Origin of the sequence: Clostridium thailandense, assembly GCF_019207025.1 — a bacterium.
Classification (GTDB): domain Bacteria; phylum Bacillota; class Clostridia; order Clostridiales; family Clostridiaceae; genus Clostridium_AM; species Clostridium_AM thailandense.
The window spans coordinates 1-57,671 of record NZ_JAEEGC010000018.1 but is presented as its reverse complement, the minus strand read 5'-3'; the positions used below and the strand labels follow the sequence as shown (position 1 = coordinate 57,671).

General features: G+C 32.2%; 53 protein-coding genes and 1 pseudogene (1 of these 54 running past the window's edge). 14 read left to right on the top strand and 40 right to left on the bottom strand.

Annotated elements, in window-relative coordinates:
- Positions 1–1,119: the 5' portion of an aminotransferase-like domain-containing protein gene (locus I6U48_RS04090; protein WP_246615197.1), read on the bottom strand. It extends 213 nt beyond the left edge of the window; the window shows 1,119 of its 1,332 coding nt (coding positions 1–1,119); it begins with the start codon at positions 1,117–1,119; its stop codon lies beyond the left edge, outside the window.
- A 149-nt stretch (positions 1,120–1,268) separates the two neighbouring features.
- Between I6U48_RS04090 and I6U48_RS04085 the strand changes: the two genes are divergently transcribed.
- Complete coding sequence (locus tag I6U48_RS04085; protein ID WP_218319129.1) at positions 1,269–2,606, top strand: MATE family efflux transporter; 1,338 nt, start codon at positions 1,269–1,271, stop codon at positions 2,604–2,606.
- A 334-nt stretch (positions 2,607–2,940) separates the two neighbouring features.
- Here the strand turns inward: I6U48_RS04085 and I6U48_RS04080 are convergent, their stop codons facing one another.
- Complete coding sequence (locus I6U48_RS04080; protein ID WP_246615195.1) at positions 2,941–3,285, bottom strand: BRCT domain-containing protein; 345 nt, start codon at positions 3,283–3,285, stop codon at positions 2,941–2,943.
- Between the two features lie 186 nt (positions 3,286–3,471).
- Here I6U48_RS04080 and I6U48_RS04075 point away from each other — a divergent pair, with 186 nt between their 5' ends.
- Positions 3,472–5,076 (top strand): peptide ABC transporter substrate-binding protein, encoded by a 1,605-nt coding sequence (locus I6U48_RS04075; protein WP_218319161.1) that lies wholly within the window; start codon positions 3,472–3,474, stop codon positions 5,074–5,076.
- 325 nt (positions 5,077–5,401) lie between these two features.
- On the opposite strand, the gene I6U48_RS04070 is transcribed toward I6U48_RS04075, so the two are convergent.
- The 3 genes from I6U48_RS04070 to I6U48_RS04060 all read right to left on the bottom strand — a co-directional run bounded on the left by I6U48_RS04070 (position 5,402) and on the right by I6U48_RS04060 (position 6,858).
- Positions 5,402–5,971 carry a M15 family metallopeptidase gene (locus tag I6U48_RS04070; RefSeq protein WP_218319128.1) on the bottom strand — a complete coding sequence of 190 codons (570 nt, stop codon included), beginning with the start codon at positions 5,969–5,971 and terminating at the stop codon, positions 5,402–5,404.
- Between the two features lie 38 nt (positions 5,972–6,009).
- A complete protein-coding gene (locus tag I6U48_RS04065; RefSeq protein ID WP_218319127.1) occupies positions 6,010–6,195 on the bottom strand; it encodes a hypothetical protein in 186 nt (61 codons plus the stop codon).
- A 225-nt stretch (positions 6,196–6,420) separates the two neighbouring features.
- Positions 6,421–6,858: a MarR family winged helix-turn-helix transcriptional regulator gene (locus I6U48_RS04060; RefSeq protein WP_218319126.1), complete on the bottom strand. Its 438-nt coding sequence runs from the start codon at positions 6,856–6,858 to the stop codon at positions 6,421–6,423.
- A gap of 177 nt (positions 6,859–7,035) precedes the next feature.
- Between I6U48_RS04060 and I6U48_RS04055 the strand changes: the two genes are divergently transcribed.
- A complete protein-coding gene (locus I6U48_RS04055) occupies positions 7,036–8,037 on the top strand; it encodes a YhdH/YhfP family quinone oxidoreductase (RefSeq protein WP_218319125.1) in 1,002 nt (333 codons plus the stop codon).
- Between the two features lie 23 nt (positions 8,038–8,060).
- Here I6U48_RS04055 and I6U48_RS04050 read toward each other — a convergent pair whose 3' ends face one another.
- The 3 genes from I6U48_RS04050 to I6U48_RS04040 form a co-directional block, all read right to left on the bottom strand.
- Complete coding sequence (locus tag I6U48_RS04050; protein WP_218319124.1) at positions 8,061–8,306, bottom strand: hypothetical protein; 246 nt, start codon at positions 8,304–8,306, stop codon at positions 8,061–8,063.
- A 64-nt stretch (positions 8,307–8,370) separates the two neighbouring features.
- A complete protein-coding gene (locus I6U48_RS04045) occupies positions 8,371–10,794 on the bottom strand; it encodes an NADH:(hydroxy)cinnamate reductase subunit CrdB (protein WP_218319123.1) in 2,424 nt (807 codons plus the stop codon).
- Positions 10,795–10,808: 14 nt separating this feature from the next.
- On the bottom strand, positions 10,809–11,408 hold the full coding sequence (locus I6U48_RS04040) for an NADH:(hydroxy)cinnamate reductase subunit CrdA (protein ID WP_218319122.1): 600 nt from the start codon (positions 11,406–11,408) through the stop codon (positions 10,809–10,811).
- A 173-nt stretch (positions 11,409–11,581) separates the two neighbouring features.
- On the opposite strand from I6U48_RS04040, the gene I6U48_RS04035 reads away from it, so the two are divergent.
- Positions 11,582–12,529: a LysR family transcriptional regulator gene (locus tag I6U48_RS04035; RefSeq protein ID WP_218319121.1), complete on the top strand. Its 948-nt coding sequence runs from the start codon at positions 11,582–11,584 to the stop codon at positions 12,527–12,529.
- Positions 12,522–13,460, top strand: coding sequence for an FAD:protein FMN transferase (locus I6U48_RS04030; protein WP_218319120.1), 939 nt, complete (start codon positions 12,522–12,524; stop codon positions 13,458–13,460). The genes I6U48_RS04035 and I6U48_RS04030 overlap by 8 nt, the downstream gene beginning before the upstream one ends.
- Positions 13,461–13,649: 189 nt before the next feature.
- Here I6U48_RS04030 and I6U48_RS04025 read toward each other — a convergent pair whose 3' ends face one another.
- The 4 genes from I6U48_RS04025 to I6U48_RS04010 all read right to left on the bottom strand — a co-directional run bounded on the left by I6U48_RS04025 (position 13,650) and on the right by I6U48_RS04010 (position 18,842).
- Positions 13,650–15,188 carry a pterin-binding domain-containing protein gene (locus I6U48_RS04025; protein ID WP_218319119.1) on the bottom strand — a complete coding sequence of 513 codons (1,539 nt, stop codon included), beginning with the start codon at positions 15,186–15,188 and terminating at the stop codon, positions 13,650–13,652.
- 125 nt (positions 15,189–15,313) lie between these two features.
- Positions 15,314–15,511 carry a hypothetical protein gene (locus I6U48_RS04020; RefSeq protein ID WP_218319118.1) on the bottom strand — a complete coding sequence of 66 codons (198 nt, stop codon included), beginning with the start codon at positions 15,509–15,511 and terminating at the stop codon, positions 15,314–15,316.
- A 250-nt stretch (positions 15,512–15,761) separates the two neighbouring features.
- On the bottom strand, positions 15,762–16,115 hold the full coding sequence (locus I6U48_RS04015; RefSeq protein ID WP_218319117.1) for an MDR/zinc-dependent alcohol dehydrogenase-like family protein: 354 nt from the start codon (positions 16,113–16,115) through the stop codon (positions 15,762–15,764).
- A 159-nt stretch (positions 16,116–16,274) separates the two neighbouring features.
- Positions 16,275–18,842: a winged helix-turn-helix domain-containing protein gene (locus I6U48_RS04010; RefSeq protein ID WP_218319116.1), complete on the bottom strand. Its 2,568-nt coding sequence runs from the start codon at positions 18,840–18,842 to the stop codon at positions 16,275–16,277.
- A gap of 814 nt (positions 18,843–19,656) precedes the next feature.
- On the opposite strand from I6U48_RS04010, the gene I6U48_RS04005 reads away from it, so the two are divergent.
- Together I6U48_RS04005 and I6U48_RS04000 are read left to right on the top strand one after the other, a co-directional pair.
- Entirely contained in the window at positions 19,657–20,583 is a 927-nt protein-coding gene (locus I6U48_RS04005; protein ID WP_218319115.1) for a GNAT family N-acetyltransferase, read from the top strand.
- Positions 20,584–20,606: 23 nt separating this feature from the next.
- A complete protein-coding gene (locus I6U48_RS04000; RefSeq protein ID WP_218319114.1) occupies positions 20,607–20,960 on the top strand; it encodes a hypothetical protein in 354 nt (117 codons plus the stop codon).
- A 381-nt stretch (positions 20,961–21,341) separates the two neighbouring features.
- On the opposite strand, the gene I6U48_RS03995 is transcribed toward I6U48_RS04000, so the two are convergent.
- Positions 21,342–21,938 (bottom strand): hypothetical protein, encoded by a 597-nt coding sequence (locus I6U48_RS03995; RefSeq protein WP_218319113.1) that lies wholly within the window; start codon positions 21,936–21,938, stop codon positions 21,342–21,344.
- A 198-nt stretch (positions 21,939–22,136) separates the two neighbouring features.
- Positions 22,137–24,584 (bottom strand): DUF5050 domain-containing protein, encoded by a 2,448-nt coding sequence (locus I6U48_RS03990; protein ID WP_218319112.1) that lies wholly within the window; start codon positions 24,582–24,584, stop codon positions 22,137–22,139.
- A 278-nt stretch (positions 24,585–24,862) separates the two neighbouring features.
- Here I6U48_RS03990 and I6U48_RS03985 point away from each other — a divergent pair, with 278 nt between their 5' ends.
- A complete protein-coding gene (locus tag I6U48_RS03985; RefSeq protein ID WP_218319111.1) occupies positions 24,863–26,428 on the top strand; it encodes a cell wall-binding repeat-containing protein in 1,566 nt (521 codons plus the stop codon).
- 32 nt (positions 26,429–26,460) lie between these two features.
- Here the strand turns inward: I6U48_RS03985 and I6U48_RS03980 are convergent, their stop codons facing one another.
- From I6U48_RS03980 to I6U48_RS03950, 7 genes and pseudogenes are all read right to left on the bottom strand, one after another.
- Positions 26,461–28,527 (bottom strand): methyl-accepting chemotaxis protein, encoded by a 2,067-nt coding sequence (locus I6U48_RS03980; RefSeq protein ID WP_218319110.1) that lies wholly within the window; start codon positions 28,525–28,527, stop codon positions 26,461–26,463.
- 315 nt (positions 28,528–28,842) lie between these two features.
- A pseudogene (locus I6U48_RS03975) lies at positions 28,843–29,544 on the bottom strand (family 1 glycosylhydrolase); the annotation flags it as partial.
- An 822-nt stretch (positions 29,545–30,366) separates the two neighbouring features.
- Positions 30,367–30,939 carry a DUF6790 family protein gene (locus I6U48_RS03970; RefSeq protein ID WP_218319109.1) on the bottom strand — a complete coding sequence of 191 codons (573 nt, stop codon included), beginning with the start codon at positions 30,937–30,939 and terminating at the stop codon, positions 30,367–30,369.
- A gap of 93 nt (positions 30,940–31,032) precedes the next feature.
- On the bottom strand, positions 31,033–32,043 hold the full coding sequence (locus I6U48_RS03965; RefSeq protein ID WP_218319108.1) for an amidohydrolase family protein: 1,011 nt from the start codon (positions 32,041–32,043) through the stop codon (positions 31,033–31,035).
- Positions 32,044–32,111: 68 nt separating this feature from the next.
- Positions 32,112–32,564 carry a MarR family winged helix-turn-helix transcriptional regulator gene (locus tag I6U48_RS03960; RefSeq protein ID WP_218319107.1) on the bottom strand — a complete coding sequence of 151 codons (453 nt, stop codon included), beginning with the start codon at positions 32,562–32,564 and terminating at the stop codon, positions 32,112–32,114.
- Positions 32,565–32,753: 189 nt separating this feature from the next.
- Entirely contained in the window at positions 32,754–33,044 is a 291-nt protein-coding gene (locus I6U48_RS03955) for a (2Fe-2S)-binding protein (protein WP_218319160.1), read from the bottom strand.
- Positions 33,045–33,164: 120 nt separating this feature from the next.
- Positions 33,165–33,971 carry a helix-turn-helix transcriptional regulator gene (locus I6U48_RS03950; protein ID WP_218319106.1) on the bottom strand — a complete coding sequence of 269 codons (807 nt, stop codon included), beginning with the start codon at positions 33,969–33,971 and terminating at the stop codon, positions 33,165–33,167.
- 234 nt (positions 33,972–34,205) lie between these two features.
- Here I6U48_RS03950 and I6U48_RS03945 point away from each other — a divergent pair, with 234 nt between their 5' ends.
- Positions 34,206–34,571 carry a hypothetical protein gene (locus tag I6U48_RS03945; protein WP_218319105.1) on the top strand — a complete coding sequence of 122 codons (366 nt, stop codon included), beginning with the start codon at positions 34,206–34,208 and terminating at the stop codon, positions 34,569–34,571.
- 176 nt (positions 34,572–34,747) lie between these two features.
- Here I6U48_RS03945 and I6U48_RS03940 read toward each other — a convergent pair whose 3' ends face one another.
- The 3 genes from I6U48_RS03940 to I6U48_RS03930 form a co-directional block, all read right to left on the bottom strand.
- Entirely contained in the window at positions 34,748–35,116 is a 369-nt protein-coding gene (locus I6U48_RS03940; RefSeq protein WP_218319104.1) for an HsmA family protein, read from the bottom strand.
- Between the two features lie 126 nt (positions 35,117–35,242).
- A complete protein-coding gene (locus I6U48_RS03935) occupies positions 35,243–35,800 on the bottom strand; it encodes a TetR/AcrR family transcriptional regulator (protein WP_218319103.1) in 558 nt (185 codons plus the stop codon).
- 222 nt (positions 35,801–36,022) lie between these two features.
- Positions 36,023–36,172 (bottom strand): hypothetical protein, encoded by a 150-nt coding sequence (locus I6U48_RS03930; protein ID WP_218319102.1) that lies wholly within the window; start codon positions 36,170–36,172, stop codon positions 36,023–36,025.
- A gap of 809 nt (positions 36,173–36,981) precedes the next feature.
- On the opposite strand from I6U48_RS03930, the gene I6U48_RS03925 reads away from it, so the two are divergent.
- Together I6U48_RS03925 and I6U48_RS03920 are read left to right on the top strand one after the other, a co-directional pair.
- Complete coding sequence (locus tag I6U48_RS03925; RefSeq protein ID WP_218319101.1) at positions 36,982–37,155, top strand: hypothetical protein; 174 nt, start codon at positions 36,982–36,984, stop codon at positions 37,153–37,155.
- 44 nt (positions 37,156–37,199) lie between these two features.
- Positions 37,200–38,420: an NAD(P)/FAD-dependent oxidoreductase gene (locus tag I6U48_RS03920; protein ID WP_218319100.1), complete on the top strand. Its 1,221-nt coding sequence runs from the start codon at positions 37,200–37,202 to the stop codon at positions 38,418–38,420.
- Positions 38,421–38,566: 146 nt separating this feature from the next.
- Here the strand turns inward: I6U48_RS03920 and I6U48_RS30010 are convergent, their stop codons facing one another.
- The 3 genes from I6U48_RS30010 to I6U48_RS03910 form a co-directional block, all read right to left on the bottom strand.
- Positions 38,567–38,695 (bottom strand): hypothetical protein, encoded by a 129-nt coding sequence (locus tag I6U48_RS30010; protein ID WP_281421796.1) that lies wholly within the window; start codon positions 38,693–38,695, stop codon positions 38,567–38,569.
- Between the two features lie 164 nt (positions 38,696–38,859).
- Positions 38,860–41,145: a WG repeat-containing protein gene (locus tag I6U48_RS03915; RefSeq protein ID WP_246615194.1), complete on the bottom strand. Its 2,286-nt coding sequence runs from the start codon at positions 41,143–41,145 to the stop codon at positions 38,860–38,862.
- A gap of 634 nt (positions 41,146–41,779) precedes the next feature.
- Positions 41,780–42,643 carry a LysR family transcriptional regulator gene (locus I6U48_RS03910; RefSeq protein ID WP_218319099.1) on the bottom strand — a complete coding sequence of 288 codons (864 nt, stop codon included), beginning with the start codon at positions 42,641–42,643 and terminating at the stop codon, positions 41,780–41,782.
- A gap of 120 nt (positions 42,644–42,763) precedes the next feature.
- On the opposite strand from I6U48_RS03910, the gene I6U48_RS03905 reads away from it, so the two are divergent.
- The gene (locus I6U48_RS03905; protein WP_218319098.1) at positions 42,764–44,191 is read left to right on the top strand and encodes an MFS transporter; all 1,428 of its coding nucleotides are present in this window, start codon (positions 42,764–42,766) and stop codon (positions 44,189–44,191) included.
- A 222-nt stretch (positions 44,192–44,413) separates the two neighbouring features.
- Here the strand turns inward: I6U48_RS03905 and I6U48_RS03900 are convergent, their stop codons facing one another.
- Entirely contained in the window at positions 44,414–44,890 is a 477-nt protein-coding gene (locus I6U48_RS03900) for a dihydrofolate reductase family protein (protein ID WP_246615193.1), read from the bottom strand.
- A 120-nt stretch (positions 44,891–45,010) separates the two neighbouring features.
- Between I6U48_RS03900 and I6U48_RS03895 the strand changes: the two genes are divergently transcribed.
- The gene (locus I6U48_RS03895) at positions 45,011–46,357 is read left to right on the top strand and encodes a S41 family peptidase (RefSeq protein WP_218319097.1); all 1,347 of its coding nucleotides are present in this window, start codon (positions 45,011–45,013) and stop codon (positions 46,355–46,357) included.
- Positions 46,358–46,481: 124 nt separating this feature from the next.
- Here the strand turns inward: I6U48_RS03895 and I6U48_RS03890 are convergent, their stop codons facing one another.
- Both I6U48_RS03890 and I6U48_RS03885 read right to left on the bottom strand, forming a co-directional pair.
- Positions 46,482–47,351, bottom strand: a complete 870-nt coding sequence (locus I6U48_RS03890) for a PhzF family protein (protein ID WP_218319096.1) — start codon at positions 47,349–47,351, stop codon at positions 46,482–46,484.
- Positions 47,352–47,364: 13 nt separating this feature from the next.
- Entirely contained in the window at positions 47,365–47,646 is a 282-nt protein-coding gene (locus I6U48_RS03885) for a hypothetical protein (protein ID WP_246615192.1), read from the bottom strand.
- 149 nt (positions 47,647–47,795) lie between these two features.
- Between I6U48_RS03885 and I6U48_RS03880 the strand changes: the two genes are divergently transcribed.
- Positions 47,796–49,247, top strand: coding sequence for an aminotransferase-like domain-containing protein (locus I6U48_RS03880; protein ID WP_218319094.1), 1,452 nt, complete (start codon positions 47,796–47,798; stop codon positions 49,245–49,247).
- 110 nt (positions 49,248–49,357) lie between these two features.
- Here I6U48_RS03880 and I6U48_RS03875 read toward each other — a convergent pair whose 3' ends face one another.
- The 10 genes from I6U48_RS03875 to I6U48_RS03830 form a co-directional block, all read right to left on the bottom strand.
- The gene (locus I6U48_RS03875) at positions 49,358–50,092 is read right to left on the bottom strand and encodes an ABC transporter permease (protein ID WP_218319093.1); all 735 of its coding nucleotides are present in this window, start codon (positions 50,090–50,092) and stop codon (positions 49,358–49,360) included.
- Positions 50,093–50,102: 10 nt separating this feature from the next.
- Positions 50,103–50,840 (bottom strand): ABC transporter permease, encoded by a 738-nt coding sequence (locus tag I6U48_RS03870; protein WP_446681749.1) that lies wholly within the window; start codon positions 50,838–50,840, stop codon positions 50,103–50,105.
- The gene (locus I6U48_RS03865) at positions 50,827–51,750 is read right to left on the bottom strand and encodes an ABC transporter ATP-binding protein (protein WP_218319091.1); all 924 of its coding nucleotides are present in this window, start codon (positions 51,748–51,750) and stop codon (positions 50,827–50,829) included. The genes I6U48_RS03870 and I6U48_RS03865 overlap by 14 nt, the downstream gene beginning before the upstream one ends.
- Before the next feature lie 423 nt (positions 51,751–52,173).
- Complete coding sequence (locus I6U48_RS03860) at positions 52,174–53,103, bottom strand: sensor histidine kinase (RefSeq protein ID WP_218319090.1); 930 nt, start codon at positions 53,101–53,103, stop codon at positions 52,174–52,176.
- Positions 53,104–53,110: 7 nt separating this feature from the next.
- Positions 53,111–53,818 (bottom strand): response regulator transcription factor, encoded by a 708-nt coding sequence (locus tag I6U48_RS03855; protein ID WP_218319089.1) that lies wholly within the window; start codon positions 53,816–53,818, stop codon positions 53,111–53,113.
- 130 nt (positions 53,819–53,948) lie between these two features.
- Positions 53,949–54,641 (bottom strand): class I SAM-dependent DNA methyltransferase, encoded by a 693-nt coding sequence (locus tag I6U48_RS03850; protein WP_218319088.1) that lies wholly within the window; start codon positions 54,639–54,641, stop codon positions 53,949–53,951.
- A 99-nt stretch (positions 54,642–54,740) separates the two neighbouring features.
- Complete coding sequence (locus I6U48_RS29525) at positions 54,741–54,941, bottom strand: hypothetical protein (RefSeq protein WP_376774524.1); 201 nt, start codon at positions 54,939–54,941, stop codon at positions 54,741–54,743.
- Positions 54,928–55,833 carry an aminoglycoside phosphotransferase family protein gene (locus I6U48_RS03840; RefSeq protein ID WP_218319087.1) on the bottom strand — a complete coding sequence of 302 codons (906 nt, stop codon included), beginning with the start codon at positions 55,831–55,833 and terminating at the stop codon, positions 54,928–54,930. Before I6U48_RS03840 ends, I6U48_RS29525 begins: the two co-directional genes overlap by 14 nt.
- Before the next feature lie 533 nt (positions 55,834–56,366).
- Positions 56,367–56,627, bottom strand: a complete 261-nt coding sequence (locus I6U48_RS03835; RefSeq protein WP_218319086.1) for a hypothetical protein — start codon at positions 56,625–56,627, stop codon at positions 56,367–56,369.
- Between the two features lie 740 nt (positions 56,628–57,367).
- Positions 57,368–57,592, bottom strand: coding sequence for a hypothetical protein (locus tag I6U48_RS03830; RefSeq protein ID WP_218319085.1), 225 nt, complete (start codon positions 57,590–57,592; stop codon positions 57,368–57,370).
- Positions 57,593–57,671: the final 79 nt, after the last annotated feature.

Genomic DNA, 57,671 nt, shown 5'->3' with positions numbered 1-57,671 from the left:
TCCTGAATCAGGAATAGACCATTTTAGCTTAGTGTTATCTAAACCTTTTGTTAATTCACTAAGATAACTCATTCTTTCAGAGTAGATTTTTCTAAGTTTTTTTGTATGTTCATTAAACATGCCGCTTTTTATATAGATTTCTAAGGCGCCTTGTGAAAGAATAGATGTGTTTAAATCAGTCCATTTCTTATATTCATGAAAAGTATTTACCAATACTTTTGGAAGAACAACCGCTGAAATTCTTAGTTCTGAAAATAATATTTTAGAATAGGTCTTTAGATATATAACTCTAGATGAATAGTCTAAAGCATATATAGGATCACATTTTTTATTCACTTCTAGGTCTCCTAGATAATCATCTTCTACTATAAAAACATCATATTTTTTAGCTAACTCTAGTATCTGCTGTTTTTCCTTATTTGAATAAGAAAAGCCTGTAGGATTATGAAATCTTGGAATGATATAAAAAAATTTTATATCATTATATTTAAATATCTTCTCAAGCTGATTAAAATCTATTCCATCACCAGTTCTCTGTATTCCAATAGTATTTATATTATTAAGTTCCAAGGCTTTAATGATTCCATGATATGTAGGCTGCTCTATAAGTACATTCTTTTTATTATTTGGAAATTCCATCATTGTCAATATGTTAATAGCCTGTTGTGAACCTGTTGTTATAAAAAGATCTTCCTTATTAGAAAATACTTGATAGTTTTGCAATTGTTTTGATATTACATGAATTAAACTTTTTAGACCTTGAGTTTCAGTATGTGAAAAGAAATGTCTTTTATTTAAATCCATTGATTGATTTAAACAATGTTGAAAGTCATCATAAGGTAAAGTACAGCTATTTGGAATAGATGTGGAGAAGTTTATATCTTTATTAAGAATAGTATCCTTTAAATCCAAATGATTTTCAATAAGATAATGTCCACTTTTAGGTATAGAATATACAATATGCTGTTTTTCTAACAAATCATAAACCTTAACAGCAGTAATTTTGCTGCATTGAAATTGACAACAAATATCTCTTAGGGAAGGTAACTTCTGCCCAGGAAGAATACTTCCATCTAATATGCTGTTTTTTAAATAATTAATAATGTCTTCATACTTCATCAAATGTCCTGCCCCCTATAACATCTGTACTAGCCCACCTTGAAATAACTATTATTGTATTGAAAAAATCCATGTTTTACAATTTAAATATACTACATGTAGTAATTAAATTCTATAATTTAAGTGGAAATAGGAGATAAGAAAGGTTTATGAAAGATTTAACAGTTGGAAATGAGTATAAAGTCATATTGAAATTTTCTGTACCTATACTAATAGGCAATTTATTTCAACAATTATACAATATAATAGACAGTATTATAGTAGGAAATTTTTTAGGGAAGAACGATTTAGCAGCAGTTGGATTTTCCTTTAATATAATATTGTTGCTGCTGGCACTATCTATGGGAATAACAATGGGCACAAGTGTAATAATTTCTCAATATTATGGTGCAAAGGATATGGATAATATAAAGAAAGCTATAGACACAAGTTATGTATTTTCATTTATTCTTTCAATTATGGTAACAGTAATTGGAATTTGTTTTAGTGAACCTATATTAATATTCTTCAAAGTGCCATTAGAGGTACTGCCTCTAGCAAAAATTTTTATTAACACAATTCTTATAGGAACCATTTGTTCATTTGGATATAATACCATTACTAATGTGCTGCGGGGACTAGGAGATTCAAAAACTTCTGTATATTTCCTTATTATATCTGCTGTGTTAAATATTATTTTAGATATAGTATTTATAATATTATTAAAAAGAGGAATACAAGGAGCTGCACTTGGAACTATAATTTCTCAAGCCTTTGCCTTTATAGGTACCTATATCTATATGAGTAGAATTTATCCTCAATTTAGATTTAATTTAAAACATATCAAATTTGATATGAAAATACTTAAATTGAGTTTGAAAATAGGAATTCCATCTGTTATGCAGCAATTATTTGTTAGTATAGGATTTTTAACAATACAAGTTTTAATAAATGGCTTTGGAGCAAGTGCAATGGCAGCATATACTGTAGCAAGTAAAATAGATTCTTTTGCTGAAATTCCTACTATAAATTTAGGAAAAGCATTATCAAATTTTGTGGCTCAAAATATTGGAGCAAATCTACATGATAGGGTAAATAAGGGATATCGTGGGTCTTTGATAATGGGAACAGTGATTTCAATAATAATAACTATTATAATTATGGCATTCCCTAAATATTTGATATGCTTATTTACTAATGATGAAGCTGTAATAAAGATAGGCATAAACTATCTTAGGATAATAGGATCATTTTATATAGTATTTTCTGCAATGCAAATAATAAATGGTGCATTAATAGGAGCAGGATGTTCATTTATTCCAATGACAGCAACTATTGTGTCATTATGTCTTATGCAGGTACCAGTTGCAATTGTTTTATCTCACCAAATAGGTATAAATGGTGTATGGATAGCAGCACCTATTGGATGGACAGGTGGACTTGCAATAAGATTTCTATATTATTCCTTTGGTCATTGGAGAAGTAAAAGTATAATAAATCAAGTTTAAACAATAGATCCTAGGGGTACTAGGCGAACCCAAAAGTTCGCCTTTCTCTTGATGTCTGAGCTTGCTAATGTCAATCTATTAACAGGGCTAAACCACAGTGCTCTCCTTATTTAATGGTAAATAAGGACAATCAAACCGCTTTTCATATGTATTATTTTCTTTAACATGAACCTATCCTTTCTACCATTTCCTCTAACGTTTCGCATTCAAGACGTTCCTGAACCGGGCCCTAGCGGAATACCTCCTTGGCGTGCTTGCACCGGTGAAGGAATGTGCTTTGGTTTCTTCGAAGGCTTGACCCCATACAGCCTAACATCATTATTGCAACTTATATTTAGCTTCTATTTATCAACTTTAAAAACTCATCCTCAGACAATATTTCAATCCCTAACTCTTGAGCTTTACTCAATTTACCACCTGGATTTTCACCTACAACTAATATGTCTGTTTTTTTGCTTACACTACTTTTTACAATTCCACCATATTTAATCGCAAGTTCAGACATTTCTACTCTGCTTTTTAAAGTATCTCCTGTAAATACTATACTTTTATTCTCCAATATATTTTCTATAATATTTTCTTTAGCCAATTCTAACCTTGCCTTATCTTCTTCTCTTTTTTCTTTATCCACTTCATAATTTCTTTTAATTTTACTACCATCTCTCATAATGTAAAACAATTACCAAATTTCACATCCCTAGCAAGCTGCGCGAAAATCAAAAATTGTTGCAAAAAAAAAGTTTTTTAGGTACAATTTAGTAATAATAGAATATTCTAAAAATATATTTTCTTTGTTTTTAACAAAAGGAGGGGGAAATTAGTGAAATTTAAATTTACTAAGCTTATTGCTATTACTATTTCTGCTATGATAAGCACGACAGCTTTAGTAGGATGTGCTGTAAAGGATACTGCTGCTTCAAAACAAGACCAAGCTATACGATATAATCTTGGTGCCGAACCAAAGACCATAGATCCAGGCTTAACTAATACTAGTGAGGGGCTAACAGTAGCTGCAAATTCTTTCGAAGGCCTGCTAAGATTGGATGAAAAAGAAAATCCTGTATCTGGAGTTGCCGAAAAATGGGAAATTTCGCCAGATGGATTAAAATATACTTTTAATTTAAGAAAGGACGCTAAATGGTCAGATGGAAAGCCTGTTAAAGCAGAAGATTTTAAATATGCTTGGCAAAGAGCTTTAGACCCTAAGGTTGCATCTGAATATGCTTATCAGCTTTTCTACATAAAAAATGGTGAAAATTTTAATAAGGGAAAATGCAAAGCTGAAGATCTAGGTATAAAAGTTATAGACGATAGTAAATTAGAAGTTACTCTTGAATATCCTACTAGTTATTTCTTATCACTTACAACTTTTCCAACCTATGCACCAGTAAGAAAAGATATTGTTGAAAAAGATTCAAAAGCATGGGCAAATAAACCAGATACTTTTGTGTGTAATGGACCTTTTAAAATGAAAGAATGGAAGTTAAAGGATTCTATTAATTTTGTTAAAAATGAAAACTACTGGAATGCAAAATCTATAAAATTAGATTCTTTGCAATTTAAGCTAATTGAACAACCTTCCAGTGCTCTTTCAGCTTTTAGAGCTGGACAAATAGATTTTATGGAAGCACCACCACTTCAAGAAACACCAAACCTTCTAAAAGAGGGTATTGCTAAGGTTTATCCTTATCTTGGAACCTGTTATGTTTCATTGAATGTATCCTCTAATGCTCAAGGAGTAGATGCTGAAGCCGCTAAAGCTCTAAGCAATCCAAAAGTTAGAAAAGCCTTAGCTTTAAGTATTGATAGGACGCAAATGGTACAAAATGTAACTAAAGGTGGCCAAAAGCCTGCTACTGCTTTTGTAAGTAATGGAATTATGGAAGATAAATCTGGCAAAGACTTTAGAAATAAAGATTACTATAAACCAGAAGGAGATGTTGCAGAAGCAAAAAGACTTTTAGCTGAAGCTGGCTACCCTGATGGAAAAGGTTTCCCTAAATTAAGCTATTTATATAATACAGGAGAAGACAACAAGAATATAGCTGAAGCACTCCAAGATATGTGGAGAAAAAATTTAGGAATAACCGTTGAAATAATAAATCAAGAAAAGAAAGTATTTATGAATACACGAAAAAACAAAGATTATTTAACTGCAAGAGGTAGTTGGATTGCAGACTATAGCGACCCTATGACCTTCCTTGATGTATGGATAACAAATGGTGGCAACAACAATACTGGATACAGTAATGCTGAATATGATAAAAAAATATCCAATGCTAAAGCAGAAAAGGACCCTGCAAAGAGAATGCAATTGCTTCATGATGCAGAAGATATACTTATGAATGATATGCCAATAATACCAATTTACTTTTATGTAAGTATTGGTTGTTCCAAAGACTATGTAAAAGGCGTTCATAAATCACCACTTGGAATGACATTCTTTGACAAAGCTTATATTCAAAAGTAATGTGATATAAAAGGGCTGTCGCACTATAGCGAATAATCACCGAAAGTTAACTTATACTCCGGTAGGTGTTTACAGGCTTCAACACTATAAAAACTTCTTATCAATCTAAAGCTCAGTATTTTGAAAATCTAAGAAACTTTGATAAACTCGTGCCTCAAACATATCAAAGGTCCTAAGATTTTCTAAAATACTTCGCTAAGATTGATTAATAAGTTTTTATATGTGTCTTCAGCTCTGGAAACACCTACCTGCGTATAAGTTAACTTTCTGGTGCATTTCTTTATAGTGCGACAGCCCTTTTATATCCTTGTTTTTATGAAATAGTTTATATAAATTTATCTAACTTTACATCTAAAATATCATATTTTTTCCACTCAGAATCTACATAATGCCACCATTCGGAATCTATATAGTCGAAACCAAATTTACACATTGTTTCTGTTAAATAATTTAAATTTTTTCTTACTTCTTCCTCTATATTTGGATTATCTCTTCTTGCTTTTATAGAAAAATCATCAAAGGATGAAGGCATTTTAAGTTCTTCTCCATTATTTGTTATCAAAGTTACGTCTACTGCAGCTCCATAACTATGTTTAGAACCAGTCTTAGCTGGGTTAGCTACAAACCTATCATCTGGCAGCACATTCCAAAAAAGTTGTTGTACATAAACAGGTCGGTATGCATCCCAAACCTTTATTCTATAGCCTTTCTTTTTTACTTCTTCATTTACCTTAACTAACTTTTCTGCAGTAGTTCTTCTAAGTACACATATGTCTATAGGATATATTTTTTTTCCAGTGAAGTTATTTTCACTAGCATATCTAAGTTCTATGGAAATTGTGTCATCTAAATCCTTTAGACGAACTAATCCATTTACTTCTATTATTTTTTTCATACTTTCACACCCTTATAAATATTGTATATTTTGCCATATTACTTACCTATAACCTTTTGTGCTTCTCTACAGAGTTGTATTCCAAATTTTAAAGGTTGTCCTTTTATTTTAATCTCATATACAGACAATTCATCACCTGCCATAAACACATCTCTTTTTTGAATTGTTTTTTCTATGAACACGATACCCAATCTTATCATTAAGTACGTCTTTCTGTTCGCCATGGATAAAACAGTTCTTCATCAAAATAAAGAGAAAAATCTCTTATATCCTCAACAGATAATTGATTTTTTAAAACTAAAAAATTAAGCCCCTTAAATTTAGGGCTTCTCTTCTAAATAAATCATGTAATTTTACTTTTATTTGATTTATAATATCAACTTTTATACTTCCAAACTTTTTAATAACGATAAATTTTGATAAAACATATTATGCTTAGTTCTCTCTGATTAAGTATTTGAATTGAAATTATTACTTATTTTCTTTAATAGCTTTAAAAATATCTCTTTTTCTTCTTGTGAAAAATCTTTATAGGCAGTAGCATACACTTCATTAGAAATAGCCTTATACTTATCTTGTATCTTGTTACCTTCGCTAGTAAGTATTATATAGGTAACTCTTTTATCTGTTTCATCTTTTATCTTTGTTATATATCCAAGTTCCAATAGCTTATTTACCAATGGTGTTATTGTTGATTTATCTTTTCCAGTTATTTCAGCAATTCTCTTCATTGTTAACTTTCCATTATTTTCATATAGAGCGGTAAGAATGTTGCCATGTGAAGAAATCAGCCCATCTAGACCGTTTTCAAGCAATTGCTTCTCGATAAAGCTTATCATTTTCTTTCTAGTTCTGCTTATAAAATATACTATATATTTATCATTCATATAAAAACCTCAACTTTAGACTTAATTACATAACTTAACTAATCATGTAAATTATAATCCTATGGAAAAGTATAAGTCAATATATATCACTTGGAAAAATAGTTTGACACAAAACTATTTTCTATATATAATTAGTTTTGCATCAAACTATTATTTTAGAGAGGAGAATTTAAATTAATGACAACGGAAAAATTTAAAGCCATGGTAGTAAGTGAAAATGAAAACAATACCTATTCAAAAGAAATTGTAGATAAAGAAATTTCTAGTCTTCCTGAGGGAGATGTATTAATTAATGTAAAGTATTCATCTTTAAATTATAAAGATGCCCTTTCAGCAACGGGCAATAAAGGAGTAACACGAAACTATCCTCATACCCCAGGAATAGATGCTGCTGGAATTGTGGCTGAAAGTATCAATGAAAATTTTAAGATTGGAGATCCTGTACTAGTTACGGGGTATGACTTAGGCATGAACACTCCAGGAGGCTACGGACAGTATATCAGAGTTCCTGCTGACTGGGTAGTTAAATTACCTGAAAGTCTCTCACTGATGCAAAGTATGATATATGGCACTGCAGGTTTTACAGCTGCTTTATCTCTATATAAACTAGTAGCATCAGGTATTACTCCATCTGATGGAGATATATTAGTAACTGGTGCAACCGGTGGAGTAGGAAGCATCGCAGTAAGCATCCTAAGTAAGCTTGGGTACAGTGTTATCGCTACTACAGGCAAACCTGAAACAAAAGATATATTATTAGAAATGGGAGCAAAAGATATAATTCTCAGAGAAGAATTAGATGATAGGTCCGGAAGAACCCTTCTAAAAGGAAGATGGGCTGGAGTAATAGATACAGTTGGTGGAAATATTCTAGCAACAGCACTTAAATCCACTAAATATGGTGGAAGTGTAACCTCCTGTGGAAATGTTGCTTCTCCTGAGATTTCAACAACTGTATATCCATTTATACTTAGAGGTATATCTCTCCTTGGAGTAGATTCTGTTCAATGTCCTAGAGACTTAAGATTAAAGCTATGGAATTTACTTTCAAATGAATGGAAACCTGATAACTTAACTTTAAACGTTCAGGAAGTATCACTAAAGGATTTAGATACAAAAATTCAGGGGATTCTTGAAGGAAAACTAATAGGTAGGACTGTAGTAAATCTTGATTTATAACAGCAAGGAAGGACAAATATAGATTATTTTGCGCTATCAAGACCTCTACTTGCAGAACCTTTTTTAATAAAAATATGGAAAGTAGGAAAATATAACTTTTTATCCGTTTTCCTGGCTTTCACACTAAGTTCCTTTTCCATAAGCTTCAGTCCTCTTTTGATTTTAGTAACTTCAATATTTGAAAGACAAGAGAAAGAGCCTATAACCACATTTTTACTTATGCGTGTCATAGACTCTTTTCCTTTGTATCTGGTACCTTGCCAGTTCATATACTCATTTTCTCAGACCAAAGTTTGGAATTAAAATTTCTTATTTTAATTATATAAACATTAACTATTTCATTTCATCAACTGCAGTTTTACCAGCAATTCTTCCGAAGGTAAATATATCAGTTAATGCATTACCGCCAAGACGGTTACCTGCATGGATGCCTCCAGCAACTTCTCCAGCAGCATAAAGATTTTTAATGCATTTATCATTTTCATCTAATACATGGGCTTTAGTGTCTATCTTAAGTCCGCCCATTGTATGATGAACTGCTGGCTTTCTAGGAGTGGCATAAAACGGTGCCTTTAAAACTTTTAAGCTAAAGGTATCCTTATGAAATTCAGGATCAAAGCCTGCATCAACATAGGAATTATATTTATTAATTGTGTCTACAAGAACTGCAGGCTCCATACCAACTTTTACTGCTAGCTCTTCTAGTGTATCTGCTCTAAATAGAGTACCAGCTTCTACCTGACGGTCTAGCTTTTCTTGACTTGTATTAGCCGCAGTTTTCTTTATTTCATCATCGGCTATAAGGTAGAATAAACCACCCTGGTCAATAGCAGCTTTTGTTAAAACATCTCTTCCAGAGAATTCATTAATAAATCTTTTTCCTTCTTTATTTACCATTACAAAGTTTTCAGGAGGTACTTGAACTCCACTGAATAATTCACCAGTTTCAGGATCAGCTACAGGCATCATTTGAGTAAAGCCCATTCCTGTAAGTGCTGCTCCTACAGATTTACCAAGTAATATTCCATCACCAGTCATAGCATAGGAATTGGTAGTTCTTATATTATCATCAATATTGCTCCAGTAAGTGTTGTATTCTTTTAGCATCTTTGTGTTTGCACCAAAACCACCACTTGCAAGCACTACTGCTTTTGCATGAACAGTTATCTTTTGGCCATTGACACCAGTTGCTATAACTCCTTTTATTTCACCATCTTCTATAATAAATTCTTTTACAGGGCTATCAGTAATGATTTTTCCACAGTTTTCTTGTACATATTTTGATAGTGCAAGTATAAAGGCTGTTCCATAATTTTTCACCGGCTTATGACCACGGCGCCAAAGTGCACCAACAGGAGCAAATACTAAGCTCTTATCATACTCAACCCCTATTTCCTCTAGCCATTTAACACTTTCTAAAGCTCTGTCAGTAAGTATCTTTACCAGGTCATATTGTCCATATATGGTGTTTCCATTAAGGTCCGTTCTTTTACCACCAAAATATGTTTGCATTCTGTGAAGTAGTGGAGAGTCAAATAGATGTCCCTTTTGTGTGTCAAACTTTTTCTTGTAAGCAGAAAATTCTTCTCTAAGTGCACGGAAATCCTCTATATATTCTGGATGAATTAAGCTCTCATCTGTAGCTAGTAATTCTTCAATAGTATGTCTTTCTCCTGGATTTTCTTCAAACTGTCTCTGCCATTCTGGATCTGCAGCATTGACAGGACCACCTGAACGTATGGTATTTCCACCTACTGCTGGATATTTCTCAATAACAATAGCACTACAGCCATTTTGCAGCACTGTTGCAGCTGCACTTAGTCCAGCACCGCCTCCGCCTACAACTACTACATCACAAGTATATTCTTCGTCTTCTCTTAATAGACTGCTAGCAGGCTTTGGACGTCTCTTAAGGATGTCAGGGTTAACTCCTGCAAGCTTAATTGCTTTGGCTACACCATCTAGTACAGCATTACTAGTTTCAGAAGCACCAGAAAGAGCATCAACATTTAATGTCTGTCCTTCAATTATTTTATCTGGTATTCTTACAAAAACCACATCTGCAAGTCCTTCTGTCTCGCCTTCTGTATCTATATCTATACTTTCTATTCTCTTTTCACTAAAAGATACCTTCATTGGAAGACTTCCGCCGTGACCTATTGCCTTTACTTCATATTCTCCTGGTTCAAAGGAAAACTCTTCTTCTTCGTTTAGCTGATTTGCAATCTTTGAGAAACGCATAAAGCGTAGTAAGCATATTTCTAAGAAGTCTATGGTTCTTTCATCCTTTAGATTGCCTTCTTCATCAAAGGCTTTATGTGCGCTTCCAAGTAAAAATTCATATCCTGGCATTACATTTGCATCAACACCTGGTGCATCTAGGATTTGGCGAAGATGCAGTTGTGCACGGGAAGAACCTTGAACATCAAGAGAAGCTCCAAGGATCATTACTGGTTTGCCAGCAAGTGGATGAAGGTCAAAACTTAACCATTCAATTAAGCTTTTAAGACTGGATGGAATTGAGTGATTATACTCAGGAGTAGCTATAATAACACCGTCACTTGCCGTAATCTTATCATTGAACATCTGTATCACTTCACTTGAGGATTGATTATCAGATTGATTAAACATAGGAACATCTGTAATCTCAAGTATTTCTATTTCTGCCTTTGATTCAAAATATTTTTTCATAAACTGAAGTAGTTTACGATTATATGATCTTTTTGCACTAGTTCCAACAATTGCTATAAATTTCATTGTTATTAATCCTCCTACTCTTGCCAAGTGAATTTTTTAACTTTTTTATTTGAAACTTTTTCTGCTAAAAGTTTTGATGTAATATCTGTAAATAAAAGAAACTCTCTGAAAATTTCCTCAAGCTCTGCTAGCTTATCTTGATAGATAAGATTTCCTTCACTATTAAATGCACTCTGTGATTTTCCCAAAAGGAATTCACTACTTGGCATAATTCTAGCAGCAAGCTCAGGTGAATCAAGTATTTGTCTAAGATGTGCCTGTGCACGAGAAGATCCAAGTGTACCATGAGAAGCCCCCACTATTAGAACAGGCTTATCAGTAAGTGCTTGACTAGTGTAACTAATCCATTCAAGAGCACTTTTTAAAACAGCAGGTATAGCATGATCATACTCTGGAGTTGCTATTATTACTCCATCTGCTTTAAGAATTTTATCGGATAATTCTGCTACCTTTAGAGGAATATCAGAATCCTCTGGTTCATTAAAGGCAGGTAAATCCTTAATTTCATATAGTTCTATCTCCGCCATACTTAAAAAATGCTTTTGCATAAATTGAAGCAGCATACGATTAGTTGACACATCTGAGTTCGTACCTACAATTGCTAAATATTTCATAGTGATCCCCTTTCTGTATTTCAAAATTTCATAATCTTTAGTAATTCTTTGATATAATTTTAACATTTTAAATACATTATATCTAATAGTTATTTATTGAAGTTTGATAACATATTTGTTATAATCAAGCACAAGAATAAATAAGTTAATTATCTTACAAAAGGATGAGTTAAATGTCAAAATACTACTCTCAGGATATATTATTTTATATTGATGCCATTTTAAAACATAGTAATTATGGCAAGGCTGCCAAATCACTTTATATTTCTCAACCTTATTTGACACAGGTTATTAAAAGGATAGAAACTCAGTTAAACTGTGAGCTTATAAGTCGCAGTAAACTGCCATATCGATTAACGGAGCAGGGGAAGATATATTATCAGTATTTAACTTCAATGGAAAATAATTATGCGAAGCTCCTTAGGGAAATATCAGCTGTGTCAGATATAGATAACAAAGTTATAAGGATAGGAGTGCTTCCTAGCCTTGGAACCTACCTTTTACCTCTTTTTTTACCAAAGTTCTTGAATACACATCCAAACTGTAGAATAGAGCTTTCAGAGGCTTTACCAGAAAAAAATGAGAAACTCACTCAAAATGGTGAATTAGATTTTTGGATTGGACAAAATTCAAGAAATATTTCTCCAAACTTAAACTCCATTAGTTGGGGCAGACATAGATACCTTGCTATTATTCCTCGCTGCTGTGATCTATATCAAAAAGACGTGGCTATTATTAAAGAAGGAACTATCGACATAAACAAGTTATTGTGTCAAAAGCTGATACTAACTGCCAAAGGTTCTGCTATAAGAAAGCAGATAGATCAGTTATTAAGCCTTTATAAGGTGGAACCCAAAATCATAATGGAAAGCACCGAAATCAATACTGTACATAAACTTGCAATGAATAATTTGGGACTGACCTTTATACCAGAAAGCGTCTATGTAAAGGAGTGTCCATCTGAATATAATATATATCAACTTCCAATTGATGAGCTGAGTTTAGATTATTTTATAGCATATCACAGTGAAAGAAAACTAACTGACATTGATAAAGATCTTATAGATGCATTTCTAATTCCTGGGCAAAATAATTTCAATATAGGTGAGGAAAATGAATGAGTATAAAAAGATAATACATCTTATGGGAACAAAAATTTCTCTCTATATAAAGGGAGAGTCTGCTGAAAAGCTTGCAGAAAAGGCTTGCGGCATGCTGCTTCATTATGAAGAAGTCTTTAGTGCCAACAGCCAAACTTCACAGCTTGCTATGCTAAAAAAAACAGCTTTCTTGGCTCCGCAAAAAGTAAATGAGGAACTATATGAGTTGATAAAAATAGGAAAAAAACATAGTCTATGTGACAATTCATATTTAAATATTGCAATAGGTCCATTAATAAAATTATGGAGAATAGGTTTTGAAGAGGCACAGGTACCAGAGAAAGAAGCTATAGCAAAGGTACTGGAACTTTTAAAGCCTGAAAATATACAGCTAGATGATGAAAAAAACACTGTGTATTTCCTTAAAAAAGGCATGGAGATAGACCTTGGAGCCATAGCTAAGGGCTATTTTGCTGATAAAGTTATGGAATTCTTTAAAGAGAATGGTGCTGTTTCAGCTATGGTAGATATGGGAGGTAATGTTCTCGTTTTTGGAGAATCACCATCTAAAGGCGGTGACTGGAATGTAGGAATACAAAATCCATTTCTACCAAGAGGAAATGCGGTGGCAGCTCTGAAAATAAGAGATCAATCCGTTGTAACTTCAGGAATATATGAAAGAGTGTTTGAAAAGAATGGAACTAAATACCACCATATATTTGACAGCAAAACAGGTTATCCAATAGAAAGCAATATAGCCTCTTTAACTATTATTGCTGATAAATCCCTGGACTGCGATATATATACTACAAAATTCTTTGGATTAGATGCAGCTTCAATTATTCATAGAGTTAATACAATCAAGGGCATAGGTGCTGTTGTAATAACTGTGGATGGAAAACTAGCCTATACAGATAATCTTATAGGAAAAATATATCCATTAACAATGTAACATTCCAAAGAATAAGGTGATATTCATTGTTGTAACCCAGAATGTCCAAAGTTTTGTGTGTTAAATGTCCTTTTAACCATGATGTTTATAAATTTACTATATTTATGTTTAGAGCTTTGCAAGGGGGTAACTTTAATCCTTGCAAAGCTTATATATGAACTGATTAGAGGGTACATCAAAAGATAAATGTTATGAATTTTTATGACGATCTTTTTTTATAAAAAGAATAACCCTATCAAATATTAGCTCATTTGGAGAAGGCCCAACCTTTGTGCATTGCTCTAAATATGCCCTAAAACCAATATAAATCTCTTCAGCTGGATTGATATTTTCTGTTTGTGGATTATCTTTAAAAGTCTTAGGATCAGCACTTGGTATTTGTTTGTAATTATTACAGTTTTTATTGTTTTGAAAGCCAAACTTATAAGCATAAAGCTTATCAACATCAGAACCTTCAAAATATTCCTTGGCACTGCCTAGTATCTCCTTGCTATTTGCACTGACAACTCCGTTATCATATTTACTGCCATAAACTATAATATTTGAATAGGTACATTTCTTCGTTTGGGCATGATTAACTCCATATGCAACTAAAAAAGCATCCTCATATGGCAATATAAATGACCCCGTTGCCAAATAACTTGTATCCCGTCCTTCTCCTAAATCATTAAGGTTTTGTTGAATGGCAATATAGCTTTCTTGCAGCCAAACATCTGTGGTAAGTTCCACTGCATCATATTCGTCACAATAAGCTGACAGTATTCTCTTTCTTAGCTCCTCTACAGGTTTAATATACTGAAGTTCCGTCTTCCCATTGCCGCGAACGCTTAAATTTGGAATAGAAATAGGAGATCCGCCTTTATAATTTGCTGTGATTCTATAAGCATTCACCGGTGGTCTTTTAATATAAGCCTTTAATTTAACATCATTCTTAGTATCCTTATCATTATCTTTCTTACAATTTGAAATACGATTGAGAATAGAAACGGTGTCACAAGTCTCATCAATACCTAAATTGACAATGTCCTGAGGTATGACTATAGTGTTTATAGAATCTCGTGAAATATTTGCTTTGACAGCCGCCTCATATATTTGCTTTCTCAAGTCCTCATTTGAAGTAAATATAATTAAAAATGGCTGATTAAATGGACAATTGTGATCAAGTATGCCTTCTTTCGTACCTGGAGTGTTGATTTTTAAAAGATTCAAAGGTTCACCCAAACAACCATATACCAGTTCATGATGATCATTAATACTCTTAATTGGTTTGTTACGAATAGGCGTTATTTTTATATCTACTGGTTTTCTGTCCTGCTTCTCTACATAACGTAAGTTTAAATAGGCACCATAGCTGAAATAGGTGACCTCCGGCGGTGTTTCTCCAATAATTACAATAGCCTCATTAAATCCCATATGAAATGACAAACACTTATCTGGGTCTCCCTCAATAGGAGTATAATCTTTAGCTGTCTGTCCTGGCGCAGGGGCCATTGCACAGGAAAGATAGGGGTTGTTGTTGTTATTTCCAAAACAGCTTGTCATGAGATGCTTATTGCACATATCAAAAGGATCAACCTTTAAAAATTCTCCTTGATTATATGAAAGATCCTGGGCTTCTAAGTTTTTTAGAAACTCTTTCTCCTCTTCCTTGAAAGTTCGAAGATCATTAATATAGGACATAGTATATTTGTTGTATGATATACTCACATTAAAAACTTGTGTAATCATACTCTCCTTTCTTAGCTTTTTATTGTAATTGATATATACACACTGTGGAATGTTGACATGTTTTATAGCTTAATATTAAAACCATCACTAGTTTATAATTGATAAAATGACATCCACAAAAACATTTAACATGCTTCCGAGCAATAATTAAGACCGGTACTGTCCACCATAAGACTATAACATTCATCGCATGGATAAGAACAATCGAAATTTTCAGGCCCAGGACATTTTGAGGTGCCAAAAAATTCTCCTGTAGGCTTCCTTAGTCCTCCCCCTGATGCTTTATCGAGTTCATCATCTGAAATTAAATTTTCCGTTGACATAAAAATACCTCCTTGATTTATAGATTTTTTTATTTCACATATTTATACGAAAGTAATAATATAGTAGCTCATAAAAGTATTAAATTTCGATGATCTTTTTTGAATTATATAATAAATTTTTTTAAACTTAGATGAGCTACTATCTTATTACTTTCGTATACATAAATACAAGATAAAATATGAAGGAGTGGAATTAAATTATGAATTCAAGTCTATACATTGATAGGAATCTTTACAAATAGATTTGCCTTTAGTCTATAAATACAACTGGTTTGATCAAATCACCAGGTTTTTTATCCATCATATCAAAAGCATCCTCAATCTTGTCAAAGCCTGAAAAACGATGTGTAATCAACTTTGTTGTATCAACACGATTATTTGTAACCATATTTAGCATTTTTCTGATTCTTAGTGTACCGCCAGGACAGAAACCTCCACGGATTGTTTTATTTGCCATGCCAAGTCCCCATTCATATGATGGCATTGCCAATGTATCAGTAACGTCAAAAAAGTTTACATTTGATATATAGCCGCTTGGTAACAATATTATATTATAAATATTTGTTAGTAATTTATCAAGCAGTCTAAAAGGGCTCTCTCCCAATAAAATTATGTTAACTCTACAAATTGAATTTTATCCCTTTATTTTGCTGTTTCTTTCGTCTGCACGAGCCCTGCCCAACAATAATTAAATGCTTTCAGTCGACATATTTTTTTACAGTTTCTAGGTAATTCCTAAGAAAAATTTCCAGAGCTTATTCCTTCACATAGATGATTCTTTTATTTTTTTTATACACTGTATACGATTTTTCACCTTTAATTTTATATATATATTACCGGTATGGGCTTTTACTGTTCTGATAGTTATTCCTAATTTTTCTGCAATTTCTTTGTTAGTATAGGTATCGATTATAAGATGTAGAACCTTCTTTTCCATAGCAGTTAAAAGATTTTCAATTGTATTTGAGTTTACAGGAACTATGAAGTGCTTAGCAGCTTCTTTTGTCTGGTTGAGTAGATTTTTTGCATAAACTGAAAGTTTATCTCTTTGTGTGTTCCTATTTATATACATTTCCAGTAAAGAATTCATGGGAGCAAACTCATCTACAAAACTTCTTACATATCCTTCCTTAATTCCTATGGAAAGAGCGTTTTTAAGGTGGTTTTCGGCAATTTCTTCATTCAGGTCTTTTATTGCTGCAATAGCAAGAAGATTGCTTATTTCAACTATGCTGTGATCTTTCTTTTGACTTATAGCAAAGCTTAAAAGACGGTTCAACAGTATATTAGCATCATTATATCGTTGTTTATGAATTAAAACTCTTCCAAATACAATTAACTCATATTCTTGTATTTTGATAATATTTTGATAAATATTCAGTCTGTTTTCCTTCATCCAATTATCTATCAGTTCAGTATCATTCAAATCAATATAAAGTCGTACCTTAAAGGCGTTAAGCATATAGTTCCAGTGAGGCTTATTGAATTCTGCCACCTTGGTTTCACATTCCTTAATAACCTCCAGAGCACCTTGTATATCTCCATGAGCCCGTTTTATTTTTGCTAGGGTAATCATTGCAGGAACTAAAGCTCCTGTGCAACGAGCATTTACAGCTTCATCAATGGAATTAAGCAATTCTGTAAGGGCTTCATTCAATTTTCCGCTTTCATAATACAATTCACCTTTAATCAGGGGTGCATATCCAGGATTTGTGCTTATTAAAGTTCTATAATTACCTACAAGGGAATCATATTCATTAAAATTTTTTCTTAGTATTTTTACAAGGGCATGGTATGGCGCACGGAAAATGGAAATATCAAAGAGATTAAAATCCATGTATTCTGTATTGATAGCATTGGTTAAACCACGGGCAGCAGCTTCCTTAATCGTTAGCAAGGTGTTTTTAATATTACCCTGACGTATAAAAAAGTTAGCTTTAATCATTAAATAGACTGTATTGAAATCTTTAGAAAATGTATTCTTATCTTCTTTTTCCAGTGCCAATTGCATTCGTTCTATATATTTTGAAGCATTCTTAAAATCATCTGTTCCGATAAAATAAGTTGCTTTTATTATCATAATCATAAAAGAATTTTCAACATATTTGACTGGCAGCCTTTCAATCCATGAAATAACATTTGAAAATTCTCCCTTTCTTATTGGTATTTGACTGTGCTTTTCTATAAGAGGTAGAGCAGCTTCATAATGAGAGCCTTTTAAAAAATGATTGATTGCTTCATTGAAAAAGCCTTGTGCTTTAAACCATTCTCCTGCTTTGTAATGTAAAGTTTGAATTAAGGAAGAATCTCTTTTTAATAACTTTTTTCTTAAAAAATTCAAAAAAAGATGATGGTATCTAAACCATATGCCTTCATAATCTAGAGCTACAAGAAAGCTGTTTTGAGTATACAGTTCTTTTAGTAATTCATCTCCAGCATAATTGGTAATTTCTTTGCAAAGAGGTCCACACATTCTATCTAGTATAGATATTTTTTCCATAAAATCCTGCTGCTTTCTTGTCCATGTATTATAAACATCTTCAGCCAGATAGTCTTCTATGTATAAATTGTTACTTCCAAAGTTATTTATAACATTATGCCTATTTTTTTCATCTTTAAGGGAAAGAGATACTGCTACTAGTGCAGCGGCCCAGCCTTCTGTGTATCTTTCAATCTTATGTATATCTTCTTTTGGTAGAAAATATCCTCTTGTTTCATAATATTTAGAAATTTCTTCAGTTTCAAAGCGGAGTTCATTTGCCTGTATTCTTACTAAATCCTCTTTCAAGCTAAGCTTTGCCAATTTCAAAGCTGGCTCAACTCTACTTGTTATTATAAGGTGCATGTTTGAAGGCAGATAAGTTATAAAATAAGATAGACCTTCGAGAATAACAGGATTTGTAATTAAGTGAAAATCATCTAATACAAAGAAAAAATCTGATGATATAATTGATAAGTTATCTATCATAACGCTCAAGTGAGCACTTGCTTTAAAAAGCTCTTGTGACTCAAAAATATATTCTGCAGTGTCAATGATGTCATCTGAGATATTGCTAAGTGCAGCACAAGAATAGCTCCAGAATGTAAAAGGGTCATTATCATCTGAATCAATGGAAAACCAGGCACATGGTATCGAAATACCTTCAAGCCATTTGAGTACAGCAGTAGTCTTACCGTAGCCTGCAGGAGCTGTTATAATGGTTAGTTTATGGCTCAATGATTCTTCTAGCATGTTATTGATGAAAATACGAGGGATTAGACAATTATTTATCTTTGGTATGCTACATTTTGTTTTTAACAACCCAATATCGGTTTGCGTTTCTTTTATCATCAACATCATCTCCTACAATAATTGGCTTTATTAGAGTTAAAATGCCATTATTTGATATTATACTATTTTTCCAAAAATACAACAATAAAAATTGGATTTAATTAAGATCACAGCTAAAAAATACTTATAATCCTTCAAATAACTTTTGAAATTCCACTAATGATAAATAATAACCTTTAGATTGTCAAAAAGCATTTGAACTAGGTGCAAATTTAACAAATTAATTTAGCAGGCTTTGAGCCAGCTATAGAAAATAGAATACATTATGCTAAGGTTTTAGAGAAAAAAGGCATACATATCCTTCTTCTTTCATTTTATCAAGTGGAATAAACATATATTCCCTTTTCAAAATGCTTATCGTAAGATATATTTCGAACTGGTTTTATATTAAATAATCATCCTAACAAATATTTCAATTGGAAAATTTCACCTTCACATTGACATAAAATACCTTCTAAAATTTATATAATTTTTTTAGTTTCAAATATCTATACGAAATAAATAATATAGTAGCTCATAAAAGTATTAAATTTTCTTTATATACAATAAAGCTAACACTTTGCTGTCCTGTTCATCTTTAACACATTGAACAAGCCTACCTAATGAATCATTATATGAACACCATTTATCTTTATAGTCATTAGAGGCATCCTTATTGCGTATACGTAAAGGTGCAGACATTGAGGAAATAATTTTCTTTCCATTCTTAGCTTAAAATATTGAAAATATTGAGCTACTTTTTCAAGTGTTTCGTATTAATAAAACAAAGAAACTAATCATTCACATTTTAAATTTTAGGAATAGGAGGATAACTATGAATATAAGAGAAATATCATTTTTAACATACATACTAAAATGTAAAACTTTTTCAACACCTCTTTCAGATTATTGTATAAAAAATACAGTCAATGGAAATGGTATGAGTTTGCTTGCAGCTTATGCTGACGATGAAAATAGCTCTATATTAGGTTTTTGTGTTCTAAATAAAATGAATTTTAAAAATATTAGTTTGGATTATTTATTAGTTAGAGAAGAAAACCGCAGAACAGGAATTGGCAAAAAACTATTAGCAGCAGCTATTAACTATGCAAAAGAACAAGGAAACGTTGCTGTATTAGCTCGTATCATAATTAATACTAAAGAAGAGGACTTAAGTTTTATAATCAGAAATAAGCTGTTAACTAATTATGGATTTCAAATTACAAGAACGTCTAGCATTATTAGATGTAATCTTGAAAAAAGTAAGCCTATATGGTACAACTTTATGAAAGAAAAAGGAGAAAAACTTATAGCTAGAAGCAAAGCAAAAGGCTTTAGTGTAGTTTCCTTTGCAAAAGCTGGAGGGCTTATAGATAATTTGAAGAAAAAAATTAAAGATGAGTTTCCAAGAGAATTAAACCCCACACATTTTATAGATAATCCAGTTGACAAACTTATACCAGAATTAAGTTTTATAGCTGTTAAAAATAATATTCCTGTTTCTTATTGTATTGTCACAACAGTTGATGGAAAAGCACTAGTGTTTCAACAATTATCAGTAGCATTGAAGTATAAGAGAACAGGAGTTTTTTTCCTTCCTTTTGCAGCATTTATGGAGCAGTTGTTTTTACAAAATAGCTATCATAAAGTTTCTTATACTGTACTTGATACAAATAAGGAAATGATAAAACTTGTGAATGGATTTCTAGATTCATTTATTGAAAGTAAAAAATCGCAAAACTTTTATATGTTATTAATATAACTTTTTTAGGAGGTATTTTAAATATGGCAGAGGAAAATAAAATTGAAAAGTTATTAGTAAATTGGGGTGAACAGCAACATATCATTCTAAATGAAGCTCTTAGATGTAAAAGTGTTGAAGACCTTCAAGTCCTTGCAAGCAAACACAACTTATCCATTAGTGAAGCAGAAGCTAAAGAACTATTTCATAAACTTAGTAAGAATTGTTCATTATCTGATGATGAGCTGGATATAGTTACTGGTGGTAATAGTGATAAGTATGGAACCAATTCTTGTCCAGGTTATCTATATCTTTATCCTCATAGCCCTTGTCCACAATGCTCTGGTTCCTTTCAAGGTGATGATGGCAAAATTCATTGTAGGCACTATCCTAATTAAGTTAGGAAGAAATAAGGGAAAAAAACAAGCATCTTCATTTTGAAAGATGCCTGTTATGCTCTCATAATCTCGCTGACAAACATAAATGAAATCTTATGATTGTTTTGGTAGTTGGTCAGTATAGCACAAATTATTGTCCCTTCACGTACTCCTTTTATATTCCCAAAAGTAAAAAGTGAAATTATTAACGAATATTTTTACTAAATAAATGGATGAAATCCTAACTTTTACAAAAACCTCAACTTTAGAACAAGCTGTTAAGATGCTTTATTCCTTTTGGGATTTACTAAAACACAAATAGAGGATGCTGCTAAAGCTGGGAAAACGGCCTTTGATTTTTTATCTAAGCATCACTTGATAACCATTGACCAGGTGTAAATATTAAACTGATTTATCAATTGAACCTATTGTAGCGTCTATACTTGCCACATTACTATTTCTTTGACTTGCTCTTGCGGCATTATTCCACGCCTTATTATATATACCCCAAAGCTCAGATTCACGGGCGTTTTCTGCCTTTGTCCCATAGGAAATCCATTTGCCATTTGAGTAAGAAGCTACCATTTCACCATTACTGTCGTAAAATTCAGCATAAGATACATCTGTTGCTTCTTTACGATACTTAACGTTGCCAAATAAATAGTCTACCAAGTTAAGTGTTTTAGGTTGTGGATTTTTATTTTTGAATATTGCCGTTAATCCTTCTGTGATAATATTTTTTCTGTCTGGAGAAACAGTAGAGACATAACTTTTTACTAAACTTCTAAATCCAGCAGATTCCGATTGAAATTTTCCGGCAGACTGGTCTTTTTTTGCTTGCTCTATTATAGCCTCTCTGTATTTTTCATCGCTCATGGCAGGAGCTTTCTTAGTATTAAAGTTAAAATCTGTATAATTAGGTGAGGGCACATTTCCAATTTTCTTAGCACTGGATAATGACCGACTTTGTGAAAAGGTGTAGTAGTTGTCTATGTGCATTTCATATCTCCTTTCTTAATATTAATCTCTTCCAAAGACCCATGCTATCACCCCGTACTTTGTAAGTTATAATATCACTTACTTTTATATCTAATCATAGCACAATATTACATTTTAATCCATATAAGTACTTATAATGATAAATTTCAATTTTATGCTTACTAGGTAATATTTTCAAGTAATACTTTCCTTAAAAATCTAATATCCATAGTCATACCAGGTCTGTAGATTATAAGCATCAGACTCTAACAGGCTTCCATTTGGCGAAGATACTTTCAGAAAATAAATAGAACTATTTAAATGAATTCTAAAAGAAGCAGTCCCATCGTATTTTGTTTTTGTACTGTAAAGTTCATTACCATCACTATCTGTTATACTTATAGTAGCATTGCTTCCTAAACTTGGAGAAGAAAAAGCTACATTTAAATAATAGTTAGTCCAAGGAGTAAATTTAAAATAATCCACATCATTATATTCTAAATTACCATCCAAGCTTATTGCATCACCAAGACCTTGAGGAATATCAAGAAACTGCGCTGTTAAAAGCGAGTTATTTGATTCTTTTTCAGGTATATTAGGTATTATAAACCGCTGATTTGAGCTGCCATCAAGCTTCATAATGAAGTACGCACTATTGTAATCTGGAAAAACATAGAAAATCCAATCTCCAGTAATAGTCACTACCGAAGCCTTAATATCGGTCATTTTTGTTTTATCTGACCCATCTGTCCGTATTTTATATAGCTTGCCTCCATCGGAATAATTGCCATAATATATCCAATCGTTATATAGGGTTATTCCACGAATATCATCTTCAGTGATTTTAACCTTTCCAGTACCGTCAGTTTTCATTTTATAAAGATGAATATTCTCCATTGGTCCTAAACCACTATAAGTCCCATCTATCGCCGTAAAATAAATCCAATCCCCAGCTACACTAACATAATTAGAAGAGTTACTATCGAGTTTAGTTCTCTCACTGCCGTCGATTTTCATTTTGTAAATTGATAGCCCATCTTTTTCACTAATATAATATATATATCCATCTACGATATCCATATCATATGAATAGTCATCGCTTAATTTCACTTTATTTGAGCCATCAGTTTTCACCTTACACATTCCAGAATCTGATTGACTATAATAACTATAGTAAATCCAATCACCTATCACAACAATGTTTTCAGTTGGTTCATCTACTATTTTTGTTTTATTTGATCCATCAAGGTCCATCCTGTATATTTTAGACTGATCGTTCATATTTCTATAATAAATATAGTTGTTAACAATGTTAATATCTGCTATAGACTCATTACTTATTATTTCTGCTTCAGAACTACCACTTTTGATTCTATAAACTGCGTTTCTATTTTTAGAACTAGAAAAATATATGCTTCCTTTATAGTAGATTATATTTCCACCATTACCATTAATACTTCCGTTTTCCTCCTCAACCTTTAGGGTCATTGTAATTTTTTGAGGGTATCCTGAGACAGTGCCTTCAAAGGTATAGGATGAAGGCTTAGAGGTATCTACATAATTTGAACTCCATTTCACTGGAACAAGCTTTGTAGATGAATCCTCATAGGTTGCCAGTGCTGTAGTCGGAAAATGATATTCTTCATTAATAAAAGCAACGTCGGAGATATTGTCAACTTTGGTAATAGGAGTATACTTTATTACACTTTTTATGCTATTTTCCGTTAAGCTATTTACTGCTCCTATTCCTCCAAGTATATTAACTGTTTTATAGTTCTGCTCCTTTAAATAGTCAGATGTAACTTGTAATAATGGCTTATCTACAAGTATTATCGAAGAACTATAATTTGAAGCAAGTACACTACCAGAAAGAGCATCAGGGAAATCATTAGCTGACGCTATAAATGCAGAGTTAAGATCTAAGGAATCCTCAAATTCTCTTAAAATACGTATGTTAGTTTCATATCTATCCATACCACTAAGACGTTTTGGGTTTTTCAAAGAAGCTTTAACATTAGCATTTAGTACCCCTACACCTCCAATAATATATGAGACTGGTACATTCTTATCTTGTAAATAATTCTTGGCAGACTGAGATAAGGAAGTCCTTGAGGATAGCAAAATGGGCATTCCTAGTTTCGCAGCAATAGGAGCAATACTTAGGGCATCAGGAAAGTTTTCACCTGAGGCTACTGCTATACCGTTTTCACTATTAAGCTGTTCTGCAACTTTTACAGAAGTCTCAAATCGATCCTGACCTGCAAATCTTGTACAATTTATTTCAAGACTTTTTAGTTGCTCTTCTATATGAGTAGATATAACTCCAGTACCCCCTATGATATAAACATTTTTAGTTTTAAGCTTGATCAATTCATCTAAAACGGGATTACTAAGTTGGTCTTTAGATGAAAGAATTATAGGCGCATTTTTTGCTTTAGCAAGCGGCGCAGCGCAAAGCGCGTCTGGATAATTTTCGCCATTAGCTATTACCACATTTTCAGCCTCACTCCATCCATTTTTGACTACAGACAAGTTCGTTTCGTACCTATCTATACCAAATATTCTATTAACATTAGGAGAATCGGCTGATACCTTGCCTGCAGACATGAAAGTCAGCAACAATACTGTAAATAAACATAAAAGTAGGGAAACTTTACTTTTTCGCATGTTTTTCCTCCAAAATTCAATTTTAAATAGCTACTTTTATCTTAACTTTTTTAATAGTAAGTGAATACAGGAAATAAATTCATGTCAGCAAACATTTAAACAAAAAATAAAATGAATTAACTCTTATAGATTTATATGACAAACATTCCAGAGGTTCATCATGTAATATTCTTTATTCTCATGGTATTGTTTTAGTATGAATCAAATATTTAATTTCTTATTAGGTAAGATGTATTAATTTACTACAGTAGATAAATTATAAAGGAGTTGTATTTCATTTGAATAAGGTATTAAGATTAGTTGTGACTTCTGGTATTATTTTAAGTATGTCTCCTATTGTAAAAGCTAATAGTGGCTATAATGTAACTAGGTTATATGGAGAAGATAGATATAAGACTTCTCTAGCGATAGCAAAAAGTTACAGCAATGAAATGATGAAGAATATTATTGTTGCTAATGGAACAGATTTTCCTGATGCACTTACAGGCAGCATACTTTCAAAAAAGTATAATGCACCTATACTACTATTAAGTAACTCACTAGGTCAAGATGATGAAGTGATACACTATATTATAAGTCATTTAGATACTAACGGAACATTGTTTGTTCTAGGGGGAAGTGGTTCAGTAAGTGATGACTTTATAAAACATATGAAAAATGAAGGCTTTAATAATATTGAGAGACTAGGTGGCATTGATAGAGTTGGCACAAATAAATCTATTATCAATAAAATGAATGTTAGCAAAGGCACTCCGGTAGTTATAGTTAATGGATATGATGGTTTTGCAGATGCTTTAAGTATTTCCAGCATAGCAGCATCAAAGGGATATCCTATATTTATTAGTCATAAGTCAAATTTGCCTGAAGAAGTTAAGAGTATGATTTCAACAATTGTACCAGAAAATGTGTATATAATTGGAGGTACTGGTTCAATTGACACTCAGGTGATTGGTCAAATAAAAAGTTTGCTGCCTGATCTAAAGGATGATAATATAATTAGACTTTCAGGTATAGATAGATACGAAACTTCTTTAGAAGTATTTAAATATTTCAACTTAAATGTAGATACATCCATATTTGCAAATGGAGAAAATTTCCCTGACGCTTTATCTGGCAGCGCTTTAGCTGCTAAACTTAATGCACCAATACTTCTTACAAATGGACAAGATGCTTCTAAACAAATAGAGTTAATAGACAGCAAAAATTTCTCAAATATATTTTTATTAGGTGGGATTGCTTCTATAGATTTTCCAATAGAATATCAGCTAAAAGGGTATTTTAAGCTGACGGAAGCTGAAAGTTATTATGTAGACTCTCTATTGACATATAGTGATGAATATCTTTCAGATCTTCAAAATATATACACAGGGTTAGATAGAATTTCTGAAAAGATTAATAAAGCACAAAGCTTTTTAAATATAAATGATGCTGATTCAAACTATGCGGCAGGAGACGCATTTTTCTATGCATCACATATAGATGGTTACTTTTGGTCAGATTACAATGGAGATCTATCTGTTTTAGGCTCAAAAGCTTTAGCGTTAGAGTGTCCAGATAGTACTGCGCTAGTAAAACAAGAGTTTTATAATATCTCAAAAGTAGATGCTAATGTATTTAATACTGCAAAACAAGCCTATAATGATTATTGGCTGGCAGCATCTCAGCTTCAAAGACTATCTAGACCGAAATTTGGGTTTTATGAGCAGAATGCCAAACCATATATTGATCAAATGACCAAGGCAGCTAGTACTTTTAACAGCTGTGTAAGGAATATTAGAAATCAAGAGGGAGAAATGAAAAAACTTCGAGATAGAATAGCGAATGCTAAAAAATATACTATATAGATTAGCAAGGGTGACAGGTCACCCTTATTATATCAATATTTAAATTTCCCCACTATTTTCATCAACTTTTCTGATATTTCCTCTGATTTCTTAGCAGCCTCAACAATATCAATTATTCTTCCAGCTTGTATATCCATTGAAGCTGACATTTCCTCCGTTGAAGCTGCAGATTCCTCAGCTACTGAGGACATGTTTTGAATAGCTTCGACCACCTTATTTTTATTATTTCCTATATTTTTTATATTATTAGCTAATAAATTTGTTTGAGTAATGTTTTTATTTACTGCACTAGAAATTGTATCAAAAGATTTTTCTGTTTCTATTAATTTATCATTAGCTTCAGAAACTATATTTTGAACTAAATCTACATTGTTTTTTGTTATATTTATATCCTCTTTTATTTCATTAATTATATTAGATATTTCTTCCGTTGCTTGTGAAGTTTCTTCTGCTAATTTTCTCACTTCATCAGAAACAACGGCAAAACCTTTTCCAGATTCACCAGCTCTAGCTGCCTCAATTGCAGCATTAAGGGCAAGCAAGTTGGTTTGTTCTGCAATATTTTTTATTGTTTCAATAATTTGGCTTACAGAAATTGATTTTTCAGCTAATAAATCAGCATTTTTAGTTACTGTATTAGATATCTCAACATTAGTATTAAATTTCTCTTGTAATGTTTTTAAGGATTTATTTCCTTTATCGTTAACATCCGCAACGATTTCAACATAGTGTTTTATATTATCTGAATTACCAACAATTGTATCTATTTCATTTGATAATGATGAAAGCTGTTCTGCCCCCTCACCAGCTTGAGCTGCTTGTAATGATGCTCCTTCTGCAACTTCAGATACAGTTTTTGTTATCTCTACAATATTTGTGGATACTTCTTCAGTAATCTGAATCACTTCTTTTGAAATATTAAGAGTGTCAGAAGAAGTTTCTTCTAGCTCAGAAGCAATTCCTCTTAATTCCTTTCTCATATTAGCCGTAGCTCTTGCCATATCCCCAACTTCATCTTTTAGATTTAATAAATATTCAAACTTTTTATCATATACTAAATTCAACTTGGAGGTTCTATTAACTAATTCAACAATTTCATTAATTGGTTTTGATATTCTTTTACCTAAATACCAGGCAACTATAACAGCAATAAGTACGCCTACAGCTATTACCCCTATAATAATCCATAAACTTCTACTTAGTGAGTTGAAAATTTCTGTTTTTGGAACAGCATTTACCAGTATACTTCCATTGATTAATTTTGAATAGCTGATAATCATATCTTTATTATCAATATTAACTTCATAAGTTCCATTATTTTTTGAAGCCATATCCTTGGCAATTTCTGCAAATCTGCCATTTTCTATAGCTTTAAAATTATCTTTCATAGTATATTTAGAATGAACTAAAAAATCAAGTTTATTATTTAATAAAAACTCATATCCTGAATTGTACAGCTTTGTTTCTAAAATATTTTTTTTAAAGTCATCAATCTTTATATCTGTGCCGACTATAGCTATAAATTTTCCATTAACTATAACAGGTTTTGAGTATGTAATTAAATTAAGCTTTAACGTTTTATCTTCATAAGGGTCAGACCATACTCCCTGTTTTGATTTTATTGGATCAAAATACCAAGCCATACTTGGATCATCTTCTTTAAATTGTTCCTTAGGTATTGCAGGAGGCTCTTCATATTTGCCATCATTTAAAAGAAAAGTACTATAATATAACTCACCTGGAAAATTTGCATCAAATGTCACATATTCATCAACTGCTCCTTTATTTTCACTTAAAAAACTTTTTACTATTGGTTTTAGCGATTCATTAAATTCTTTTAGGTAATTTGAATCTGAAAGCTTTGTAATATCCACTTTAGATGATACGACACTGGCAAGTCCATCAACAGAATTTTGAGTAGTTCTTAATTGGAGATTTTCAACATCTGAATTGCTTTTGGTGAGATATGATAGTTTATCCTTTGCTTCAGAAGAAATTACAATTCTGCTTTCAAGAATACTAACCACACCTACCAAAACTGACAATAAAATGCAACTTACTGAAATAGCTAGAACAATCTTAGTACTTATTTTTCTCACAATATTCTCCCCCTTAAAAGCAATATATTGTTTTAAAATTACTAATACTAACTTTAATAATAGAGTTTCATGTAATAACTAAAGAAATGTCCCTTCTCATAGAAATTAAATACAATATAAATATATGTTTTTAATTATATCTCAGGTATGACCGTGTTATCAACAGCAATTACATTAAATCAAGAAAATTTTTGCTCAATTCAAACATTTTAGGATATTTTACTTGCTAAATCAACATCATAATATTTATAAGTACAAAAGGGACTGCCCTAAAACTAGGCTAGTTTTAGGGCAGTCCCAATACCTTCAATTCATTTATTCTAAATCTTTCCCATTACTTTCAATGACTTTTTTATACCAATAAAATGATTTTTTCTTTATTCTTTTCAGTGTACCATTTCCATTATCATCTTTATCAACATATACTAATCCATATCTTTTCTTCATTTCCCCTGTACCAGAGCTAACCAAATCAATAGCAGACCAAAGGGTGTATCCAATTAATTCTACATTATCTTCTATAGCTTTATTCATTTCTATAATATGACTTTTTAAATAGCTAATTCGATAATTATCATGAATATCTCCATTATCGTCTATATCATCAACAGCACCTAATCCATTTTCTACAACAAATAAAGGAATTCTATATCTATCATAAAGCTTATTTAATGTATATCGAAGTCCCTTTGGATCAATCTGCCAGCCCCATTCGCTCACATGTAAATATGGATTTTTCACTCCACCCAGCAAATTTCCCATGGTAGTCTCATGACCTTCTTCTGTAGTTACACAATTGCTCATATAATATGAGAATGAATAAAAATCAACGCAGCCTTCTTTTAGAATATTTTCATCCTCTTGTCCAAAAGTAATCTCAATATTATTCTTTTTAAAATAATTGAATATATAATAAGGATATTCTCCTCTTACTTGTACATCTGCACAAAAGTCATTTATAATATGATCTAATTCTTGCTGAAGTAGTAAATCTTCTGGTCTGGAAGTTAAAGGGTACAATTAGTAAAAGCCCATAGAGCTGCTAAGATCAGAGAAGAGTTTGTTTAATTGAAGTTTAACCATTCTTTCGCACTCCAATCCATGTTCTTTCTTCTATAAATAATTTCTCATGTTTTGTATGATATACGTACATTTCTCTACTTTTATCCTTCTTATATTTTTCTGCATACTCTTTAAGTGCTTCTTTACCTTCTTCATAAACATTTATAACTGAAAGCTCTTCAACAATTCTTTTTCCCTCTTTTGAATATGCCTCAGTAGCCTCAAATAATATCCATTTATTTATTTATATATTTCTTGCTTCTTCCCATTTCATATAATACACTCCCTCATTTTATATATTCACCTTTTTTCCATAGTAATTTAACTTATGTATACCTTTTAACACTTTGTTTAAGCCATAGAAACATAATGTCAAAAAAATTTTTTATAACCATATTATATCTTATTCTTATAATGTAAACATAGTATATTTACATTATTTCTGCTAAAAGATTCACTTCTATAAAATGCTTTATCTTAACACATACTCCGTATACATTCTAATATTCCAGCATTATTCTCTACTGATTTTCACCCTCTATTCCTTAAATAATTACCATTCCTATTTTCTTCAAAAAATAATAACGCCATTAAAGGCACCCTAAATCAATGCTTTCAATGGTGTTTATAATTTTATATATTGAATCAATGCAAGGACATGCTTACTGTCTGAGCTTGCTACAATGTTTCCTGAAGGTTTAAGAGTGAAGTAAAAGTGCGGCAATTTTACCACACTTTTTGCCTTTCCTATCAAAAGCTATTTTCACTTTAAAACAACTATCCTCTATTCTCGCATACAAAAGTACAATACTCTTCTCTAGCTATTATTGTGTTACCGCTTCCCTTTCTATGGAAAAAAACTGTATCTGGCAAATAAGCATTAAAAATCACATTATCTATTGCACACATAATTGCAGTAAGTTCAGGCATACCAAGCTTAGAAAATTCATCTTTACTTCTCTTTTTACTAAAAAGATGCAGACAACCTGCAAGTCCAAAGTACAGACCACCTGATATAGCTGCCGCCAAACGAAACCCTGGGAAGCAAAATGATAATACTCCAAGGAGTCCAAAACTTATATTTGCAAACCCAATTTCTCTAACTATAGGAAAACTTTTCTCATCATTTACCTTAAATATTTCCTTTGCTGTAAATGATGGATTAGCTGCTTGCTTTAAACCTGCAGATAATAACCGTAATCCAACTCCTGAAAATACAAACCATTTGAACATTAAGTTAGATATGTTAGTTCGAGATTTTAAAATAAAAATATCATTACTGATTCCCACAATAGGAAGCAATGCAAAGAATACTACTATTGATATTTCATATAAACCAATTTTTCTCATTTATATCTATCCTCCAAAAATTAGGGTGAATAACTTAACTGTTAATTGTTTTATATAATTTGTAGCTATTTAAATTACAAGGACTTATATAAATCAATCAGTAATTTTAAACAATTCTTTTGCATTTTTATAAAATATCTTTTCAATCTCCTCTCTAGATAATCCCAGGTCTGAAATCAAGTTAGTAACAAACTTTGCTTCTACAAAGGGTGAATCACTACCAAACATCATTTTGTCTACTCCGCCCATTTTATTAATAGCAAACTTAAGAGTATCTGCAGAAAAATTATTACAGTCTGTATAAACTTTTTTCAAGTATTCACCAGGAGTTTTTCTGATATTACGAGCAAAAAACTCTGGAAATCTACTTGCTTGAGTATTTACTCTGTCAATTAAATAAGGAAGCAGTGACCAAGCATGAGGACATACTACTTTTAAGTTTGGTAATTCTTCAAATAATCCACTTAATATTAGTTTCACCATTGCTATTGCATCATCAAACCAGTACCCCATTAGTGCTCCAATATTGTAAGAGCCATAATCCTTATTAATTGGTGATCCAGGATGAAGAATAAGTGGTATACCTTTTTCTTCAAGTATTTTAAAAATCGGCCTAAAAGAAGGATTATCTATCCCCCTATCTCCTCCTGCATAAGGGTAAATTTGCAAACCTACAAAATTTAGTTTGTCAATACATCGATTAAGTTCTTTTATAGACTCATCCATATTTCCAAAACCTAAATTTGCAACACCACGAAAGCGTTCTGGATAAGATGATACAATTTCTGCAATACCATCGTTAGAGATTTTCGCTAACCTATCTGCTTCTTTTCCATTAGATACACTGTCTGGACCTGGAGGACTTAAGGTAAGTATAGTAGTTTCTATACTGGCATCATCCATTTCTTTTAATTTACTGTTAATATCAATGGCACTTTTTTTAGCATGATACGGCAACTTGTCATACTTTGAACCATGTATAAGCCACATATCTTCTGCTATTTTTTCAAGCATAGGATACTCCTTACGCTTTGAAACTTCATAAAGCCATTTCTCAGGGAGAAAATGTGATTGAATGTCAATGATTTTAAATTTTTTATTCATTTATATATTTCACCTCTCGAGCTTTGATTTGCGATATGTTTAGTTACTAAACATAGTGATAAAAAAAATTATCTTTTATCTAAGAAGTTTTCTACTACATTTAAAATATCTAAAAAAGTTTCAACATCTTTTTCTGACAAATGCTCTAAGCGCTTGGATATTTCAGCATAGTGCTCTTTATGGTATTCTTCATGACCCTTATATACAAGAGAGCCCTTTTCAGTTAATTCTAAAGATACTTCATTCTCAGTATCAGACAACAACTTCTTGTTTACCATATCCTTTTTTATTAATTTATCTACCATTTGTGAAACAGCACCTTTTGTAATGCCTAGATATTCAGCTAAGTCAGTAACATTTATCTTCCTGTTCTTTCCTATGGCATCAATAGTATGAACTTCAGCTCTATATAACAAATCATCAGTTCCATAATACTTAGGTTTTTTCTCCGATTTATTATACTTGTTCATAACTTTTTCAAACTTATGTATCATAATTTCTGTACTTAAACTATTGGACATAGTTTTTTACCTCCTATGTTTAGTTACTAAACACTAGTGATTGTACATCATTAAAATGTATAAGTCAATACATTCTTTAATTTTATGGTAATAAATAGAAGTAGCAAGTATTTATGCACAACCTGCTAGGATACTTGCGAAGGAAGTGAGCTTGCTAACAGCTAAAAATTATGTGTTTTATCCAAAATATTATTTTTTCAATAAGTAATCAACCAACGCCTTATTACCTTCTACACAATGACCACAGCCAGTACCCACTTTAGTAACAGCTTGAACCTCTTCAAAAGACTTAGCACCATTTTTAACAGCAGTCACTATATCTCCTGCTGTAATTTTAAAGCAACCACATACAATTTGGTTTTCATCAATTTTTTTTCTTATTATTAATTCATTTACTAATTGCTTGGTGCCTTCTACACAATGGCCACAGCCAGTACCCACTTTAGTAATAGCCTGTACTTCTTCATAGGACTTAGCAATGTAATTATACTAAATTCTAAGATTGTCCTAAAATCTCCTCCAATATAAATAATTGGTTCAAAAATTAACCATTATATTCTATCGTTCTATCCATTATCCCTCCCCCTCTTTTTCTATAGCTTAGTATTTTGGTAATTTTTTAATTAAGTCATATACTTTCTTATCTTCATCTTTATCTACTTTAATAACATTAGCGTTGCATTGAATCTTTAAAATTGAAAATAGTTCATTATTATTAATATCAATGTTATCTTTCGATATTCTTTTATTGATTATTAAAATTTTTTGTACACAGGGATCTTTTTCATAACCATGCGAAATAGATGCAATAGTGCCAATACCCCCGATATAAGGCTTTGATGTTTCATTTTCAGGATTATGAACTGTTATTAAAGCACGTTCATGATGCTCTATACCTCGTAAGTATATGTATGCATGATTGTGTTCCAGTACAAAGTTCCCTAAATATTTTATTTTTTCATCTTCATTATCTGTCAATATACATATATCATATCTTTTTTTCTTTATATTAGGAATTATTTCCAATTTTAGTTGATTAATTTTAGGGCCGTTTTCAACGTGATTATCATAAAGATATAACCAATAATTATTTCCTAAATATTTATTATAATTACTTTTACCAAAAGGTATAAAATCTAGCCCTGGCTTTTCCGGATCCCAGTTTTTTTCAAGTTCTAATTGCTTAATATCATAATTTAAAAGACAATCAATACTTATATCAAATTTTTTAGCTATAGAAATAGCTTTAGGAATACTTGGCCAAGATATTCCATATTCATATGAATTGATTGCTGCTAATCCAACACCGATACAATCTGCTAAATCTCTTCTTTTAATATTACGAGATTCAATCAAATATTTTAGGTTATTAGCAAATAAATATTTTTCTTTCATATAATCAGACAAACTAATCAACTCCATATATCAAAATATTTTATTGTTTATTTTTTTTTAAATTGAATTTCATATATTTATAATAATAAAAAAATCTCTTTTTTATTGGAGGTTTTTATAAAATTATCATATAATAAAGTCATAAAAATTATAAATACATTTAATGCCAAATAGTATACTGATAATATTAAATTATACAATAAAAACCATATTATTTAAATAATTTTAATGAAGGGGGAAAATAAAATGACATCAGAACAAAAAAGTAAGTGTAGTGCAATTATTCATACTGCATCAGTTTCAGGAGCAGCAGCCGCTGCTGGAATGGCACAATTACCAGGTGCAGATGTACCGTTACTCATAGGAATAGAAGTCACTATGGTTATAGCACTTGGAGGAGTATTTGGAGAAGATATTAATGAAACTACTGCAAAAGCTATAGTAGCTAGTGCTGCAGCGTCATATGCTGGCAGAGGTATAGCTCAAGCTCTTGTTGGATGGTTGCCAGGAATCGGAAATGTTATAAATGCTTCAACTGCAGCTGTATTGATAGAGACCATTGGGTGGGCTGTAGCTAATGATTTCGCTAATAAGTATAATTATTCAACGTAAAATTAATTTTAGAGTCTGATATATCTATTTGTAGCATTATTTATTTTGAAAGGATAATTTAACGGTGATCCAAGAAAGTGAATCTCAAATCAAAAGCGACTGAATTAGTTTTGTATAATTACAAAATCATTTCAGTCGCTTATTCATCAAAGCATATTCGAGCAACAATAATTTTATTATCTTGTCATCCCAAATATAGCACCGGAATTAAAAGGTATCAGCCATATAATCCATACAATGATACTTAATTTATGAAAATTTGCTTTGGCTTTTTCATCAGCCTTTATTAATACCACAGTTGCCCAAAGAGCATGGAAAAGCATCAAAATAATTGCAAGCAAACCTGTAATGCCATGAAAATTAAGCTTAAAGCCACCAGAAGCAATTTTACTCATAATTGTTGTTCCTATAGTATCAAATATCAAGCCTATATAAAATATAACTAAATGCCACTTCTTAAGCTCACCTTGAGTTTTTTCACTCCAAACACCTACTGTATAGAACACAAGCGCTAATGTAATTGTTATTATTGCAGAAATTAACATAATAAATACCTCCTAAATTTGAATATAATTTTGGGTTTTGAGCATTTTTATAAAGTAAATCTATTCCAGTCAAATGAACAATGTTCATTTGAAGAGTTTTTAAAATCATATCTATAAAGATATGATTTATTTCAACAACTCTTTAAGAAATACTTCAAAGGACTCGTACTTAAAAAGCGGCATCTGAACTATTGTTATGAAATTCATTATTATAAAGTTTGCTGTTTCTCTTGCGCCTAACTTAATATGAATATTTTTATTAGCTTGCTCTTTCATTAAAATAGCTTCAATTATAATTATAAGTTTCTCAATGAAAACATATTCTTTTTGTAATCCACCTTCCACATATTCTTTGCTATCATATAGCTCTGTTGTAAGCCAGTACTGTCGAAAGTTTTGGATAAAGACTTCTAATTCATTGAAAATATTATTTAATTTAATATACATATCCGCATCTGAATTAACTATTTCCTCAACAGTATCAAGGTAGTTCTGCCAATAGTCTGTCATCATTTCAATGACAAGCTCTTTTTTTGTGGGATAATAATTATAGATTGTACCCAAAGCTATATCGCATTCTTTTGATAAGCTTCTCATACTTAACTTACGATAACCTTGATTATATAGTATTTCTTTTGCTTTACCTAATATAAGCTGTTTTGGATTTTCAATTATCCTAGACAAATTTCTTCCTCCTAAAGTTCTCAAATGAACTATGTTCATCATATTGTATTTATCATAGCCTGTCAATATAATATTTAATACAAGCTGTGTATAAACTACGACAGAAAAATAGCAGGATAACTTATCATCCTGCTTGTACAGCTAAACTCGTTTTATAAGAAAAATCTACATAATGGTTAATAATGAAAATTTTGTTATTATTCAATTAAATATTTGAATAAATCATAACCAACGTCCCTTTAATTTCCACAGATAACTCTTGTCTATATAATCCAATCCTTTTATACATCTTGCAAATATTGGATATATTTCTTCTAGCTCAGAAGCAATTCCTCTTAATTCCTTTCTCATATTAGCTGTAGCTCTTGCCATATCTCCTACTTCATCTTTTAAATTTAATCAAGAAAATTTTTACTCAATTTATACATTTTAGGATATTCTACTTACTAAATCGACATCATAATATTTATAAGTACAAAAGTGACTGTCGCACTATAAAGAAATACGCCAGAAATTAGCAAGCGCCACAAGAGTGACTGTCGTCCTTAGGTCGCTTGCCAAATATCCAAGAACAAAATACAGTTCTCGGAATATACTGAAATTGTGATTATTTTTAAAAGTAATAGACCAGATTTATATAATCAATGGATAAACTACTCTAAGAAAAAATATAAAAAGAAATAATGAAATTCTAACTTGTTTTGGAATTATAAAGAATAAAGGGGTTGGTGATATATTTCTGATCACAATTCAGTTGGCGGAATAGCTGAAGGTTCTGAAGCAGGCAAAGAATATGGTGTTTCAGTAATTCCTGCTGTTGAGCTGTCCACAAGTTTTAACAATGAAAGCATTCATATTTTAGAAATATGCCTTTTGATGGTATAGAAGCAAAATACTGTCGCAGCAATGAACATGCTACAAGATACTTTGTTAACCTAGCCATGAGGAGATTTTCCTTCTATACAAGTGGCTCCGACTTTCATGCAAATAAGGTTAATGATAATAAACCTTCCTATATTGGAGAACCATATCTTAACTCAGCTGAACTAAGAAGATTTCTTAAAAATTCTGGAGCATTAATCTTAGGAAATAGTGTAAGTCGTAATATTTAATATAACTGTATCAACTATTTTTAGTTGTATTGTGGTGTAAAGATGACATAAAATTCAATGGTATTGTTTATGACAACTTTGGGTAAATATAAGATTGTAACAAAAACAGTTCCATTTATAGGTATTGAAGACTTTCACAAGCCTATAGTTGAAGGGACAGTCAAGGATGAGAGTGGAATAGAAAGTGCAGAGGAAAAGGCTTTTGATGAGATGGATAAAATAATTGAAAAGATGAGTGATTAGTAATTCCAGCCATCACTTTATCTTTCTATAAAAGAGGTGAGAAAATGAATTTACAAAGCGGGAAATTTTATTGGCCAACAACTCTTTTAGAGGTTCCATCATATCCAAGTTTAGAAGAGGATATTGACTGTGATGTATTAATTATCGGTTGCGGAACCTCTGGAGCACAGTGTGCTTATTATTTAGTAAACTCCGGAGCAAATGTGATATTAGTTGATAAGCGGAGGGCAGGTTTTGGAAGCACATCCACAAATACAGCCTTAATACAGTATATGGGAGAAAAAATGTTCTTTGAATTAATCAATAGCTTTGGAGAAGATTATGCTGCTCGTCATTTGAATTTATGCAAAAAAGCCATTGATGAAATTGAAAATATCTGCAACTCCTTAAGCTTGGATTCTGAATTTTGCAGAAGGGATACATTATACTATCAAAGCTATGAAGAAGATTACGAAAAAATAATAAAAGAATTTAATTTTTTGAAGAAGCATGGATTTGATGTAGAGTTGCTAGATGAAGAAACAATAGAAAAACTTTATTCTTTTAAAAAACATTCTGCCATATACAGTAAAAATGATGCAGAGCTAAACCCCTATAAATTTACTATTAGTCTACTAGAGAAATGCAAAAGCCTAGGAGCTAGAATTTTTGAAAATACAGAAATAAACGGAAAGAAATTCGAAAAGGATTATGCAGTCTTTTTTACTAAAGGTAATCACTCTATAAAGGCAAAACATGTGATTATAGCTGCTGGATATGAGTGTCTTGAAATAAAAAACGAGAAAAACACCGTACTTTCCAGCTCATATGCCGTTGTCACAAATCAAATTAAAGATTTTGGCACCTGGTATAAACGAACTCTTATTTGGGAGTCAGCACGACCTTATATATACATGAGAACTACTGCTGACAATAGGATTATTATAGGCGGTCTTGACGAGAATATAACCATTCCTCAAAAACGTGATTCAAAACTTTTACATAACAAAGAAAAACTTATAACGGAATTCAATAAACTTTTTCCTGATATAAATGTATATCCTGAATTCTATATTTCTGCTTTCTATGGAGGCACTCATGACGGCTTGCCAATAATCGGAAAATATGAGGAATTGCCAAATTGCTATGTTCTATATGGATATGGAGACAACGGAACTGTCTACAGTATGGTTCTTTCTAAGATAATAAGTGATTTAATCCAAAATAAACCTAATGAGGATATTAATTTATATTTGCAGAACAGACCTCTATTAATTAATAAGTAATTATAAAAATCGAAGGTAGTAGTAATTTGCACCTTCGCTATAATCAGGTGCATCTTCGGTTTTTAGTTGTAGATGCACCTGATTGTTCATCAAACAGTAATATATTATCTTATAATTATTATAGTTATAATAATTCAATGCTTCATTCATCCAGATACCCCCTCAATGCGATAGTTTCCAAGTAACCATTTAAGATTAGGCTTATTGAAACTAATTACAACATCCTTGCCTCCTATTTCACTAACGGCAAAATTATACAATTCTTCTTTAGTCATGCAATTCCTTGTTAATATCCGTGGTGATGGCGTCCAATATCTGCATCCTAGGGGTATTCACCTACATGGTGGTATCCATCCCTGTGGTGCTGACCAGCACCATATCATACTTTGACATTGTTATTCACTTCTTTCTTATTTATTACAATTTATAATATTCAGTATCAATGAAAAGATTTCCAAAATTCTCCATTAACATTTATGATATTCAAAATTTCCTTGTATGGAATCTTAAAAGTTGGAAAGCCTGCAGCAAATGGGGCTATTTCATAAGGTTGAAAATAAATATAAAGTGCAGTATCATCAGCGTAAAAAGGCTGATCTTTACTTATTCCTTTATAACTGTCTGGAAAAACATAGAAGTATTGTATACCTTTCTTTATTTGTTCTCCTATAATATCACTTAAAATTTTCACATAGTTGCTGTTTTCTTTAAACAAATCTTTAAGTTCATAGAATCTGCCCGAAATCAGATCTATATGCTGATAAGTTTTAATTGGCATATCATGCATTGCCCCAAAAGGATAATCATAGCCATTAAGTTCTAAAACCAACAGGTTCTTTTTGAAAAACTCAACAGAAAAATCTCGACCATAGCTATGTTCAAGTTGAATATTAGGATCAATTGGTCTAACCTGGGATATCTGCTTTAGCCTTTCATTTATATACTTCTCTACAATTGGATTTTTCACGCCTTTTATTTGAGGATAGTATACTAGATAATCTTTATTAGGTTTATATTTCACTTCTTTTATTTCGTACATATTATCCAATGGAATTATGGTATTTTCCTTCCACAGAGGCCTTCCATTACTGTCAAAGTACATTATCCTATTATCCACATAAGCTCTAATTAATTCACCTATAAAAGCAAGGCTTCCACTGCCGCTAACAATAGGTAAATTTTTTACTACCCTTCCCTTATTGTCTATGAAAAATGTGTTTTTATCATCATAAGCAGAAGCTAAACCATTCTTATAGTTAGAAACATCGTAATATATAAAGTCAGTCAAAAAATTACCATCTATATCAGCAATAGAATACTTAGAACCTATAAATGGTTTTTCTTTTACAATTGCTTTGCCAACCCTTACTCTATTTTCATCTAAAAGAATTATATCATCATATTCAGGTTTTATTTTATAATTACCTGCTTTATCTATAAGTCCATATCTTCTTTCGTTCCCATCGGAACTATTATTTACTATAGCTCTTCCTTCGCTAAAAGTCGTAGCCACAGTGAATTCTGGCTTCATTATTACTCTTCCCTTTTGGTCAATATAACCGTATTTGCCATTCTGAATTTCTTGAAAAGCTAAAAGACCATCCCCTAAATTGCCTACAAAATAATTATTATACTTATTGTAAATCTTTCCATTTAGATCTATTAATGCGTATTCATTGTCTTTAAGTTTAACTATTGCTTTCCCATCTATGAAATCACTTGCAAATTCATATTGAAGAGGTATTATCTCTTTCCCTTGTCTATCTAAATATCCATAAATATATTTTTCTTCTTTATCAAAACCTGATGCTAAAGCCCTTCCATTTTTAAAATTTCCTATATAGTCATATTCTTTTGTGCTTAATACTCTTCCACTTTCATCAATTATTACAGGTTTTTTATTATTTGTAGCTACAGCACGGCCTTCAGAAAACTGATTAATAAAATCGTACTTAGGAATTGCAACATAATTTCCGAAGGTATTAATAATTCCAAAGGTATTATTAATACCAACTATAGCAAGTCCATTGTCCTGAAAATCATAAGCGTAATCAAAACTAGGTTTGATTACAAAATTCCCTTTGTTATCTATAAATCCCCACTTTTCTCCATTTAAGTCTTTTATCTTTGCTGAATAAAGCTTTATGATTCCCTTATTCAATTTATCTTCAGCTTTTAAACTATTTTTTAATTTAATTTCTGCTGCTATATGTCTCTCTATATAATAGTTTTCTAATGTAAAAACCTTATCCACTAACCATGTTTCTTTATTTATTTTAACTAATTCGATACATTCATTGTTTCTTGGACGTTTATATGGTGATAAGTCTTGACCGGTATAATTATAGTACAGCCATACCTTAAAGCGAATTCTATCCTTTGACCGACAACTACACCCCTCTATTTCAAAACTTTCATGGTGAGGATTTGATGTACCTGCAAAAGCTGCTTCGAAATCATTTTTGTCTTTATACTGCTTTTTTATATTGTCTGATATTAGGTCATAAGCCATTGTACCGTTTCTTGTTAACCAGGCATACAAGTATTTATCTGCTGTCTTTAGTGCCCTTAAGTAATCATTATCTACATAAATCTCTGCGTAATTTGCTCCACAGCATTTGTTTACACCATTATTCACCAGTGGACAAGCAGGTGGGATTTCATTAAGCTGTCCAGTAAATAAATCAAGATCCTCTATATGACTCTTATATATATGTGCCCTCAAAGCTTCTCTTGTTGAGAATTTTGCTCCGCAGTAAGAGCAAACAAACTCTTGTCTGTAGAAATAGGGACAATAGAATTTAGAATAAGCCCCTTGATTGTAAATAGTAACCACTCCTTACAATTGATAATGAAATACAAATTTTATGTACTAAATTTTTAAATATTCCACTTTATCATTTTATGCTAGAACTTTATATTAGGTGCAATAATGGGGCATATCAGCAGGTCTATGAAAAAAGAGGATATATAGCCTCATTTCAAACACATGTTGATACAGACTTGTATATCTAGAAGCATTTTAATGCCTGACTGTCCTATTCACAGTACCGATTATACTAAAAGAAACCGCCAAATATCATACATTTCACATGGATTTTCAGCACTTTTCCTAACACCTCTGTATCCCGTATACCCCACTGGTTAGTATATATATATCTGTTTTTACCCACTAATCCAAACCATATATTTATAAATTCCGGGTAGTGCCTATCGCTTTTGTGGAGCATATGCAAGAAAGGGATATTCATTTGCCATAAATTTATAGAATTCTCGGATTCGCTGAGACTGGAAACCTCAGCATGCAAAGAAGCCATGTATCTACCTGGGCCATAATTATGAATTACAAGATCTACTTGTTATCTATAAAACTTCAGTAATTCTAAAAATTTTTTAATTTCATTATCATTATTTTTATAAATAAAATAACTGTTGATTAAAGGGGCATCAAAATCCATAAGTGGTATATAGCTTAATTCCTCTTTTTCTATATAGCTGTTTACAATGCTTTTAGGCAGAAAGCTATAGCCCATACCATCAATAAGATATTGTATAAGCTTTATGCTGTTGTCAATTTCAAAGGGAAACTGATAATAGGAAGGAAATAAGGTGCGTATAAATTGTCCTGCTTCTTGTAAGGCAAGATCGCACATAAGATAATCTATTTCTAATAATTCTCTTTTATAAATGCCCTTTTTAAAGGCTTTGTTTTCAGGACTGGTTACAAGAATTAGCTCATCTGTGGCAAAATGTATACAGCTATATCCAGTTTTTTCATAAAACAAATAGGAAAAAACTACATCAAGCATTTGATCTTCAAGCATTTCTATTAAATTCTGTGAGTGATTTAATATAACTTTAATTGATATATCTTTATGGGAAGTCAAAAAAGAATGAATAATAGAGTATAAATGGCATTCATAAATAGAATTAGCACTTCCAATTCGAAGTGTATTCTTATAAAAATCTGTCCGATTTATTTCCTGTATTGCACTTTCCTCCAACTCCAAAATTCTTTTAGCAAAGCTTTGGAACAATATTCCTTCTTTAGTAAGCTGAATACGTCTTTTATCTCTTGTAAATAATTTTTTTCCTGTTTCCTTCTCCAATTCAGCAATACGATTGGTTACTGTGGATTGAGCTACGAATAATTTTTCTGCGGTACCAGTAAAACTTTTTAATTTTGATAGCATAAGAAAAGTTCTTAAATTCTGTGTATCCATATTAAAAGCTCCTTTTATCATTCGAAAAACGAATTATTATCTCCAATTTAATTTATTTAACAAATACTAACATATGTAATATAATAAAGCAAGATATTGTTAAAAAGGAGTTATCGTAATATGGAAAAAATACTTAAAAGTGATTACGGAAAATGGATGATTTTTGCTGTAACCAGTATGGCAAATTTGGTGGTATCCTTTTCTGTAAATAGTTTAAATCTCGCTCTTCCAACTTTGGCAAGAGAATTTGGTGCCACCCAGAATAATGTAAGCTGGCTGGCTTTAGTATATTCATTAGTGCCTTGCTGCACATTATTGATTTTTGGGAGAACTGCAGAACTTTATGGATATAAGAAACAATTTAGAATTGGCTTTTTATTTTTTGGTTTAGTGTGTATGCTGACACCTTTATTATCTGTAAATTTGAATATGCTTATATTTTTTAGATGTCTTCAAGGCATTGGCTATAGCATTATGATTTCTATTACTCAGGCCATCGTCAGCAGAACCTTTGATTCCTCTAAACGAGGCAAAGCTCTGGGAATAAATGCTGTGTTTATCTCTATAGGATTAGCTGCAGGACCTACAATTGGAGGCTTTCTCCTTACTCATTTTTCATGGCATGCAGTTTTCTATTTTAACCTTCCCTTTTGTATTTTAGGTTTTATTTTCACCTGTATTGTTATGCCTGAAGACAAAAAAGATTGTACTAAAAATAGAACTATGGATTGGCTGGGAGCCCTTTTATTTTCAATTTCCATAGGCTCTTTTTCCATAGGGTTAAATTTCAGTAATAAATGGGGGCTTCACTCTATTTGGTTCTTGGGTTCCATGCTTTTAAGCCTTTTACTATTGTATTTATTTGTAATACATGAAAAGCATACTGAATCTCCTTTAATGTTCCTAAAGCTTTTTAATAATAGGACTTTTTCCTTTGCCAATATTGTGTGTATGCTCTCTTATTTGGTACAGCAATTAATTACCTATTTAGTACCTTTTTATCTCATAGACATACTGTTAATGCCCTCAGATGCTTCTGGTTTAGTTATGCTGGCCTCTCCCCTTATGATGATGGTATTGTCTCCTATTGGCGGAAGTCTCACAGATAAAAGGGGTACACGCTTTCCAAGCAGCATAGGGCTGCTGTTTATATGTGTAAGCTGTCTGCTTATGAGCTTTTTAAAGGAAACCTCCAGCTATATCATGGTGATTTTCACTCTGCTCATTATGGGAATAGGAAATGGCTTAAGTGTTTCCTCTATAAATACTGCAATTTTAAATTCTGCTCCTAGAGAAAATGCAGGTGTGGCTTCCGGCATGCTGGCAACTATGCGAAATCTGGGTCAAACACTGGGAGTTGCCTTCAGCAGTGTAATTTTAACCTCCAGACAGCTGTTTTACAGTCATTCTGTTAAACTTAGCAGTAAAAGCATTTATGTTCTTGCTCAAAGAGATACCTATTACTTTGGAATCTTCATACTTATAGCAGCACTGTTTTGTGTATATCTGCTGCCTTCCCATAAGACTTCAGATGCTTGTACTAGCTAATATTTCAAAAATAACTTCTCAAAAACAAAAAACTGTAAACTTGCAATCATTGATTTAGAAATACAAGTTTACAATTTAAATATCGGTTCTTGTAAATAGTTTCTATTTTAGCTTGATGATATTGACCATTGGGGTACTTACGTGGGAAAATTCCTGAGCTTGCTAGGAATTCATATTACCAAATCATAGTAAATATAATGTTTTTTGAAAATCTGCAGCAAACTATATTTTACTATAAATTAATTCTGCAAATTGTCCGTATTTTTTTACTTCTTTCAAGTAAAATCGCTTCAATCCTTCTTTTTGTGAAAATATTGGTATTCCCATCCCCAATAACACAGGCGCAATCTGTATTATCATATTATCTACCATATGATTATCTAATAGAGGGGCTAATATTGTATTTCCTCCAACAATCCAAATGTTTTTATCCCTCTCTATTTGTTTCACAAATTCAACAACATCACAATTTATAGGGATAAATTCCTTAGCTGACAAACTCTCAGCATGTGTAAAAACATAATTTTGGGTAGTCGGATAAAGACTGCCGATATTATCTATTTTTTCAATTTCATTAAATGTCCTTTTACCCATGATATTTATATTACTCAACCTTAAATTCAAATTTGTCATTTCATTTTCTTTAATGAAGATGAATATCTTTACATAATAATAAATCAGGATGATAATTATTGCCAAATTTTACACCCCAGGGGCACTTTAAAATGTATAAATTATACAATATATCCTTTATTTTAATGTTGTGTTATAATTTTTATAGCAAGACAGAACACTATTCAAAGAAAGGGATGAATCAATATGCCTAAGATTAATAGAAAAGGAGTTTATATAGCAGGTGCCCTTTGTATAATTTTATTGTTAGCAGCATATTCATACTATTCAAAAGTCAATGAACCTGTATTTAGTAAAGTGACAAAAGTTAATGAAAGTAATTTAACAGAAAAGCAGTGGATGGAAGATATAGACTATTTACATAAAAACTTACCTAAACATCATAAAAATCTATATCATGATCTGAAAAAAGAAGACTTTGATAAAGAAATTACAAATTTGAAAAATGATATTCCTAATCTAAAACCTTATGAAATTAAAGTAAGATTAGCTGAAATAATAGCTTTAGTTAAAGATGCACATACATCTTTAAGTATTGAATCTGATGATGAAAATATCTATCCAATAGGATTGTCTTGGTTCGGAATGGAACTAAGAGTAGTTTCTGCAGATAGGCAGTATAAAGATATTATAGGAGCAAAGTTGACGAAGATAAATGGTATTAATGCTGATGAATTAATGGGGAAAATAAATAGAGTGATTCCACATGAAAATGGTCAATGGCTAAGAGCAACAAATGTGAGATATATAGTTATGCCAGATGTATTAAAGTCGTTAAATGTAACAACTCAAGACAAAACAGAATTTAGCTTTATTGATAAAGATGGAAAGGAAAAAAAATTAATATTAGCGCCTGAAAAGTTAACTTCAAGTAATATAGTAAGAGGAATTGATTTGGCACCAATAAAGCCAATAAGAGCACAGAATGATACAAAAGACCCTAATTCGCAATTGTATTGGTATAAATATGTGCCTGAAGATAAAATATTGTATTTTCAGTATAATCAGTGTATAGATAGAGAAGTAGCAAAAGAATATGGAGAAAAGGATTATAATTCTTTACCAGACTTTAACGAATTTTCTAAAGGCTTAATAGATGAGATAAATAACAAAGATGTAGACAAGTTTGTAATAGATTTAAGGTATAACCCTGGTGGAAACTCAAAGCTTATGACAGACTTTGTTTCAAAATTGAATAATATACAGAAGCTTAAAGGTAAAGGAAAGATATTTGTGCTTACAGGAAGACAGACTTTTTCTTCAGGAGTGTGGGCATGTTTAGACTTAAAAAAACAAACTAAGGCAATATTTTATGGTGAACCTACTGGAGGCAATGTCAATGGATATGGTGATATAAAAATGTTAACCTTACCTAATTCTCATTGGCAGATTTCATATTCAACCAAACTTTTCAACCTATCCGATGATTATAAGGAAGGATTTATTCCAGATGTTTTTGTGGATCAATCCTTTGATAACTATATGAAGGGGATAGATGATATATATGAGGCAGTGAAAAATTATAAAGGCTAACAGCAATCAGAAACTTCCGGTTGCTGTAATAGCTCTAGGGGGCGAACTGAAAAGTTCGCCTCTATGTTTACCAAATTTTGCATCCCAGGGGTACTTTCGAGGGAAAATTTCCTGAGCTTGCTACCTATATTTCAACTTCTATTAAAGTTAGATTCATTGCATTCCCCCCCACCTTTACTTCGAGAATTTCGTTTTCCCTAACTGTCAACGATACCAGAATTTCAGATGGTTTGTTCATTGAATAGCCTTGTTCGAATACAATATCCGATGCCTGCCCGCTGCTAATTTTTCCATAGTGATAAAGATAACAGCCAAGTGCACCATTTGAAGTTCCCGTTGCCGCTTCTTCTGGAATATCATATAACGGAGCAAAGTTTCTGCAATGAGCGTGCGCACCATGTAATGATTCTAAAGTAAAAACATGATACCCAACTGCATTATATTTTTGGCTGATGTCTTTAATTTTATCCATATCCGGCTTTATGTCATTTAAAATCTTCATATTTTTTACGGGAATCATAATATCCCGAAGTCCTGTTGATACAACTTGGCTGGGCAAATCCTCCGAAAGCTGCGAAGCTTTAAGATTCAATGAAGTAGCAATTTCCTTTTTATCTATGGTTTCGGAAAACACAGGAATCGGTTGGCTCATCATAACGGAGTAATCTTCTTTAATTGCAATACCCAAGATTCCGGCTTTGGTCTCCTGTTTATACAATCCTGGTTTCAATAATCCCAGACTCGCCATGGTATGGAAGGCTGCAACGGTTGCATGACCGCATAAATCAACCTCTTGCGTTGGTGTAAAAAATCTCACTTTAAAGTCAGCTACATTTGATTGCAATACGAAAGCAGTTTCACTAAATCCAAGAATTCCAGAAACTTTCCTCATATCCTTTTCCGATAATGAATCTGCATCCAGAACCACACCTGCTGCATTTCCACCTTCTTTTGTCTTCGCAAATGAATTTACTTTATATACGTTTACTTTCATTTTCAAACCCTCCTCATATATTTACAATGTTCCCGATGTTATTTTCTTCTGATATTTTTAATATATATTCTGCAACTGCAAGATCCTGCAGCGCAATCCCTGTACTGTCAAATACCGTAATGTCTTTGTTAGATAAGCGGCCCTTTTGATTTTCGTTGATTACATTTCCTATTTCTATTATCGACTTTTTCTGTAATATTCCCGACCTGATTGCTGTTTGTATTTCACCAACCTTCGATGCCTGACCTATATCATCTGCAAAAACTCTTGCCGCCTTAAACACGGCTTCATCCAACTCCTGTTTGCCTTACTGCTCAAATGAAACTATAGCATCGCGTATAACGTAATTGTAGTGAAAAAAAGTTCTTTTGTCTCCAACCATCAATGGTTGATTTTTATCCAACCAAGTGATATATTAGATTCAAATAACAGGAGGTGTATTCAATGTTTGAAACCGATTGGAAACCAGATAAAACTTATCCGATGCCATTGCATCTACAAATTATCGGCTATATCAAAGAAAAAATAACGTTAAACGAATGGCCCATTGGCACAAAATTGCCTAGTCAAAGAGCTCTTGCAGAATTGTTCGCAGTCAATCGAAGTACAATTGTAGCTGCAATGGATGAATTAGCTGCTGAAGGAGTTATTCAAGGCAATACCGGCGGCGGAACAAAGGTGATTAACAATACGTGGAATTTAATGAATCAAAGCTATAATTGGAACAGTTATATCTCATCAGGAAACCATCAACCGAACCATATGATTGTTCAGCAAATTAATGCGGCAGAGAGTGATCCTGACATGATACGGATGGGCTCATGTGAACCTGCTGCGGAGCTAATTCCACAAGATAAGATACAAAAAATATTAAAGAAATTATCTGTTTCATCCCAGCCATTAGGATATGAAGAACCTAGAGGTTCCCTCTTTTTAAGAGAAGAAATCTGCAAATACTTACAGACCATCGGAATTGCAACAAATCCTTCCTCTGTCTTAATTACCTCCGGTGCTTTGCAAGGGTTACAGCTTATTTCTCTTGGTCTTTTGCACGCCAATTCCATTGTTTATCTTGAAAAGCCGTCTTATCTGTATTCGCTGCGAACATTTCAGTCCTTTGGCATGCAGCTATCAGGAATCCCTTTTGAAGCAACAGGGATTAATATAAAGAAATTATCAGAAAAGCATAAAAGTAAACGAGGCTCTATCCTCTTTACGATTCCTACTTTCCATAATCCGACAGGAACCGTTATGCCTCTGGAAAAGAGGAAAGAATTGATTCATTTTTGTGAGAAGGAAGGACTGCCAATCATCGAAGACGATGTCTATCGTGAAATCTGGTTTGAAAATGCTCCTCCTCCTCCATTGAAATCACTCGATCAGAATGGTCTTGTTTTATATGTTGGCGGCATTTCAAAAAATTTAAGTCCTGGACTTCGAATTGGTTGGATTGTCGGATCAGAACAGGTTATTGCAAGGCTATCCGATATTAAAATGCAGTCGGACTACGGCACAAGTTCGCTATCCCAAAATGTAGCTGCCGAATTATTCGCTAGTGGTTTATATCAAGAGCATAATGACATACTAAGAAAAAAAGTGAAGGTAAGAAGAGATACCACTCTTATTGCATTAAATAAGCATTTTAATGCAATCGCTACATGGAACATCCCGACTGGCGGTTATTTTATATGGTTAAAGTTAAATGAGCCAATCTCCATGCACCAGCTTTTTGTGAAAGCATTAAATCATAAAGTACTTATCCATCCTGGAGACTTGTACGAATTCCACTCAAACCAACATATACGTATCTCCTATTCGAATGCAACACTAGCGGAAATCAGTCAAGGGATTAAAATCCTCTCTGAATTGGTACTAGAACAAGAGATTGGAAATTAGCTGACAATCTCTGTTGCTAAAATAAGCTTTGACGAATGAAACTGGTGTACAAGTAGATAAAAAACTAAAATGGTTGCATGTAACCTCTAATGCTAAATACACATATTATACTAATTTTTTTCACTATATTTGAAATCTTTGAGTATAAAAACAGAAAGGCAGCCACATAGTAACAAGATTATAATACTTTCTATCCTATTTTGGGCAGTAGCTTCATAGTAACCAGCAACTCCAAATGCTGCCGTAATCGGATAGAATGTTTTTAGATTATTTGACATACTCATGAACATTCCAGCAAAAGAGTACATTTCAGTTAATAATAATGTAATCCAACAGCCTTTTTTCATATACGATACCAAGGCAATAATGGGCGAGATAGCAAGGAATATGCCCACACCTAGAAGAAAATATATTTTCAGAAAATCTAAAACCATTCCTACCGATAAATCGGAAAGATGTAATATTACCTCAGTCAAAAATGCTATTGCAAAGAGCAGTAAATAAATGAAAATGCTGAACAAAAAAGTAATAATCATTTTTGCAGCAATTAACTTTCTTTCATTTACAGGAATAAGTAGCAAAGATTTTATAGTATCCTCATCTTCTTCACGACAAATCATATAACTTCCCAAAAGAGAAATAACTGCAGGAAGAACAAAAATTGTTGCCAAAGGCTGAGCCGTAGTCATATACCATCCTGCACTGTCTATATCCCGTGAACCATTATACGTAAACCATCCCTGTATAAAAACAATGACAGCTACCATAACTGTTGCAAAAATTGTAATCCAAACAATATTTGAACGGCGAATCTTTTGGAGTTCAGCCCAAAGTAAATTTCCCATTATTCACACCTCATTTCATTCTTTTCAATGTGACATTTACATGTAATATTGCGATAATATCCCAAATACAAATGCAAATAAACGCTAAAGGAACGTTAATTGGTCGTGGAACTGCAATACTCGGAATATTTCCAAGGACAATAACTGACATACTGGATAATGGGTGTAGATACATATTTATCGACATTAAAGTAAAGCCAAGAAAGGCATAAACCAATGATATAGAAACTGGGAGGATGTATCCTTTTTGCGACGCAGCTATTGCAAATATCGGCAGCATTGCAAAAGCAGTAATAACACCAATCTCTAAACATTTTTTCAGTAAGAATAAAACGCTTCCCCATTGAAATACCACATATCCGGTAAGTACGCTGAACATAACAGAAGCAACAGCTGTAATCAGCATGAAACAAATGGAGTAAATCAAAACAACAAAAAATTTACTAAAAAAGTATCCCATTTTGCTGATAGGCACAATCCAAAGTTGTTTGAGCATATCATACTGATTTTCTTCATACATAAGCATGGTGCAAAGTACTCCCAAAACGAAGGGCAAGATAATAAACATCGTATAACCAAACGCTGACCATCTATAAAATTGCACCGGGTCACCAACTGTTTTTTTTGCATATTTGAATAATAAGAATGCTAGAAATGGCATTATGAAAGCTGACAACATCATAATCCACACAAATTTTCTACGTCGTAGTTTAAGAAATTCTATTTGAATAAGTCTAAGCAATGCCATCCCCTCCTGTAATTTTTCTAAAATAATCCTCTAAAGTATCATTACAAAGCCCCGAACTGATAACCAATACCTCACCAAGCATAAGTGTCTTATTGACAGACGCCATATCTAGTGAGGTGTCATAGAGTTTCAACGTATGATCATCTTGCACAGAATATTCCTTCAAGCCGAATTGACGTTCCAAAATTAAGGTTGCTTTAGAAACATCAGAAACTTGCAGTAGAATATACTTACCGTTTTTTCGTTTAAGTTCCTCCATACTACTTTCTTCCAGCAGAACACCGTGGTGGATAATTCCAATATCATCTGCAAGCAATGAGATTTCCGAGAGAATATGGCTGGAAATAAGAATTGTCTTTCCACGTTCAACGCTCAAATTCTTAATAAAATCTCTTACTTCTGCAATGCCGATAGGGTCAAGACCGTTTGTAGGCTCGTCCAAAATCAGCAGTTCTGGGTCATGCAAAATAGCATTGGCAATACCAAGACGCTGCTTCATCCCAAGGGAATACTTACTAAACAACTTTTTATCTTTATAAGGTAATCCTACTACTTTCAATGCGTTTTCAACTGCGTGTGGGGCGGCTGTACCACGCAGCTTCGCAAAAATCTCCAGGTTTTCCGTTCCTGTCAAATTTGGATAAAATCCTGGTGTTTCGATAATAGCACCGATACGGGGATATACCCTTTTTTCTTGACCTTTGATATTTCGTCCTAACACATCTATCTCTCCAGATGTGATTGGAGTTAACCCTAAAATCATTTTCATAATAGTGGTTTTCCCAGCTCCATTGCGCCCTAACAGACCATAAATCCGACCTTTTTTTATATGGAGATTAACTGAGCTAACTACTGTTTGCTCTCCATAAATTTTTGTCAGTTGTTTCGTTTCAATCACAAAATCATTCATATAAAAATTCCTCACTTTCGATAACTGTGCTTCACAATGTGATAACCGATATAAAGGCAGAAACAATCACAATTAAAAGTATACAACATTAACCTTGCCAAAACCTTGCCGTAACCTTGTTTTTATCTTGTTTTTATCTTGTTTTAGCAGTAAGAAAGGGGCTGTCGCACTTAAAAGAACTACATCAGAAAATATACTTATACGCAGAGAGATGTTCCCAAAGCTGAAGTCACATATAAAAACTTTTTAATCAATCTTAGCGAAGTATTTTAGAAAATCTTAGAACTTCTGATATGTTTGAGGTACGAGTTTATCAGATGTTCTTAGGTTTTCAAAATACTGAGCTTTAGATTGATAAAAAGTTTTTATAGTACCGAAGCTTGGGAACAGCTCTCGGAGGATAAGTATATTTTCGGCCGTGTTTCAATTAAGTGCGACAGCCCCTTTTGGCAATAAAATCGTGAATGTAGTTCCAGAACCGAGAATACTGGTCGCTGTAATCGTTCCTTTGTGAGCGCTAACAAGCTCTTTGGAAATAGAAAGGCCAAGGCCGTTTCCTTTGGCAGCTCGTGAATGGTCACATTGGTACATTCTTTCAAAAATAAGTGAGAGATTATCAGAAGATATACCTTTCCCGTTGTCTGTTATTACAATTTTAGCCTGCTGTTCATTCTCAAAAATACGCAGTGCCATATTATCACCCTCACTGTGGGTAATAACATTTTGTAATAGATTATTGAGAATACGGGTATACGCAGTTGCGTCTATGCTCATGGAATACTCTGTTTCAGGTATATCAAATTCATATTCAAAATGGCTGTTTTCTAAAACAGGAATCCAATCAGCTATAATATTACGGGATAACTCATTCAAATCAAAAATCTCAAAATGAAAAACTTGTTCCCCAGAATCTAATTTAACCCATTCAAACAGATTTTCTACAAAATGTTTTAAGTGCTGGGCTTTATCAAATGCAACATGTATATATTCATCCTTTTCTTCTCCTACAACAATTTTACTTTCGATTGCTTCCAAATAACCAACCAACGAAGCAAGTGGTGTTTTCACATCATGGGAAAGACTTGCCATTAGACCTTTGTATGCCTGCTCTGATTGCTTTTGCTGAACAAGCTGTGCTTGGCTGTTAATTGCAATGTCGTTAATACCATAACAAATTTGCCTTGTGATATCGTTCTCCGTTGCTAAAACGCGTCGATTAAGGTTTCCATCTTTTATATCCTCTAAAGCGTCTTTCATAAGTGAAAGCTGTGTTTGGACACGCCATAAGACAGAAACAAGGTACGCTATAATAAGCAGGGCAAGAACCAAGGCAAAAAGCAGATAAACATTCATATTTACGTCAAGCCTCCTTATTAAAACGATAGCCTACACCTCGGACTGTTAAAATATAAAATGGACGGTCGGGGTCTGGTTCAATCTTTTTGCGCAATTTACTTATAAAAGACATAATATTACTATCGTCAAAACTATATTCTTCTTTCCACACTTGTGTATAAATCTGTTTTTTTGTAAATACCCGTCCTTTATTAGAAGATAGAAATGAAAGCAAATCAAACTCTTTGCTTGTAAGCTCAACTGGAATATCATTGACAGAAACAATGCGGTTTGCTTTATCAATGACCATTCCTTTCAGCACCATGCACTCCGTATCCATTTCCGTGGTAGGGTTTAAGGTGGTATAGCGGCGAATAAGAGAATTGACCCGAGCCATCAGTTCGTTAATACTGAATGGCTTTGTTAAATAATCGTCAGCACCTAACCGTAGTCCGGAAACTTTATCGTCCTCGTCGCTTTTAGCAGTAAGCATAAGCACAGGGATATTGCTTGTTTTTCTAATTATTTTAAGAACTTGAAAACCATTTATATCCGGCATCATTACATCCAAAATTATGAGAGAAAGAGAGCCACTACTTTTATTTTCATCAACTAAACGAATCCCCTCCATACCACCATGTGCAATAATAGCAGATAAATTCTCTTTATCTACACATTTTTTCATAAGAGTACAAAGCTCTTTATCATCGTCAATAATCAAAACACTATTCATTTCGAAACTCCTTTCTTAGCCCATCAACAGGCTTTTTCGCGTCTTTGAAAAACTCCTTTGATTGATTCTAATTTGTACATTGCATTGTTTATAAATTTACTATTTATACTATTCAACTTTAAATTGAATTTTATCTCTTTCTTGCCCTTACAATTATAATAACAGGAATTTCCCTATCATCATCTAACTTTTCTTGAAAACCGTCTATAACAAATCCACTATCAAAGCAAATTTGAAAAATATCTTGCAAAGAGCGATGGTAATAATTTTGCATTACTGGTTGACCCTTTATTGCTTCTCCCTTATGCACACAAGGTGTAATATACCTTTCCTCAGGTCGAACAAAGCATGGGTGATGTGTTGCAAAAACAAATATCCCATTATCATCAAGCATATTATATAATGCTTGAAACAGAGGCTTTATCTCAGCAATATCCATAATGCCCATACAGGATACTGCTTTTGTATATTTTTTCTCTTTTTTCAATCCCATTAGCTGATGATAGTCTGTTGCATCGCATTCATAAAATTCAATATGATTCAAATAATTTTTTCTACGCCTTTTGGCATGCTCTATTAATTTGCTACAAAAATCAAAAGCAACTACTTTCGCGCCTTTTTCAGCCATTCTTTGTGAAAGATTACCTGTTCCACAAGCAACATCCAGTACATAATCATTTTCACTTACTTCGAGTAATTCTTCAACACCTGGCCTTACAATGCGACAATGAAACCGATTAGAACTATCCCCCATCCTTTCATCCCAAAAATCTGCGTTTTCATCCCATGCCTTTTTGCTTTCCAATACTGTTTCTTCAAACATTATATAATTCCCCCCACAATTTAATATAATCCACATTTTTTACTGCAATATATATCTTTTCAACTTATGATACTATATGTTTTAAATATCGAATCAACTTTATCCTTCATATTTCATTAAATAATAAAGTTCATTTTCTGTAACTTCCTCTTCGATTGTCCACCCTTGAGATAAATAAAACTTGAAAGCATCTATATTTGCCTTTACGCATTTTAATGTTAATTCTTCTTCATAAATTCCATCTACCTGCTTAAATCCGTTTTTTAAATATACATTAATAGCTGGTTTATTTATATCCACAACAAAAATCCTTTTTTATGTAACCCTTATACCAGGTAGGAACGGGATTTCGCATATTATCATACCATTCAAGAACTTCTTTGGCTTGATTTATCATAGTATCAATTTCACTTTGTCCAAATGGAATTGCCCAAGGTATAGACGATAGGGTATTGCTTGAAATGTATAGTGCAAGCAATACCCAAAAATCCATTGGTACATTTTCATCAAAATAGCCATTTACCATGCCTGAAGCAAAAAATGGTGATTTTTGTGCACACCAAACAATTCGATTAAATTCCTCCCATGGATCACCAAAATCATTTTTATCAAAGTCAATAATTTGCAGTTTGCCATCATAATCAATCATCATATTGCCGATATGGTAATCACCATGCTGATAGGATTGTGGACGATTTTTCAGCAAATAGCGGTTGGCATTTATATAGTCAATAAAAGATTGTCCGTTTTCATATTTTATCGGGCAATCTTTATACATTTGGATCTTTCGCTCAATTTTACGGTTAAACCGTACCTCCCATTTCTCCTGCGTATCAGGCACTGGAATAGTATGAATATGCTTTAGTATTTGACCTGCTTCAATTCCATAAACATACTGTTCTGTATCCGTTAACATCGTAAGAACGTCTTCGAAATCCTTTCCTTCAATCCAGCTTTGTAAGAAATACACGCCTTCGTTACAAGTGCCAAATTCAATCGGCTTACACATAGGGACACCGAGAGCTTCAACACACTTCATCATTTCAAATTCAAACCTCTTGCGCTCTTGTTGATCAATTTTTGAAATACGTAACAGATAATTTTTCCCATCAGGTGCAGTAACGCAATATTTTTTATCACTCGACCATCCCTTTTCAATCTGTACCTTGGTCTTAAAATCATATATAGACAAGCCTACTCATCTCCTTCTAAGTATACTTTAATTTTAAAAATTAAATGCTATCTTTTCTTATATTCATCAATGCTGCTTTACTATTTTAATTTAATTAATGGTAATTATATCATATTTAAATTACTAATTTATATTACTCAACCTTAAATTCAAATTTGTTATTTAATTTTCTTTAATGAAGATGAAGTCTCTTTACATAGAGCTTGATATAAACTTCCAGTTTCTTTAATGGTCTCTGGGATACTAGATGAGGATTTCCAAAAATCACAAGAGAGTTTACCTTCTAATTTAGTTAACATAATTCATTAATTGTCAACTTATACTCAGAAGCATTTTAAGGACTAATTGTCCTATTCACAATACTGATTATACTAAAAGAAACCGCCAAATATCATACGTTCCACATGGATTTTCAGCACTTTCCCTAACACCTCTGTAGTCCATATGCCCCACTGGTTATTGATAATATTATTTCATTCCCCTTATAAATTAATTTGATACTACAAAATGGGAGTCCATATTTTAATTGAAGTTTAACCATTCTTTCGCACTCCAATCCATGTTCTTTCTTCTATAAATAATTTCTCATGTTTTGTATGATATACGTACATTTCTCTACTTTTATCCTTCTTATGTTTTTCTGCATACTCTTTAAGTGCTTCTTTCCCTTCTTCATAAACATTTATAACTGAAAGCTCTTCAACAATTCTTTTTCCCTCTTTTGAATATGCCTCTATAGCCTCAAATAATATCCATTTATTTATATATATATTTCTTGCTTCTTCCCATTTCATATAATACACTCCCTCATTTTATATATTCACCTTTTTTCCATAGTAAGTTAACCTATGTATATCTTTTAACACTTTGTTTAAGCCATAGAAACATAGTGTCAAAAAAATTTTTTATAACCCTATTATATCTTATTCTCATAATGTAAACATAGTATATTTACATTATTTCTTACGCAAATTTATTTCTGCTAAAAGATTCACTTCTATAAAATGCTTTATCTTAACACATACTCCGTATACATTCTAATATTCCACCATTATTCTCTACTGATTTTCACCCTCTATTCCTTAAATAATTACCATTTCTATTTTCTTCAAAAAATAATAACGCCATTGAAGGCACTCTAAATCAATACTTTCAATGGTGTTTATAATTTATATATTGAATCAATGCAAGGACATGCTTACTGTCTGAGCTTGCTAATACTTGGCTTCAGCCATTTGGAATGCTATAGCATATTCAACAAACTTTTTATAAAGCATTCTTTTTCTCTTCTCATTAAAGTAACCAAGAATCAAATCTGAAGAAATAATCTTATAATTATACTCTAAATAAAAAACCTCACAATAAAAAATGCAGATATTATTTTGGTAATGAAGGACGGGGATATTATTGAAACTGGAAGCCACCAGAAGCTTCTTGAAAAGAAAGGTTTTTATGCAGAATTATATAACAATCAGTTTGAGGCGGCATAGATTGGTGTAGAGAGATTTCTAACCATCTTCAAAGCCTAATACTTTTAAATTTCTTTATCAGAATATTCAAAACCCGCATGGTTAGTTTCCACTGTATGACTATCTGCTTCATGCATTAATTCTAGCGAGTCTCCTGAATCATATCTTACTCCACAGGTCCTACATTTTGCTGTGTGTAATATAGTGGGCCTTTTTTTGCCTCCTGTTACAATTTCAAGTTCATTATCATCAATAGGAATTTCTTTAAAATTGCTCATAATTATATCCATTCCTTTCGCTTCGCTCAAGGCACAAAACGTAATGAAAAAGTTTGGCTTTAAGCGAATTTTTTTATATTATTAAACCTTT

Bases quoted from the DNA above. Each gene is read 5' to 3' on its own strand.
- I6U48_RS04025 (WP_218319119.1), bottom strand. From the start codon at position 15,188: ATGATTACACAAGTTTTTAATGTGAGTATATCATACAACAAATATACT.
- I6U48_RS03880 (WP_218319094.1), top strand. From the start codon at position 47,796: ATGTTTGAAACCGATTGGAAACCAGATAAAACTTATCCGATGCCATTG.
- I6U48_RS03865 (WP_218319091.1), bottom strand. From the start codon at position 51,750: ATGAATGATTTTGTGATTGAAACGAAACAACTGACAAAAATTTATGGA.
- I6U48_RS04045 (WP_218319123.1), bottom strand. From the start codon at position 10,794: ATGAAATTTATAGCAATTGTTGGAACTAGTGCAAAAAGATCATATAAT.
- I6U48_RS04085 (WP_218319129.1), top strand. From the start codon at position 1,269: ATGAAAGATTTAACAGTTGGAAATGAGTATAAAGTCATATTGAAATTT.
- I6U48_RS04035 (WP_218319121.1), top strand. From the start codon at position 11,582: ATGTCAAAATACTACTCTCAGGATATATTATTTTATATTGATGCCATT.
- I6U48_RS03870 (WP_446681749.1), bottom strand. From the start codon at position 50,840: ATGGCATTGCTTAGACTTATTCAAATAGAATTTCTTAAACTACGACGT.
- I6U48_RS03890 (WP_218319096.1), bottom strand. From the start codon at position 47,351: ATGAAAGTAAACGTATATAAAGTAAATTCATTTGCGAAGACAAAAGAA.
- I6U48_RS03850 (WP_218319088.1), bottom strand. From the start codon at position 54,641: ATGTTTGAAGAAACAGTATTGGAAAGCAAAAAGGCATGGGATGAAAAC.
- I6U48_RS03925 (WP_218319101.1), top strand. From the start codon at position 36,982: ATGACAACTTTGGGTAAATATAAGATTGTAACAAAAACAGTTCCATTT.
- I6U48_RS03945 (WP_218319105.1), top strand. From the start codon at position 34,206: ATGACATCAGAACAAAAAAGTAAGTGTAGTGCAATTATTCATACTGCA.
- I6U48_RS03995 (WP_218319113.1), bottom strand. From the start codon at position 21,938: ATGCACATAGACAACTACTACACCTTTTCACAAAGTCGGTCATTATCC.
- I6U48_RS03910 (WP_218319099.1), bottom strand. From the start codon at position 42,643: ATGGATACACAGAATTTAAGAACTTTTCTTATGCTATCAAAATTAAAA.
- I6U48_RS04075 (WP_218319161.1), top strand. From the start codon at position 3,472: ATGATAAGCACGACAGCTTTAGTAGGATGTGCTGTAAAGGATACTGCT.
- I6U48_RS04000 (WP_218319114.1), top strand. From the start codon at position 20,607: ATGGCAGAGGAAAATAAAATTGAAAAGTTATTAGTAAATTGGGGTGAA.
- I6U48_RS03895 (WP_218319097.1), top strand. From the start codon at position 45,011: ATGCCTAAGATTAATAGAAAAGGAGTTTATATAGCAGGTGCCCTTTGT.
- I6U48_RS04005 (WP_218319115.1), top strand. From the start codon at position 19,657: ATGAATATAAGAGAAATATCATTTTTAACATACATACTAAAATGTAAA.
- I6U48_RS04050 (WP_218319124.1), bottom strand. From the start codon at position 8,306: ATGAACTGGCAAGGTACCAGATACAAAGGAAAAGAGTCTATGACACGC.
- I6U48_RS04040 (WP_218319122.1), bottom strand. From the start codon at position 11,408: ATGAAATATTTAGCAATTGTAGGTACGAACTCAGATGTGTCAACTAAT.
- I6U48_RS03920 (WP_218319100.1), top strand. From the start codon at position 37,200: ATGAATTTACAAAGCGGGAAATTTTATTGGCCAACAACTCTTTTAGAG.
- I6U48_RS04030 (WP_218319120.1), top strand. From the start codon at position 12,522: ATGAATGAGTATAAAAAGATAATACATCTTATGGGAACAAAAATTTCT.
- I6U48_RS04070 (WP_218319128.1), bottom strand. From the start codon at position 5,971: ATGAAAAAAATAATAGAAGTAAATGGATTAGTTCGTCTAAAGGATTTA.
- I6U48_RS03960 (WP_218319107.1), bottom strand. From the start codon at position 32,564: ATGTCCAATAGTTTAAGTACAGAAATTATGATACATAAGTTTGAAAAA.
- I6U48_RS03905 (WP_218319098.1), top strand. From the start codon at position 42,764: ATGGAAAAAATACTTAAAAGTGATTACGGAAAATGGATGATTTTTGCT.
- I6U48_RS03940 (WP_218319104.1), bottom strand. From the start codon at position 35,116: ATGTTAATTTCTGCAATAATAACAATTACATTAGCGCTTGTGTTCTAT.
- I6U48_RS03855 (WP_218319089.1), bottom strand. From the start codon at position 53,818: ATGAATAGTGTTTTGATTATTGACGATGATAAAGAGCTTTGTACTCTT.
- I6U48_RS04055 (WP_218319125.1), top strand. From the start codon at position 7,036: ATGACAACGGAAAAATTTAAAGCCATGGTAGTAAGTGAAAATGAAAAC.
- I6U48_RS03860 (WP_218319090.1), bottom strand. From the start codon at position 53,103: ATGAATGTTTATCTGCTTTTTGCCTTGGTTCTTGCCCTGCTTATTATA.
- I6U48_RS04010 (WP_218319116.1), bottom strand. From the start codon at position 18,842: ATGATAAAAGAAACGCAAACCGATATTGGGTTGTTAAAAACAAAATGT.
- I6U48_RS03970 (WP_218319109.1), bottom strand. From the start codon at position 30,939: ATGAGAAAAATTGGTTTATATGAAATATCAATAGTAGTATTCTTTGCA.
- I6U48_RS03965 (WP_218319108.1), bottom strand. From the start codon at position 32,043: ATGAATAAAAAATTTAAAATCATTGACATTCAATCACATTTTCTCCCT.
- I6U48_RS03990 (WP_218319112.1), bottom strand. From the start codon at position 24,584: ATGCGAAAAAGTAAAGTTTCCCTACTTTTATGTTTATTTACAGTATTG.
- I6U48_RS04020 (WP_218319118.1), bottom strand. From the start codon at position 15,511: ATGTCAACGGAAAATTTAATTTCAGATGATGAACTCGATAAAGCATCA.
- I6U48_RS03830 (WP_218319085.1), bottom strand. From the start codon at position 57,592: ATGGATATAATTATGAGCAATTTTAAAGAAATTCCTATTGATGATAAT.
- I6U48_RS04060 (WP_218319126.1), bottom strand. From the start codon at position 6,858: ATGAATGATAAATATATAGTATATTTTATAAGCAGAACTAGAAAGAAA.
- I6U48_RS30010 (WP_281421796.1), bottom strand. From the start codon at position 38,695: ATGACTAAAGAAGAATTGTATAATTTTGCCGTTAGTGAAATAGGAGGC.
- I6U48_RS03875 (WP_218319093.1), bottom strand. From the start codon at position 50,092: ATGGGAAATTTACTTTGGGCTGAACTCCAAAAGATTCGCCGTTCAAAT.
- I6U48_RS03835 (WP_218319086.1), bottom strand. From the start codon at position 56,627: ATGAAATGGGAAGAAGCAAGAAATATATATATAAATAAATGGATATTA.
- I6U48_RS04065 (WP_218319127.1), bottom strand. From the start codon at position 6,195: ATGGCGAACAGAAAGACGTACTTAATGATAAGATTGGGTATCGTGTTC.
- I6U48_RS03930 (WP_218319102.1), bottom strand. From the start codon at position 36,172: ATGGCAAGAGCTACAGCTAATATGAGAAAGGAATTAAGAGGAATTGCT.